Consider the following 57,671-nt stretch of genomic DNA (forward strand, 5'->3'; position numbering starts at 1 on the left):
GCCTTCGCCGGCGGGAGAGTCGGTCGCCGCCAACCCTTTCTGCACGCCGCGCCCCCCGCGGGCTCCCTCACCGGAGCCGCCGCGGGGGGTGCGCGTCGTTTAGAATATGACCGGTTCACTCCGGGTTGCCTATTTTCTATAATGTCAGGTGCTTGTTGGGGTGCTCCGCGATTACACACTATTTTAAAGACAGGATTTTTGCCGAGTATTTAGACTTAATTATGCTCTAAAGCTTGCGTTGCGGCTATCCTGCTTCGAAAAGCGACACAGAGCATGCTGGTTTTACGATTGAATTCTAGTATCCATGTAGGCTTCCCCATTCGGTGAGCCAATGATAAGTAGAGGAAAGGGGTATCTTTTCATCCTTTCCCTACCGCCCATGAATAAGAGCCGCTTCAGCGAAGCGCAGATTATCGGCATCCTGCGCCAGCAAGGCCAGGGCCAGACCGTGGCCCAGATTTGCCGGGAGCACAGCATCAGTGAGCCCCTGTTTTACCAGTGGAAGAGCAAGTACGGGGGCGTGGATGTCACCGAGTTGCAGCGCCTCAGGCACCTGGAAGACGAAAACCGCCGCCTTAAGCAACTGGTGGCCGACCTGAGCCTGGAAAACCAGGTCGTCAAGGAGGTGTTGCGAAAAAAGTAGTGGCCCCAGCCGAGCGGCGCGCCGTCGCGGAGCAGGCGGTGGCGCGGGGGCTGAGCCGGCGGCGGGCCTGCGCGCTGGTGGGCCTGGCCCGCCGGTGCTACGTGGCGCCAGCGGCAAGCGGCCGGGCCACGGCCGACACGCCACTAGTGGCGGCGCTGCTGGCGCTGGTTGCGCGCCATCCCGGCTGGGGCTTTTGGAAGTACTACTACCGCTTGCGCAAGGACGGGCTCGTGGTCAATCACAAGCGCGTGTGGCGCCTTTACCAGGCCCAGCACCTGCAGCGGGGCCGGCGCCGCCCCAGACGCCGGTAGCCCGACCGGGTCAAGCAGCCGCTGACCGTACCGCAGGGCCCGAATCAGTGCTGGTCGATGGACTTTATGAGCGACGCGTTGACCGACGGGCGGCGCTTCCGCACGCTGAACGTGGTGGAGGACTGGAACCGCGAAGTGCTCGGCATCGAGGTGGACTTTTCCTTGCCCGCCGCTCGGGTTGTGCGCCTGCTCACGCAGCTGGTCGAGCAGCACGGCCCACCGGCGCAACTGCGCGTGGACAACGGGCCGGAGTTCATTAGCCAGGCCCTGCAGGGCTGGGGCCAGGCGCAGGGCGTGGTACTGCACTGGATTCAGCTGGCCAGCCCCACCCAGAACGCCTTCGTGGAGCGATTCAACGGCTCGATGCGCCGCGAACTGCTCGACGGCTATTTGTTCGCTACGTTGCAGCAGGCGCGGGACCACTGCCGCTTGTGGCAGTACAACCACCTGCGGCCCCACCAAGCCCTGAACTTTATGACCCCAATCGAGTTCCGTCAAGCCGCCTGACCTCTATTTCTCACTGGCCCACCAAACGGGGGAGCTTACATCCACCACACAACAAAGGCGGAACCGTATTCACGGTTCCGCCTTTGTTGTGTGGTGGATACTAGATGCTTACTTGGTAGGTCCGGCGACTACTTCTAAAAAGTCGGATGGGGAGAGGTACTGTTGCGCCAGCGTCAGCAGATCATCTGAGGTTGCTGCATTTACAGTTTCCAGATACTGGCTATAGTGGTTAAGCGGAAGCCCTAACATGAGTAGGGTTTTATATTTGTCGCATTGTTCGAACACTGTGCCTAACTCGTTTAGGAATTTGCCGGTGATGTAATTCTTGACTGTGACAAGCTCATCGTGTGGAATGAGCTCCTGCTGAAGGCGGTTAAGCTCTACATTAATTTCGTTAATAGCCGTTTGAGCATTAGCGGCATTTACATCAGAGCCGATAATTATGTGACTGGCTTGTTCACGCTGAGCAATGCTGGCATAAATACCGTATGTCAGGCCCTTATCCTCACGAATGTTTTTCATGAGTCGGGAGCCGAAATAGCCACCTAATACTTTGGTTAACAGTTGTAAAGCGTGGGAGTCGGGGTGGGAAGGCTCGGGCCAAAGACGGCCTAGACGTAAGGTTGCCTGTAGGCTTTCCTTTACCGCAACGTAATCGGTTGGAGACGACTGAGGGGCTAGTGGGGTAGGTTGTGGCGGCTCTATGCTAGTTGGTGCGCCTAACGTTCCAAAAAAGTCAGTTATCTGTGCAACGTGGGTGTTATCTATATCTCCGCAGACGAAGATTTCGGCTTGCGTTAGGCTGTAGTGTTTTCGATGAAATACTTGGACAGATTCGGTGCTCAATGAAGAAAATGAGCTTTCGTTAAATGGGATACCATAAGGGTGATGCGAGCCGAACAGATTACGGGATAGGCGTTCGGAGGCAAGGTAGCTGGTCTTTTGGCGCTCCACTCGTATGTTTTGGATCGTGCGGGCCTTCATCTGCTCCAAATCTGCCGAAGGAAACGAGGCGTTAAGCACGACATCCTGAACCAGAGGTAGCAGCTTAGTCAGGTGTTTGGTAAGGCAGTAAAGCGTGAGAGTGCTGCGGTCGAAACCCTGTTCGCAGTCCAATGCTGCGCCGTAGAAAGCAACTTCATCGGCTATTTGTCGGGTGCTGCGCGAGACCGTACCATCGAGAAGGGTACGAGCAGTTAACAGCGAAATGCCGGGCGTTGGATCATACCAACGCCCGGCAGGGAATACCAATTGGAGGCGAACAACCGGCTGGGCAGTATTTTTGAGCACATGCAGCCGGGCTCCGTTTGAAAAGCGAGTTACCTCAGCAGCGGGAAGAATGATCTGTTGGATTGGCTGATAAGGCGGGGCTGTGAGGCGGTTGAGCATGCAGGATTAGTTCACAGGAACGCCAGCGTCGCCGCTGGAGGCGTTGTTCTGGCCGTTGTTGAAGTTGAAGTGTAAGGAAACCCGTACTGTATTAGCCAGCGGGTTGTTGCGTGAGTTGGGTACCAAGTAAGCTGCATCCACACCGAAAACCTGGTAACGAAGCCCCAGACCTAGGCTGAGGTACTGACGGTCGCCTTTCTTAGGGTTTTCGTAGAAGTAACCCACGCGAGCCGCCAGCAAGTCGTTGTACCAATACTCAGCGCCGGCCGACAGGTTAATTTCGCGTAATTCCTCTTTGAACCCACCGGGAGCATCGGAGAAGGAGCCCAACATACCGCTGATAGTTGACTTACGGGCAATTTCAGCGTTTTTATCCTTGATTTGCTGATCTATGTTAGCATCGGAGCCGGTTAAGTAGCCATCTACATAGTAAGGTGTGGGTACCAACAGCTTGTTAGCATCGACGGTTAGCGTGATTTTGTTGTAGGCATCCAGCTCACGCGTAATGGCCGTGCCCAAGCGCAGGTTGGTAGGCAAGAAGTCAGCCTGGTCCGCTTGAGTGTAGGCAATCTTGTTCCCGATGTTAGTAATGGCAGCTCCCAGGGCCAGATTGTATTCGCTGGCGCCTACTGTTAAGTCGGTATTGTAATACACGCCCAGATCAACTGCCGCGGCGTTACCGGGACGGGTATCCACGTTGGCACCATTGGCTACGCTCAGGTTTGAGCGGATGTAGCGGGCGGCTACACCAACGCCAAATTTGTCGCTCAGCTGCTGGCCGTAAGCCACGCTGAAGGCGTATTCTTTGGGATTGAAATTGCCGTTGTCTTCGTTACGGTCGCCGCGGAAGTTGATGGTTCCGAGGTCGAAATACATCAGCGACGCCGATAGTGCACCGCGCTGACCAAACTTCTTGTAACCCGAGAGTCCTGCAAGCCCCATGTCATCGGTAATGGCGCGCAGCCACGGGGAGTAGGAGGCCGATACGCCGTACGGATCTGTTAGGAAACCGAGTTTGCCAGGGTTGTAAAAGGCCGCGTTGGCATCGGGGGAGGTGGCTGCGCCTGCATCGCCGAGGGCGGCGCCACGTGAATCGGGGCTGATGGTGAGAATGGGAACAGCCGTGGTAATAGTATTGGGGTTCTGCTGAGCAGAAGCAGCCAAGGCGGTTCCCAATACTACTACCGGAACCAAGGCCCGGCGTACAATCGACGATGAAGGGTTCATAAAGAGCGAAGAAATCGAGAAGACAAGGAAGTACGATGGGCTGGCTAGTTGAGCAGCACCAGTTTTTCAAATTTAGAGGTCTGCGTACCATTCGGACCATCGGCGGGGGCTCGTACACTTACGCGGTATACGTATACGCCGCGGGCCAGCTGGTCGCTGTACTCGTCGCGGCCGTCCCACTCCACTTCCTTCACGTGCGATTGGCTGCTGGGTACCAGGGCCGAAAGCGTACGGATGAGCTTACCGGATATGGTGAAGATCTGCACCTGTACTTCGAGGTCGAAACCAGGACGGTTATGGTCGAAATGGAAGGTGGTACGTTTTGCAAAGGGGTTGGGGTAATTCAGAACGTGGTTGAGGGCCAATTTTTCATCTTTGGCCACAATGAATTCAATGGTCCGCTCGGCGGAGTTGTTGAACGTGTCCCACGCTTTAACCTTGAGGGAGTGAGGCCCGGGCGTGAGGTTTTTGAACAGGTACTGCACCTTGCCGCTGGTAAAGGTGTTCAGGTCGGCCGCGTAGTATTGGTTGAGAATGGTAACCTTGTTCGGGTCGCCATCGAGCGTGGCGGTTAGTTCGTGGCCAATGCCCGTGCCGGCAGTGTTGATGCCGTTGTCGTCGCTAAAGGCGGCCAGCAGCGTGGTGTTGGGGCGTGTAAGGCCACCGAATACGAAGTTCTCGGTGTCCATGGCCAAACTGATGACGGGCGGAATGGTGTCCGACAAGGCCGTGGTGGAAGCGCCTCCGATGTTCACGTTGCCGTGGTAGCCGTGGGCGTCGATGTTGCGCACCGAATCGGCCGCATACAGGCTGATTTTACCGAATCCAAACTGGTAGTTGATGTCTTTGGGTACTACAAACTCCACGCGGAAGGTGCCGTTCTGCACCGTAGCAGTACCGTCGTACACCACATCTTTCTGCACCGTCACCGGTAGCGACGGGTTGCTGGGCTCGGTGGCCAAGGTGCGCAGAATGGACGGCTTCTCGTACACAGTGACTTGCACCTTGCCGTTAAACGTGGAGGCCAGACTGTTCTGGTGGTTGGTTACATCGCCCTCAAGCAATACGCGCTGCAAAGCCCTAATGGTGTCGGGGCTGGTAGCCGTAAGGGCCCGCCCGTTCAGCTTACGCACTTGCGCGTTGAGCTGAGGCATGGCTAGGCGCATGGATGGGTCGCCGAGCAGGGTAAAATTGCGGTTGCCCACGTCCACGCCGTCGCCGTTTTTGCCCTGAACCATGGCGTCGCCCAAACGGCCCCACTTACCGCTGGCGTCGCGGCGGAAGAGGGCCTGGTAAAATGGTAAAGCGAGGCTCTGGTTGTTGTTGGCGTATACCAGTCGCGTAGTGGTCAGCAGGCCAATGGCGCCGCCGGGAGTATCGGTCAGTACCTGCTCACCCGCCGAGTCGAATCCCGGGTCATCGTACCACGCGAAGTCACAGGTGCCGGTAAACCAGAACGAGAGGCGGTTGCGGTTCTGCAGCTGCAGCACCGAGTTGTTGTTCAGAATCTGCTCATCGGTCCAGCCGCGCGGGCCGCCGTGGCCGGCATATCCCACAAATAAGGAGCCTTGCTCAATAGAGGCGTCGAGGGCGGCGTTAGTGGCTGGCGAATTTTGGCCGCTGCCCGTGCTTTGTTGCGGAAACAGGTCGAGGTAAACCTTATTGGAATTGAAGACGGGTTGGAACGAAGCAATGCCATTCACCGCCAGCTCTGAGTTGTTGATGTGCAGGCCATAGTCACCGTCGTCGGCTACGAACGTTAAGCGGTTGCGCCACTTTCCCTGGGAGGCCGGCTGGTCGTAGGCAATGAGCTTTGCTACGATGGCCGTGGCCATAGCCGTAGAACTAGGCTGGCCGCGAGGCGTGCGAATAGGCAAACGCCCAATGCCCGCGTCCATCATGTGGTTTGCCGCACTGGTATCTATCTCCGACCAGTCGCCTTCATCGTCGTCCAGAAAGCCGAAGTAGTCATCGGAGCAATAGGACCCGGGGGTTCCGTTAACCCGGTACTGAATGCGGGACAACGATTCCACCGACTCGTAGGTGGGTACGAAGTTTTGGTTTTCGCTGTCTTTCAACTGCCGCTGGCTCCACCAGCCGGGCAACTGATCGGCTTTGTTGGACGCATCGGCCTTGTAATCGTACGACGCGTCGCCGAACAGCAGCACGTACAGCTCCAGGTTCTCGCGGTCGTAGAGCATTTTCACGAAGTCGCGGATGGCCGTAATGTCCTGGCCGCCCGAGCTGAATTCGTTGTAAATCTGGTTGGTGGTAACTACCGCTACGTTCAGGCCATCGTGCCGGCGCCGGTGCGCTGCCAGGTCCTGCGCCTGCCGCAGAAACAACGGGGGCGTAACAATGACGAGGTTTACGGAGCCCGGTACCTGCCCAAGCGCGTGCAGGTTCTGGTTGGCTACGCGCCCAAACGAGCGTGGCGTGTTAAAGCTGCTACCGGCAAAGGCCACGTATTCGCGCACGGAATCGGTGCGGGCCACGAAGCGGTTATTGGTTAGGGCCACCTGCCGCGGGCGGCGGGGGTTGGTTACGTCCCATACCACGGTACCGGCAGGAGCAGTGGCCAATTCGAAGGCACTGACGGCGCCGGGGGCACGGTTTTCCAACGAGCGGAAGTTCAGCTGGCCAGTGCCGTTGAGCTGCAAGCGCCGCAGGCCCTGCACTTCCACGTAATCAAGGTAGCCGAGGGCCGTTTGGTCGCCGCGGCTGTCGTAGGTAATGCTGAGCCGCAAATCAGCACCGGCGTTGGCCGGCACCGTCCAGGATTGGGTTTTGATGTCGGTATTGGCCGCCTCGGGATAACATTCGCCGGGGCAGCCGCTGCCGCAGCTTAGGTTAAACACGCTCTGCTGTTGCAAGGCCGTGCCATTGATACCCAGGCGGAAGAAAGTAACCTCGTTGGGACTCTGGTAGCTGTTGCAGTTCCTGGGCAAAGCCGTGGCCGCCACCGAAGTAGTAAGCTGCAGGGACGAACCCGGCACCAGGTCGGGAATGGAAAAGGTGAAGTCTTTCTGCGCTCCGTTGTTGAACCCTTCGCCCAGCCACTGGCGGCCCGACTTCAGCAGGTTAACCAGTTCCAGCTCCCGAAACTGGCGCTCCGTGAACTGCCGAATGGTGGCAGTGGGAGTACCCGTAACGGCTGGGGCAGCGCCTACCCGCAGGCCCGGGCTGTTGCCCACGCGCAGGAAATAGTAAGCCGTATCGGTGTACAGATTCAAGATGTGGCGGAAGCGGTTGGTAGCCGTTTCGTGCGCCCAGGTATGCGGGCTGCGGCCGTACATCACGAAGTATTCGTTGTCGTTGAAGACGTTGTCGCCGTCGCCCACGAACATCAAAGCGTTCTGTACCAGGTCGTCGGGGCGGGGGGCGCTGTTGGCTTGCGGGAGCATGCCAATGGCCTGACCAAACAGCTGCAGGTTACGCGGGTCGAGCGACTGAACCGGTAGCCCCACGCTATTCAGGAAGGCTTTGTCAAGCTTGTAAATGCCGCTGCCGTCGCTGCCGCCTTCTACGTTGCCGGCAATACCTATTTTAAACCAGTCGCCTTGGTTGAGCAGCGAAGTGGTGGCATAGGTGTGGGAGCCACGGCGTGCAGTGGCGGCATTGTTATCAAGGGTGTAGGTGTAGTCGAACGAGGTCAGTTTTTCGGCCTGCCCGCTTTGTGGGCTGCGGCGTACACCCGTTATGGTAACGAGGGTAACGGGCCGGCGCTTCTCAGTGCCGTGGCGCAACACGAGCTGCGCATCTGCCGGAAGGGTGGGAAACAAGCGGGCTTCCTGCGGGCCGAAGGCTTCGTAGGTAGGGGACACCAACTGCACATTGGTGGCGTAGCCGTTTATGCGGAAGGTGAACTGCGGCAGGCGGCTGCCAGCGACAAACGACGCCCCGGCAAACGTGGGCACCTTAACCTCACGGCCCGGCTCAGATAGCTGTGCCTGGCCCTGCCAATTGAGCTTAATGCGCGCTTCGGGCGCCTGAGCCCGTACCTCTAAGGCAAGGGCAGGAACCAGCCACAGCAACAGCAAGAAGGTACAAACGCGCATAGTGGTGTAGGTCAAGCGGGTAGGGGTTGAGTGGGGCTGTGCGGCACCTCAACAGATGAAGCTGCCCGCCCGTTCACTTAATTGAGCATCTAACTACTCAATCAGCAAAATATTGTGCGGGAGCTATCCATAAGAAGGACGTAGCACCGACAGTGCCACGTACAGCAAGATAATCAACGGTACGGCCGCAGCTTGCAGCAACGCCAATAGCAGCACCGCCGCAATCAGAAACACGAAACGCAGCGAATTGTCTTGCCAACTGAAATTTTTGAATTTCAGCGCAAACAGCGGAATTTCAGCCACCAGCAGTCCTGCCAGCACGAAGGACAGGACCAGCAGCACCCACGGATTCAGCACAATAGGAGTAAGGCCGAACCGGTCGTACACCAAAATCAGCGGCAGGGAAGCCACCAGCAGGGTGCAGGCCGGCGTAGGCAGGCCAATGAACGAGTCCGACTGGCGGGTGTCGTTGTTGAACTTAGCCAGCCGCAGGGCCGAGAAAATGCTCACAGTAAAAGCTAAGTAAGCCAGGCTGATGGGTAGCCCAGCGGCCGGAAGCGCATGTTGCAGCAGCTTAAACAGAATAGCACCTGGTACCACGCCAAACGACACCATGTCGGCCAGGGAATCGAGGTCTTTGCCAATAGGCGATGAAACGCGCAGCGCCCGGGCCACCAAGCCATCGAAAAAGTCGGCAATGGCAGCAATGCCGATGAGGGCCATGGCGGGCAGTAGCGGTTCCCAGCCAGAAGTAGCGGTTTGGGGGGTGTAGGCCAGAATTAGACTTAGCGCCACGCAGCCGCACAGCAAATTCAGGCAGGTAAGCGCGTTGGGTAAATGGTTTTTAATAGCCATGAAAAGTGCCTAGCGGAGGAAAGGATTGGAAGCGCGCTCGGCACCCACCGTGGTGGCCGGACCGTGGCCGGGATACACGGTGGTTTCGTCGGGCAAAGTGAGCAGCTGCTCCTTAATGCTACGGATGAGGGTGGCGTAGTCGCCGCCGGGCAAATCGGTGCGGCCAATTCTGCCCTGGAACAGCACATCGCCGCCAATAACCTCGCGGGTGGCCGGGTGGTAAAATACCACGTGGCCGGGCGCGTGGCCGGGCGCCAAGCGAATTTCCAGCTCGGTTTCGCCAAATTTCACGGGTGTACCCGGCGTTAGGAAACCGGTAGGCTCGGCAGGATTATACAGTGGAAACCCGTAGGCCGGAGCGTAGGTTGGTACGGCACGCAGCGTAGCCAAATCGGCTTCGTGAATGAGGAAGGGCGTGCCAGGCCAAGTGTCGAGCACAAACTGGTTGCCGAAGACGTGGTCGATGTGGCAGTGGGTGTTAAGGAGCAGCTCCACGCGCAGGTTGTGGGCCTCGATAAACTGCTTCAGGGCCTGCTGTTCGGCTTTTTCGTAGCAGCCGGGGTCGACGATGGCGCAGGCGCCAGTGGCATCGTGCAGCAGGTAGGTATTCTCGGAAAAGGCGTTGAACGTAAAGCCCGAAACGGTCATGCAGTAGAGAAAAAGCCCGCACGGCGCGGGCATCTGGGGTAAGTACTAGGGGAGGGTAAGTTACGCAATCAGGCCCGGAAAGTGCGTATTTTGCCCGTAATGCAATCTGCTACCGCTCCTTTCGAAACCGACTACCTTATCATTGGCCACGGCCTGGCCGGCGCCACGCTGGCCTGGGAACTGCGCCGCCGCGGCCGTACCGTACTGGTGCTGGATACCGTGCAGCCCGATTCGGCCTCGCGCGTGGCAGCGGGCCTCATTAACCCCGTGGCGGGCAAACGCTTTGCCTTATCGTGGCGCATTGATGAGCTACTGCCCGCTGCCCGCGCATTTTACCAAACGCTGGAAGCCGAATTCGGCAGCACATTTTTTCACGAGCTGCCCATTCTGAAGCTGTTTTCGTCGGTGCGCGAGCAGAACGACGTGCTGGCCCGCTCGGCCGATAACCGCTGGGGAAATTACGTGGCCGACCCCGCCCAGCCGCTGCCTGCCGTACCGGGGCTAAAGCAGCCATTTGGCGGCCTGGAGCTGCGCCACGGCGGCTGGGTTGATACCGAAGCGCTGCTGAATGCCCTTACCGCCGACGGTCTGCAAAAAGGCTGGCTGCGCTCCGAAACTTTTGCCCCGGAACTGCTTGTTGCCGAGGCAGCCGGTGCCAGCTACGCCGGGTGGGTGCGGGCGCGCCGCGTGGTGTTCTGTGAGGGCGCCGCCGCCGTTCGCAACCCGTGGTTCAGCTGGCTGCCTATAACTCCTAACCAAGGCGAAGTGCTCGACGTGGAAGCCCCTGCGCTGCCGACCGATTACGTGCTCAACCGGGGTGCCTACGTGGTGCCAGTGGGCGCGGGCGGGCGGGTGCGCGTGGGTGCTACCTATCGGTGGCCGCCCTTCGCCCTGGAACCCACTCCCGAAGCCCGCCAGGAGCTAGCCGAGCGCCTGCGCGAGCTGACCGACGTGCCTTTTCAGGTAACGGGCCAGCGGGTAGGGGTGCGGCCGGCCGTGCGCGACCGGAAGCCGCTGTTGGGTGTGCATCCGCAGCTGCCAACCCTGGCCGTGTTTAACGGTTTAGGTTCCAAGGGGGTGCTGCTGGCGCCCCGTATGGCGCAGCTGCTGGCCGATGTGCTCGAAAATGGCCAGGAGCTATGGCCGGAAGTCAATATTCTGCGTTATCATGCGTTGTATTCAGCTGCACCCGCAGCAGCCCATCCGGCGCCCTGATTCTCACCTCGTTTCTGCCCTTTTGGCTTTATGAAGCACGTATCCTTATCGTTTCACCGCCTGCGCAGCTGCTTGCCTTCGGGTAAGCTACGGGGCGCTGCCTGGTCGGCGGCTTGCCTGCTGACGCTATTGGGGCTGGGCAGCCCGGCATATGCTCAGACGTCGCAGGAAAGCTTCGGCCGCGTTCGTATTCAGTACAAGGAGTTCAACTGGCAAATACTGAGCACCCAGAACTTCAACGTGTACTACTACGCGGGCGGCGAAGCGGCCGCGCGCCGTGCCGCCGAGTACGCCGAAAAGGAGCTGCAGCGAATTACCGCCCTTATCGGGTATTACCCGTACTCGAAAACCACCCTGATGCTTTACAACTCGGTGGGCGACCTGCGCCAGAGCAACGTGGGCCTCGATGCCGATAAGTACAGCACCGGCGGCGAAACCTCGCTGCTGCGCATGACCAAGGTGCAGCTGGCGTTTGGGGGCGAGCAAACCGTGTTTAAGCGCGACCTAAGCTACCAGATTACCCGCGTGCTGCTGAACGACATGATGTACGGCGGCTCGCTCAAGGAAGTAATCCAGAGCAGCTACCTGCTGCAATTGCCCGACTGGTTTGTGGCCGGTGCCGCGGGTTACGCCGCCGAGGGCTGGAGCGTAGAAATGGACGATTACATGCGCGACATGACGCAGAAAGTCGAAAAGGACAAAGCCTCCCAGTTCTTCCTGCGCCACCCCGAAATGGCCGGCCAGAGCGTATGGAACTACATTGCCGAGCGCTACGGCTATACCAGCATCCAGAATATTCTAAACCTGACGCGCATCACGCGCGACGTAGAAACCGGCATCAGCTCCTCGCTGAACGTGCCTTACAAGGTGTTCCTGAAAGACTGGATGGGCTACTACCGCCAGCTGAACGCGCAGCCGGAAACGCCCTACACCGTGCCCGACGAGCCGCACCAGCTCATGAGCCGTAACCGGCGCAACGTGCGCTACGGCGAATCGGTTATCAGCCCGAACGGCCGCTTGCTGGCTTACACCGAAAACGACCGCGGCCGCTACCGTGTGGTGGTAACCGATGCCGATGGCAGCGGTGGCAAGCACATTGTGTACCGCGGCGGCTACAAAACCCCCGATCAGCAGGTGGATCTGCAGCTGCCCGTGCTGGCCTGGCGCAACAATGCCCAGCTGGCCGTGGCCGCCGAAAGCCGCGGTAAGATTACGCTGAATCTGGTGGCCGGCAACGGCGGCGCTACCGGAGTGCTTACCCGCCTGCGAGACGCCCTGCCTTTCAGCAAAAACCAGGGCTCATCAGTGTTCAGCAGCTTCAGCCAGGTACTCGACATGAGCTACTCGCCCGATGGCAAAGCCCTGGCGTTTACCGGCGTGCGCAACGGTCAAGCCGATATTTACGTGTTGCGCGCCGGCAGCCGCCAGCCCGAGCAGCTCACCAAAGACGTGTTTGACGATGTGCAGCCGGTGTTCCTGCCCGACGGCCAGACGCTGGTGTTCAGCTCGAACCGCTGGCTGGACTCTACGGGTACGGCCAAGGGCGGCTTTAACGCCGTGGTGAACAACTACGACCTGTTTGCCTACCACCTCGACGGCCGCGCGGTGCCGGTAGAGCAGTTGGTGGCCACTATTTCCAACGAAACCCGGCCGCGAGCTTTGTCGCAGGACGAGGTGCTGTTCCTCAGCGAGGAAAGCGGGGTGCGTAGCGTGTTCCGCTACAACCTGCGCACCCGCGAGCGGACAGCCGTTAGCTCGTTCCTGAATAACCTCAAGAACTTCGACTACAACCCCGCGACCAACGCGCTGGCCTTTGTGGCCGCCGACCGCGCCCGGGAGTTTGTGTATGCGTACCCGAAGTACGAGTTGCCGCAGGGCCTGAAGTTGTACAAAACGGCCCGCCAGGAAATTCTGGAGGACCGTTCGGCGGCGCAAACCAAAGCGGCCCAACGCCCCGCACAGCAAGCCGCTGCGCAACCTGCTGCCCCGGCGCAGCAGCCGCAGCAAGCTGGTCCGCGCCGAAACCAAGGCGGTATCGACCTGAGCGATTACCAGTTTGAAGAAGACGTGCCCAGGCCTCGCCAGCGCCGCAATAGCATGGTGGCCCAGCAGCCGGTTATTACGCCCGACCTGAGTGTGGGCGGTCCGCAGCGCTACGACACCCGCTTTAGCCTCGATAACGTGGTATCGTCGCTGTACGCCGATCCGCTTCTGGGCATTGGCTTGATCGGGCAGGCCAATATGTCGGACCTGATGGAAAACCAGCGCATTCAGGCCGGCATTTTTGCCCTCACCGATTTGCGCACCAACCGCCTGTACGGGCAGTACACCAACTTAACCCGCCGCTACGACTGGAGCTTGCGCTTCGAGAAGGACAGCTACTATCTGAACTCCAATGTGGGCGAAGTACGCTTGGGTCGCTACGAAATTCGCCCTGGCATTGTATATCCGCTTACCCACAACATCAGCGCCCGCGCCGACCTGCGCTACGTAAGCACCCGCTTGGTTGCGGTGGAACAGCTGCAAAGCCCCGACGCCCGCGACCAATACTACGGCGGCAGCGCCGAGTTGGTGTTCGACAACGCCATTGGAACGGGCGTGAACATGCTGGAGGGCACGCGCTTTAAAATGGGCATGCTGAAGCTGAACTCTATTGGCAACAGCGCGCAGAATTTCGGCAAGCTGTACATGGATTTCCGCCATTACCAGAAGGTATACCGGCAAATTATATGGGCCAACCGGGCCAGTTACGGGCAGTTCTTTGGTAACGCGCCCAAGCAGTTCCGCCTGGGTGGCATGGATAACTGGCTGAATGCCCGCTTCGACGAGACCAACGGCAAAACCATTGAGTACAACGACCCGGTAGATATTTTCTACCAGCAGTTCGTGACCAACCTGCGCGGCTTCAACTTCAACCAGCGTAACGGACCGAAGTACGTGCTGTTCAACTCTGAGGTACGGGTGCCCATTATTCAGGTGTTGTCGCGTAAGCCCATTTACTCCGGGTTCTTCCGTAACCTGCAGCTCACAGCTTTTGGCGACGCCGGTACCGCGTACTCGGGCCCGAACCCATTTAACGAAAACAACTCCTTTAACACCCAGGTGGTGGGGGGCGTGGGCAATGCCTTCTCGGCTACGGTTATCAACTTCCGTAACCCCATGTTAATAGGCTACGGTTTTGGGGCCCGCACCACGCTGCTGGGCTTCTACGGCAAGCTCGACGTAGCCTGGGGGCAGGAGGATTATGTGCAGCGCGGCCCGAAATTCTACGTCACGCTGGGCTACGACTTCTAAGCCCTGCCACCGGTAGCGCCCTGGCTTGCTGGGTATAGTGCCGATAAAGAAAAGCCGCCTGGTATGCGCCGGGCGGCTTTTCTTTATCGGTAACCGGCTACCTTAGCGGTGTTGCACTTCCCTCTCTTACCAGCTGCGTTATGCGAAAGATTGTACTCCTGTTGATGCTGCTTGGGCTAAGTTTGAGCCACAGCTTTGCGCAATTTCAAACGGCCGGAACCAGCCGCCGCTACACCTTGGCGCAGCTGGCAGCGGCCTCGGGTGGAGCCGTGAGCCAAGCAGGTACCGCGTGGCAAATCAACGATACCATTCGGCTGGCGGCTACCGATACGCTGAGTATAACCACCAACGAAACCATTCAGGTGGCGCCGCTGGCACTGCTGTACATCGACGGTACGCTGCTGGTGAACCCGCCCGATTCGGTGAAATTCACGGCCCAAAACACAGCTGCGCCGTGGCATACCATGTCGTTTTCGGCTACGGCCGGGGCCTCGCGGCTGCGCAAAACGGTGGTGGAGTACAGTGCCGGCGTGCGCATTAACGGCGCCAATTTGCAGCTGACCGACTGCGTATTCCGCCGCAACGTAGCCACGCTCACTACCCCCGCTGGCGTGCGCTCCATTGGTAATGGGGCTATTAGTATGTCGGGCAACCGGGCAGTGGTGGAGCGCTGCCGCTTTGTGCGCAACAGCCGCTCGGCCATCATTTCGCCGGCCAACATTGCTACTTCGCCTATCATTCGGAACTGCGTGTTCCTGCTGAACAATACCGAAAACGGCAACTACCCGCAAATCAACCTCGGGCCGGGCATTGTCGGACAAACCATTCTCATCGAGCGTAACCTAGTGGTGGGTAGCCTTGCCACCAATATGGCCGGAGGCATTGGGCTTTCTAATTTGCTGGGTGGCGGCGGGGTTACCCGGGCCGAAGTACGCGGCAACATTATTCGCAACAACCGCTACGGCATTACCGTGACGGGCGCGAACTACAATACGCTCATTACCCGCAACCTCATTCAGGACAACAACAACAATCCGAACGCCAACACCGGCGGCAGCGGTATCAACTTCACCGGCAACAGCCAAACCGGCGTGGTGTCGCGCAACCTCATCAGCGGCAACCTGTGGGGTGTAACGGTGCTTAAGTCGGGCACCTCGCCGAACGGCCTGCTCATCAGCTTCGGCGACTTAAGCAGCACCGACTCCACCAACGTGGGCCTAAACCGCCTCGTGAACAACGGCAACGGCGGCACCGTTTACGATTTCTACAACAACGGCCCCGACGACCTCAAAGCCGAAAACAACGACTGGGGTACCGCCGTGGCCGCCGATGTGGAAGCGCACATTGTGCACCGGCCCGATATTGCCACCTTGGGTTTCGTGGACTACTTGCCATTCCGCACTGGTCCGCTGGCCAGCCGCAACGCCCCAGCTTTGCAGGCTGAGTTGTACCCCAACCCAGCTCGGGGCCAGGTAAGCCTGCAGCTGCCCGGCGCCGGCCCGGTAACCTTAACTCTACATGATGTTACCGGCCGGGAAGTGCTGCATACCTCGCAGCAAACCGTGGCTGCCGGACGCGTAATTCTGCCGCTGGGCGCCATAAAGCCCGGTTTGCACCTCTACCAAGTCACCCAAAACGGCCGCGTGGCTACGGGTCACCTGGTGGTGGAGTAAACCGGTATAAGGTGGAAGTCGACCGCAGTCGGGAGTAAAGGCTGAAACGTCCTTGGCCTATAAAGAGCCGGATCTATTTGGATCCGGCTTTTCTTTTTGCCTGCTGCGGTAACGGTGCTAACCGCGCCAACCTGATAATAGTCAGGTGACATATTCGGGTTAGTATGACCCGCTTCCGGCCATCGGGTTGTATCTTTGCCGTCCCGTTCACCCACCGACCGGCCGTGCAGCTGTTACGCGAGATTTGGTATCTGATGCAGAAGGACTTCCGCCTGGAATGGCGGCAGCGCGCGGCCCTAAACGGCATGTTGCTCTACGTGGGCAGTACCGTATTCGTCTGCTACCTGAGCTTCGTGCGCGGTGGGGTGCTGCCGGCTCCGGCCTGGAACGCTTTGCTGTGGATTATTCTGCTGTTCACGGCTGTAAACGCGGTGGCCAAAAGCTTTCTGCAGGAAAGCCGCGGCCGTTTGCTTTATTACTATGCTCTCGTGCGGCCCGAAGCCGTGATTCTGGCCAAAATAGCCTACAACGCCGTGTTGCTGTTGGGCTTAGGCTTGGTAGCATTCGGCGCTTACTCGCTGGTGCTGGGCAACCCCGTGCAGCAGCCCGGCCGGTTTACGCTGGTGGTGGCGCTGGGCGCTTTGGGGTTTGCCTCGTCACTCACGCTGATTTCGGGCATTGCCGCCAAAGCCCAGAACAGCAACACCCTCATGCCGGTGCTGGGCTTCCCGGTGGTTATTCCCATTCTGCTCCAACTCATCAAAGCCGCCAAGAACGCCCTCGACGGCCTCGATGCCAGCCCGCAGCCGCTGTACATGCTGCTGGGCCTGAACCTGCTGGTAGTGGCGGTTTCCTACCTGCTGTACCCGTTTCTGTGGCGAACGTGATTTGATAGGAGACAGGAGTTAGAAGCCAGGAGCTAGAATGATGATTGCTCTGCTGCCGCTTTTTGCTCCTAACTCCTGGCTTTTAACTCCTAACACCTCCGATGAAAAATGCTTGGTGGAAAGTGCTGGCCGTGGTGCTGCTGCTCTACACAGTCCTGATGGGGCTGTTGGGGCCGGTTCCGCGCTTGCCCATCCTCAACGAAACCATTCGCAACCTGTATTTCCACGTGCCCATGTGGTTTGGGATGACCATTATCCTGACTGCTTCGGCCATTAATTCGGCGCGTTACCTGTACAAGCCATCCGTGCGGCTCGATGTGCTGGCGTACCAGTCGGCCAATACGGGCGTGCTGATGGCGGTTTTGGGCCTTGCTACCGGTAGCCTGTGGGCGCGCTACACCTGGGGCACGTGGTGGACTTCCGACCCTCGCCTGAACGGGGCGGCCATTGCGGTGCTCATTTACGGCGCTTACCTAGTGCTGCGCTCCTCCATCACCGACGAGCAGCAAAGTGCCCGCATTGGCGCGGTGTACAACATTTTTGCGTACTGCGCGGCCATTCCTCTGCTGTTCGTGCTGCCGCGTCTCACCGATTCGCTGCACCCCGGCGCCGGCGGCAACCCCGGCTTCAATCAATACGACCTTGACAACAACATGCGCTGGGTGTTCTACCCGGCCATTATCGGCTGGACGCTGCTGGGCACCTGGATTACCCAAGTGGCCGTGCGTCTGACCTTCGTTCAACACAAGCTGTATGAAAAACAACTGGCCTAACCTGCTCTCTTCGGTGCTTCGCTCCTTGGGGCGGCGTGCCCTGCTGTTGCTGGCCGCCGTGCTTTTGCCCGTGCTGCCGCTGTTAGCGCAACAACCCGCTGGTCCCGAAATGGCCGATCAGATGCGGCAAGACGGCAAAATCTACGTGGTTGTTGGCGTCGTGCTGGTCATTCTGGTAGGCGTAGTTGCGTACCTCGTGGCCATCGACCGGAAAGTGGGCCGCCTGGAGCGGGAACTTCGCGACTAGGAGGCCAACAACGGGCGCCGCTGCGTGTTTTACCAGTTGAGCGCCCGGCCCGCCGTCCTCTGATTTTACAATTTTGCTGCTGCGGCCGGATTTATTGAGCTGCGGCGGTTGTTTACAAGTGCTAGCCGCCGGAGCGGTTGGTGCTCTTCATTCAAAGGCTTCTTTTCTTTTAAGCCACCATGAAAAAAACGCATTTACTGGTTCTGGTAATCATTGCCGCTGCTATCGGCATTGTAATGGCCACCGCCGGCGACGCTTCGGTGTACGTTTCCTTCAAAGAAGCCAAAGAGCTGGCCGCCGATGGCGACCTGCGCAAGGTGCACGTAGTGGGCCGCCTGCCCCAGGACGCGCAGAAGAACCCCGTGGGCCTGCAGTACAACCCCACCCTCGACCCGAACTACTTCTCCTTCACCTTGGTCGATACCAACCGCATTGCCCAGCAGGTCGTGTACTTCAGCCCCAAGCCCCAGGATTTCGAGAAGTCGGAGCAGGTGGTAATTACCGGCAACATGCGCAATGATGTGTTTGTGGCCGATAAGATTTTGCTGAAGTGCCCGTCGAAATACGTGGAAAACGAAGTGAAGGGCGCCACGGCGTCCATCAACTAATACTCATTCCTGGGCAACGGGTGGCTTGCAAGTACGCAGTGGCCACCCCGTTGCTCGAGGCTCATTGAATTGACTATGCAGATTGGCGACTGGGGACATTTAGGCGTCATTGTAGCCTTTGCGGCGGCCGTGGTGGCTGCGCTTGGGTATTACATGGCGGCTCGGCAGCGCCCCTTGGGCGACACCGACGAATCGTGGCTGCGCATTGGGCGCGGCGCGTTTGTGGTGCACAGCCTGGCGGTACTGGGGGTAATTGTGGCGTTGTTTGCCATTATTCACGGCCACCGCTACGAGTATTACTACGCCTGGAGCCACTCCAGCAACCACTTGGCGGTGTATTACATGATATCCTGCTTCTGGGAAGGGCAGGAGGGCTCGTTCTTGCTCTGGATTTTCTGGCACGTGCTGCTGGGCGCCTTCATCATGCGCGGAGCCAAGCAGTGGGAAGCGCCGGTTATGGCTGTGTTTGCTTTTGTGCAGCTATTCCTCGTGTCCATGATTCTGGGCGTAGTGGTAGGCAGCTTAAAAATCGGGTCTTCGCCGTTCATCCTCATGCGCGAGTTCATGCCCGATCTGCCGGTGTACCAAGCAAACCCGGATTGGATACCCGAAGACGGCAAGGGACTTAACGCCCTGCTGCAGAACTACTGGATGGTAATTCACCCACCCACGTTGTTCTTGGGCTTCGCTCTTACCCTAGTGCCCTTCTCCTACGCCATTGCTGGCCTCTGGAAAGGCGAACTGACGAAATGGGTGCAACCCGCTATTCGCTGGAGCCTGGTAGGCGGTGGCGTATTGGGCATAGGCGTGATGATGGGCGCCTACTGGGCCTACGAAACCCTGAACTTCGGTGGTTACTGGAACTGGGACCCGGTGGAAAACGCCGTGTACATTCCGTGGCTGGTGCTCGTAGCTGCGTTGCACGCTTTAGTGCTGTGGCAGCGCGGTAAAACCGGCTTGCGCACCGCGTACGCCTTGGTTATTGCCACCTTCCTGCTCATTCTCTACGCTACTTTCCTCACGCGTTCGGGCGTGTTGGGCAACGCGTCGGTTCACTCCTTCACTGACCTCGGCCTCTCCGGCCAGTTGCTGCTGTACCTCGGCGCCTTTGTGATTCTGAGCATCGCCTTGCTGGTGTGGCGCTGGAAGCAGATTCCGGTATCGGAAAAAGAGCTGACGATGTACCACCCCGAACTGTGGGTGTTCATCGGGGCTACTGTGCTTTGCCTGGGTGCATTCCAGGTTTTGGTTACCACAAGTATTCCGGTGTACAACGCCGTGGTAGGCTTCTTCGGCGTGAAGTCGAACGTGGCTTTGCCCGCCGACCAAATTGCCCACTACACCAAGATTCAGCTCTGGATGGGCGCGTTGGTGGCCTTGCTTTCGGGCATCGCGCAGCTGTTGTGGTGGCAGAAAACGGATAAAGAAAACATCAGCAGCCGCCTGGCGGTGCCGGCCATTCTCACGCTGCTATTGGCCAGCCTTGCTATCCTGTTGGTGCGCAACAACGGCATGGAAATTTCGCTGCCCTACATTGCCCTGCTCACCACGGGCTTGTTTGGGGTATTGGCTAACGCGGGCATGCTGTTCCAATTGGTGCGGCGCGGGGTACGGCTTTCGGGTGGTGCGGTGTCGCACATTGGTATTGCGCTGATGCTGTTGGGTATTCTGGCCTCGGCCGGTTACTCAAACATCATTTCCAAGAACACCTCCGGTCTGCTGTACTCGCGGGAATTCCCTGAGGACCTCAACCGCGACAACGTGCTGCTGTGGCGCAACCAGTCGTCGGAAATGGGGCCGTACAAGCTTACTTATACCGGCCAGTATTACGATGTGCCCGGCGTGCCCGGCTACGTAAACAAGGAGCTGCTTTTCCGTACCGTAGACGAGTACAAAGCTATTGCCCGCGCTGATGTGAAGCAGGAGGACGGCAAGACGTACTACAAAGCCGGCGACACACTCGAGATTCGCCCCGAGGACACGTACTACCGTGTGGAGTACAAGCACAAGGACTCCGGCAAGCAGTTCGTGCTCTACCCGCGGGCCCAGGTAAACCAGGAAATGGGAGGCCTGCTGGCTTCGCCCGACATCAAAATCTTCTGGGACCACGACATCTACTCGCACGTTTCCTCCGTGCCCGATCCTACCAAGGAGAAGGACTGGAGCGAAGTGAAAGAGTACACCGTTGGCATCGGCGACACGCTGTTCCTGAACGACTACGTAGCCGTGTTTAAGGGTGCTGAGCCCGCCACCAACCTTGCCGGTCTCGGCCTGAGCAAAGACGACATTGCCGTGCAGGCTGACGTTATCGTGTCGGGCGAAAACGGCAAGAAGTATCACGTTCACCCCATTTTCGTGGTAAAGGACCGCCTTGTGGGCCGCGTACCCGATGAAGTGGAAGCCTTGGGTCTGCGCATCAGCTTCAACAACCTCGACCCCACCGCCGGCAAGTTCACCTTTGGCGTAAGCACCACCCAGAAGGATTACATTATCCTGAAGGCGATGGAAAAACCCTTCATCAACCTGCTGTGGAGCGGCACGCTGCTCATGGGTCTGGGTTTTGGTATGGCCGTATGGCAGCGAGGTCGTAAGCCGCGTCCAGTATCGTCAGCCAGCAAACCTGTGGTCAGAGAGCCGCAAGTAGCGTAAGTAGGTACACTCGTGAAAAAACACTGCCCCTGCGCCCATTTGGCGCAGGGGCAGTGTTTTTTCACGGGTATATGGCGGGGTCAAAGGTTGGTTGCAGAGCTCCTCAAGTTAGAAGCCCAAGGAGCAGGAACCCGGGCTCAATTTGGCAAGTGCTGCTAATGCAAAAGGGCAGCCTGCAATTGCAGGCTGCCCTTTTGTAGCTGTGGCTGAGTTCAGCCGAAACGGCAGTATTACTTCTGAACCGACAGGTTACGGATAGAGTAATCATTGCCCGATTTTACCTTCAGCGTGTACATGCCGTTAGCAAGGTGACTCAGATCCAGCTGGCTTTCAAAGTTGTCGCGCACCGTGGCTGTGTGTACGCGCTGCCCCAGCATGTTCACCACTTCTACCTGCAGGCCGTTCTTGGCGTTAGCGCCGCGTACGTCAAGGGTAAAGCGGCCGGCGCTGGGGTTCGGGAATACACTTACGGCGCGGTCGAGTGCTGCCGAAGTGCCTGTAATAGCCGTGGCCGTGATTTGCAGGTCGTCGACGGCCAGGAAAAACTGGTCAGCAGTGCTGTACGCGTGGAAGCCAATGTAGTAAGGGCCATTGGAAGGCGGCGCAATAACGGATACTGCCGGAACACCCGCAGCGCCTGTGGTGGCGTAGGCCGCGTTATTAACGTTTGCGTTAGTCCACAGCGTGGTGGTTTGCGCCGCTACCGTTGGTGCATTGCCGTATTTAACTTCTAAGCGCTCTGGGTAATTACCGCTGGAACGGTATTTAAACGTAAGTTGGTAGCGGAAGCCGGTGCGCAGGATCAGTTCCGGGGTGAAAAACCAGTCATCAGCTGCGGTGGTGCCGTTGGTGTTCCAGAAGTACACCATTGCGTTTGGGTTCGAGGAGCTGATGGGGGATTGACCACCCTGCGTGGGCACCGTGCTGCGGTTAATCCACGGGTTGTTGTCAGCGTTTACATCAAGAACCGTAATGCCGCAGGGCAAGGTGCCGCTGGTAACCCCGTCGAAGTTCTGGGTGTAGGGGAAAACGGCAACGGCCGTCGAGCTAGCGCAGCTCGTGGTGATGGTGAACGGACCCGATAACGGGCTTTGGTCGGTAGCGCCGCAGTTGGCCCGAATGTATACGTCGTACGACGATCCTGCTGCCAAACCAGTAATGGTGTATGGCGAAGCCGTGGTATTTACACTGGTGCCGGCACCGGCCGTGGCCGGGTTAAAACCCGCCGCCCCATAAATAATAGTGTAGCCAGTGCTGTTGGCGGGTCCTGTAAAGCTAACAGTGGTAGCGGTGCCGGTGGTACCTGAAAAAGTTACTGCTGAAGGCGGTGCGCAGCTGGCAGGCGTAAATCGGAAAGTGCGGCCGGGGTCGGCCAAGGTGGTTTTGTTGTAGGCGAAACCTACAGTGGTGTAGTTGCTGTTCTGCCAGGCGGTGGTGGACCATGCTGCCGTTTCGGCCTTGGTGCCCAGTATCACTTGGCCGGTTGCTGGCCCGGAGCCTTTAATACCGATGGCGGCAAGTGCTTCTGCGGAAGCGCCCGTACCCGGCGTAGCGGGGCCGTACACAAACTCAATCTGGTTGGTGGTTTCGTAGAGCTTCACTTGGAAGCTACCGTTGGTGAGTTGCGCGGGAGAATCGAATTCCCGCATGCCCGACCACTCCACCGTACAAACCCGGTTGGGAGCAGCCCCGGTCGTAGCCACCCGGAAGCTTGTAGTTGCCGACGCCGCTACCAGATCTTGAAACAGCGGAAAGAGCATGTTCTGATCGGCCGGGTCGGTGCTTTCCGGGAAGTAGTCCAAATCGTCGCTGGGCGGGGTGCTGCCCAGTTTCAACGCGCCGTTGGTGTTTAGCACAAACTGCGTGAACGACTGTCCGTTGTAAACGAACGTGAAGCCAATCGGCTGCGCAGTCGAGTTGTCGTCATCAGGATCGGTTACCACAATGGCGGTGCCGGTTGTGCCCAATGCAGTGTACGTGCCAACGGTGTTTACCACAGCCGTCGACGAATAATTTAGCGCTTGCCCATGGGCTACCAAGCTGCCAAGGCCCAAAAAACCAGCCAATAGCAAGGTCGGGCGGGCGAATAGGCGTTCGAAAAAGTACGTTTTTGCCATAAAAAGGAGCAGAATGATGTAAAAAGGCCCACGGACACGCGGCCAGTGAAGTGATGTAACAGGTAGCAAGATGAAGAAAATCCCATGCTTCTAGCTTGCTGCTTGCGGAATGGCCTTAAAAAAACACCAGGCGACTCGCACCGCGAGCCGCCTGGTGTTAAAGTTAGCCTTTCGGCTTTCCGGAAATTACTTCTGGATGCTGATGGTACGGATCATGTACTCGGCGCCGTTCGACACGCGCAGGGTGTACATGCCGTTGGCCAGCATCGACACGTCCAGCTTGTTCGACAGGTTGTCGCGTACCGACGTGCTGAGCACTTTCTGGCCCACCATGTTGATGACCTCAACCTGAAGGCCGTTTTTGGCCTGAGCGTTGGTTACGTCCACCGTCAACTGACCAGCCGAAGGGTTCGGGAATACCGCCACCGCACGAGCCAGAGCATCCGAAGCCGACGTTACCACCTGGGTAATCGAGATGTCGTCGATGAACAGGTTGTACTGGTCGGCGAGGCTGTATACGTGGAAGCCGATGTTGTAGAAGCCGTTGGTGGCCGGCTGAATAACTGCAACCGTTGGGGCAGTGGCCGTTACGTGAGTGGTGTTGGTGATGTTAGTGTTGGTAAACAGCGTGGTGGTTTGCGCCGCCACGGTAGCCCCTTGGCCATACTTCACTTCCAGGCGTTCCGAGGTAGGGAACGAAGCAAGCTGCTGGGTCTTGTATTTGAAGGACAGCTGGTAGCGCGACGTGGTGCGCAACAGCAGCTGCGGAGTGAAGAACCAGTCATCGGCCGCCGCGTTCGGGTTGAACTGGTAAGCAATGGCGTTCGGGGCCGAAGCCGAGTGCAGCGCGGTGGCTACTACCTGCCAGGTGTTGGCGTCACCGTTGACGTTCAGAATTGAATAACCGCAAGGAGCCTGGGCAGCAGCATCGAAGTTCTCGTTGTACGGGAACGTGCTGATTTGCGGAGGCGTGCACGGCGTGCTGAAGCTGATGGGGCCCGCGAAGGTGCTTTGGTCGTTGGCGCCGCAGTTAGCGCGTACGTACACTTGGTAAGTGGTGGAACCCGACAGGCCGTTGAGGGTTACGGGCGAAGCCGTAGGAGCCGGGGTAACCGTGGTGCCGCCGGTAGCAGGGTTAAAGCCCGTAGGACCGTACACAACGGTGTAAGACGTGCCGTTAGCCGGACCGGTAAAGTTCACCGTAGCCGAGCCGGCGGTAATGCCCGTTACCGTAACGGCGGTAGGAGGAGCACAGGTAGCCGGAGCCACCGTAACGGCCTCAATCATGAAGCGGCCAAGGTTGCTGCCTGCTGCATCGGTAGGAGCACCACCGGTCAAAGCAGCCGTGAAGAAAGTGTTGGCGCGGGTCGGAGTTTCGGATTGCAAACCCAGCGGGAAGTACGGTGCCGTGCCAGCGGGGGCAGCAGCCTGGGCCATACCAGCAAAGAAGTCACCGGAAACAGCAACAGGCGTGGCAAACGTGAAGGTTTTATCCGTGCCAATGTCAGCCGTGGTGATAACGTAGTCGGGCGTGCGGGCCAGAATGGTACCGGCGTTGTCGAGTACGGCGCCGTATACGGTGCGGCCAACCGAAGCCGGCGCGCCTTCCAGGCGAACTTTAACCTCGCTCACGCGGCGGGGGGCGTTAGTGGTGTAACGCACCAAGAAGATACCTGTGCCAGCATCGGCACCGGAGTTGGCGGTAAAGCCTACGCTGCCCGTAGAACCAGCGGTGGGTTCAGCTACGGCGTACGTAGTGGCGTTAACCAGCTGCGTGTAGGTGGCGGTGTTGTTGCTTGCAACATCATCGGCGCCTACGCTCACGGCAATATTGTTCGTGCCGTTAACGGTGGGGGAGAAGGGGTCGAAGGAAACCAGGGCCGTAGCACCCACAGCCAGCGACGCAATGGTTTTGGTGTTGGTGAAGGTGTTAGCTCCCGTTACCGAAGCCGTGACCGTAATGTTGGTCAGGGCAGAGGTTCCCACGTTGCGCACCAAGCCTTGAATGACGTGCGGCGTGCCAAAAGGCGTGGGCAGCTTGCCCAAAGAGTACACCAGCAGCGTAGCGGCGTCGTTGGGGCGGGCGGGCGAGAAACGGTAGGTACGGCCGGCATCGGGCAGTACAGTGCTGCGCACGTTGTGGGCGTTGCCTGTGTAATTGCCTGCCAGGAAGGTCGTGGCACTCCAAGCCGAAACCGAAGGCTTGGTAGCCGTAATGAGCTGGGTAGCGGTGCTGCCCGAGCCCTTAATGCCTACTGCAAACGCTTTAAAGTTGTCGCCGGCAACCGGGCCGGGAGTGGCCGAGCCGTAAACAAACTCAATCTGGTTGGTGGTTTCGTAGAGCTTAACCTGGAAGGAAATGTTGGTGAGCTGCTTGCCAATGAGAGTTGGCGTAGCCGCACCGTTGTTCCGGGCTTTGTCGCTTACGTTTTTCCACTGAATGGTAGCCACGCGGTTCGGCGCCGTGCCCGTAACAGCAATCCGGTATTCGGCGGGCGACGTGCCAGCTTCCAGATCTTCGTTTAACGGCAGCAGCAGGTTAGTATCCGTGGAAGTCAGCGGACCGGCAGCGGTAGAGGCGGTGGCCTGCGCGGTGGGGAAGTAGCTGGGGCCCGTGGGCGCCGCCGTACCCAACTTCAGGAAACCGTTCGTGTTCAGCACGAAATCAGTGAAGTCCGTCCCGTTGTAGTTGAAGGTGAAACCGATGGGAGTGGCCGCGGAGTTAGCGTCGTCGGTGTTGGCCGTGGAAATTACAGTGCCGGCAGTGCCCAGGTCGGTGTAGGTGCCGGCCACGTTTTGGGCGCCGAACAGGCTGTAATTCAGCGTCTGTGCTTGCGCGCCGCCGGTGGCGCCGACTGCCAGCAGAGCAGCCAACGCCAACTGTCGCCAGCGAGCTGTGAATCGACCCTGCGTGTAAGATTTTGTCATGTGGAAAGGGTGAGTGTGAAAGTTGGTAAGGGTGAAGAAGTCAATGAACAGTTGATTTTCGCAACCAACCGATCAGAATTCTTATTTCGAGCAAACAAGGTCGAATATTTTTAGGAAAAAACAGCCGCTTGCTCCCGGGCAAAGCGGCTTAATTTTGCCGCCCGGCCTCCGGGCTATTCGGTTAGCAGTAAAATGGAACAGGCCTCACTTCAATTTCGCGTGGTGCTGCTGGGCGCCGGGCGCGTGGCGGCGCAGCTGGCGCCGGCCCTGGCCCGGGCCGGGCACAGCGTGGTAGCCGTATGGAGCCGCACACTGGCTTCGGCGCAGCAGGTGGCGCAGGGTATAGGCGCTACGGCTTTCGGTGGGTCCGCCCCCGATCTGCGCAGCATTCCCGCCGACGTATACCTGCTGTGCGTACCCGATGACGCTGCCCCAGCCGTGCTGGCCGCCGCAAAATGGCCTCGGCACGCATTGGTAGCGCATACCTCCGGAGCCCTGCCGCTGGCGCTGTTCGCGGCCTGCCCGGCCATTCGTGGCGGGGTGTTTTATCCTTTACAAACTTTCAGTGCCAATCGCGCCGTCGACTGGGCCACCGTGCCCCTGTGCCTGGAGGCGGCCGATGATGCCGATCTGGCTCTGCTCACCGCACTGGCCCGTTCACTTAGCCAGCAGGTTCTGGTTGTGGCCACGGCGCAGCGCCAGCAACTGCACGTAGCGGCCGTTTTCGCCTGCAACTTCACCAATCACCTGCTGGGTATTGCCGATGCCCTGCTGGCCGAGGCTAACCTGCCCACCGACTTGCTAACGCCCCTTGTGCGTGAAACCATAGATAAAGCCCTCAGCCAGCCGCCTTTTACCGTGCAAACCGGGCCCGCCATCCGCCACGATGTCGCCACTCTGCTGGCGCACCGGCGCTTGTTGCAGGCGCACCCAGCCTGGGAGGAACTCTACGGGCGGCTCTCGGCCAGCATTCAGGCCCAAGCCGCCGGCTAACAGAGGGCTTTGGTTGGCCCCTCGGCAAACATTAGCCCGGGTTCGGGCATTGTGCAACGGCGTACGTACCTTTGCGCCTTGTTAAGCACGTCTCTCTGTGAAAGCCATCAATATTACCTTCAAGTTCGCGGACGGTCAGCCCGAACAAACCCATGTGGCGGCCGAGGGCGAGTCGGTGCTGGATGTGGCCCTGAATAACAACATACAGCTGCAGCACAACTGCGGCGGCGTATGCGGTTGCAGCACTTGCCACGTATACGTGTTAGCAGGCGCCGACGACCTGCCCGAAATCAGCGACAAAGAGGAAGACTTCATCGACCGGGCCGTTGACCCGCGGCTGAACTCGCGCTTGGCCTGCCAGTGCGTAACGCAAGGAAACGAAAACCTGGTCGTTGAGATTCCGAAACAAGATTTTCTGGGCCACTAGTCTTGTAGTGTGCGGAAGGAGATAAAACGTGCGTGCTGTGTGAAATACCGGTGCATTTGGCCGGTATTGCGACACCCCCCGTCAGTTTCCGCATCTAACCACATTCATCCCATTTCCCTCATTCAGAAATGACGCATTTCGAGCCGCCCATTAACTGGCAAGACCACGAAGACATTGCCATGGCCCTCTACGAGAAATTCGGCGACGAATTTGGTGAGGCCCGCATCTACCGCATACGCTTTACCGATTTGCTGGACTGGGTACTAAGCCTGCCGAACTTTGCCGGCACCCGCGAACAAGCCAACGAAGGCCACCTGGAGCAGATTCAGGCCAAGTGGGTGTACGAGTGGCGCGACAACCAAAAGGGCTAATTCCAACGGTTGAGCAGGCCCGCGCGTAAGCAGAGGCACCATCCGCCATGGCAACCGCGTTGGGGGTGAAGCATGGGTGGTAGAAAACCACGTGTTTGCTTCGCCACGTATGCGTCAAGACCTGATACTTCCCTTATATGGTTGACTTATCGGCCGTGCAGGCCTTTGTTCTCGACGTCGACGGTGTTCTTACCGACGGCACCCTGCTGGCCCTTAACACCGGCGAGCAGGCCCGCGCTTTCCATATCCGCGACGGGTACGCCATTCGGCACGCATTGCGCAAGGGCTACCGCGTGGTTATTATTTCCGGCCGCGAGGAAGTAGGCGTGCGCAAGCGCCTGGAGTCGTTAGACGTGCGCGATATGTACCTGGGGGTCGACGATAAGATGAAAATCTTCAACACCTATGTCAATCTGCACCGCCTCGACCCGGCCCACATTGCCTACATGGGCGACGATATGCCCGATTTGGAAGTAATGCGCCGGTGCGCCGTAGCCGCGTGCCCCGCCGATGCCGCCACCGATGTGCGGGCCATCAGCAACTACGTAGCCACCCTACCCGGCGGGCACGGTGCCGTGCGCGAGCTGGTGGAAGCCGTAATGAAAGCCCAGGGTACGTGGTAGCTTCTGCGTAAACCTTTACAATTTGTTGATGCTGGCCGGCTTGGCGCCTGGGTTGCAGGTGTGAAATATTCCGATACATTTACCGGAACATCCATTCACCTTTTACCTCATTAGCTTGCCATGAAAACAGGAACCGTCAAGTTCTTTAATGATTCCAAGGGCTTTGGCTTCATTACAGAAGACGCTACAAAAGAGGATTTTTTCGTGCACATTACCGGGCTGAATGGCCTGCAAGTACAGCAGCACGACCGCGTGGAGTTTGACACGCAGGAAGGCCGCAAAGGCGTTAACGCCGTCAACATCAAGAAACTTTAGCCGGCTGACTTGTACTGTTAGCCAGCTGTTTCGTTTAAACTTTAAAAAAGCCCTTTCCGATATTGCGGGAAGGGCTTTTTTGCGCCTCGCAGGGGTAGAGGCCCGCACTGCTTGCCTACCTTTGCTGCTTTCCGCAGTCGTCTGTTTTTGCCATGCCGTTGTCTGGTTCTTCTGCGCTTGCTGCCCCGCCTTCCGCCGGCCTGAAGCTGGCCCGGCTGGTGCGTTTGCCCAACCTGCTCATCATGGCCCTATGCATGGCTCTCACGCAAACCTGTTTGCTGGAGCCCGTGCAGCCCTTGGCGGCCCTGCTGGAACCCCGCTTTGCGCTGTTGCTGCTGGCCACGCTGTGCGTGGCCGCCGCCGGCTACATTATTAACGACTACTACGACGTTAAAATCGACACCATTAACCGGCCGGCGCAGTTGGTGGTGGGCCAGTCGGTGGGCCGGCGCCCGGCCATGCTGGCGCACCTGCTGCTTACCTTCGAGGGCGTGGTGGTGGCCGTTGCGCTGGGCTACACCGTGGGAGCCGTAACGGTGGGGGCCGCGCTGCTGTTGTGGGGCTACTCGGCGCGGTTTAAGCGGTTACCGCTGGTGGGTAACCTCAGTATTGGGCTGCTCACGGCAGCGCTGGTGCTGCTGCCCGAGCTGTTGCACCGTACCGGTAGTACGGCCGTGTGGGGCTACGCGCTGGCCGCTTTCCTGCTCACGGTAGTGCGCGAGATTGTGAAGGACGTGGAAGACATGCGCGGCGACGCCCAGCACGAGTGCCGCACGCTGCCCATAGTGGTGGGCGTGGCCCGTAGCAAATGGGTGGCGGGCTTATTCCTGCTCAGCCTGCTGTGGGTGGTAGCAGTAGCCGTGGGCCAGGGCTTTGCCGATGGCCACTGGCGGCTGGCCCTGTGGCTGCTGGGCACGGTGCTGGGGCCGCTGCTGCTGCTGGCGCAACGCCTGGTTCGGGCCGACCGCCGTCGCGACTTTTCCCGCCTCAGCACCCTATGCAAACTGGTGATGCTGGGGGGGGTGCTGTCTATGCTGGTGATTGGACGGTAAGGCCACACAACCCCGGTGGTAAGCGGGCCGTTAGGGCGGTATGCGCGGGTGTGTTCCTGCCGCTTACGTTTTTCAACTGCCGCTATGTTTTCTCGTTACGCCCTTTTGTTATGGGGCTTGCTGTGTGTCGGGGCATCCGCAGCCCACGCCCAGGTTTCCGATAGTACCAACGCCATCCGCTCCGAACGCGACGTGCGCCTGGGCCAGTCGGCCAAAGACCCCGAAGACCGACCCGGTTTTATTCCGGCCCCGGTAATTTTCTACGAGCCCGAAACCGGCCTGGCCGCCGGGGTTACGTTTCTGCCTACCTGGCGGCATGGCCGCGACACCACCGTGCGCAAGTCTAACGGGCGCATTGGCGGCTGGTATTCGCAGAAAAAACAGCTGAACCTGCAGCTAAGCCACACCATTTTCACCCGCCGCGAAGCCTGGCTGGTCAGCGGTGACCTGCTGTTCTTCGACTACCCGATCTTTTTCTACGGCATTGGGAACGATACCGACCTCGACGACGAAAGCGAAATATCCTACAAGGTCTTGACCTTCAACCAGCGCGGGCTGAAGCAGATGTTCGTGCCCGGCCTGTTTGCCGGCCTCACATACCGTTACACCGACACGCGCGGCATTAAAGCTGACAAGCCCACCGTGAACGACGGCGACAAGGCCAATTTGCTGCTCACCGATGTGCCGGCCGAGCAGTTGCAAAACACCCGCATATCGGGCATTGGCCCCTCTGTGGTGTACGACACCCGCGACAATATTCTGAGCACCTATAACGGCAACTACCTTGACGTACAAGCCTTGTTTAACCGCAAAGGCCTGGGTAGCGACTACAACTTCACGCGCTACCAACTCGACGCCCGCCACTTTCGGCCGCTGATATCGGGCTCGAACCGCACCATTCTGGCCGGGCAGGTAATGGGACAGTTTAACCGCGGCGAAGTTCCCTTCCGCGAACTGGCAGGCCTTGGTGGTATCACCGTGCTGCGCGGTATTTACGAAGGTCGCTTCCGCGATAAGCAGCTGGTAATGGGGCAGGCCGAAATCCGTCACCACTTGTTTTGGCGCCTGAACGCGGCCGTGTTTGCCGGCGTTGGCCAAGTGGCCCCACGCATCCGGGATTTCGGCTTGGCCGATTTTAACTATGCGGCCGGTGGTGGCCTGCGCTTTCAGTTCAACCGCCGCGACCGTATCAACATTCGCTTTGATTACGGCGTAGGTTCGGGCGGCTCACAAGGGCTGTATTTCGGGGTAAACGAGGCGTTTTAAACGGCTAGAAACACTTACGCCGCAAGCCGGGGTGGATTTGCAACGCCAGTAATCAAACCGAGCTTTCCTTTCAGTACATTGGAGCAGCCATCCGTGGTGGATGGCTGCTTTCTTTGCTTACATGCGTAGCTGCCGTTTGTTGCTAGCGTTAAGTGTGCTGGCCGGTGCCGCATACGTTTCCCCGGTTCAGGCCCAAACCGCCCCATCTGATTCGGCGGCCACAGCTTCACCCAAAAAAGTGCGCCGCGTGAAGGTGGCCGCACTGCCCATCGTGTTTTCGCAGCCCGAAACCGGCTTGGCCTACGGTGCGGCCGTGCTACCCGTGTGGCGCTTCGGCCAGGATACGGCCACGCGCAGCTCGAACGCCCGCTTACTGGCCTATTACACCCAGAAAAAACAGTCCAGCGCCTCCATTACCTACAACATCTTCACGCCCGGCGAGCGGTACATTTTTAACGGCGAGGCGTTCTATTTCAATTTCCCCTATTACTACTACGGCACCGGCAACAACACCCGCAAAGCCGAGAAAAGCGACATTTCTTACAAGGTCGTCATCGTTACCCAGCGCGTGCTCAAGAAGGTACGTCCGAACACCTTCGTTGGACTCAGTTTCCGCCTGACCGATCTGCACCACATTCGCATCGACGACCCGCTGACCGACGACCTTACCAAGCCCAACCTGCTGCTGGAACGCCCGGAACGCGAGCGACAAACCACCGTTACCTCGGGCCTCGGCCCCACCTTTTTGTACGACAGCCGCGACAACGTGCTCAGCGCCTGGCGCGGCAGTTACCTCGAAGCTAGTTCCCTGCTGATGGGCCGGTACCTGGGCAGCGACTACAACTTCACGCGCTTCCAACTCGATGCCCGCCACTTCCGCTCCCTTCGTCGCAGCAACTCCAATAGTATCCTGGCCGGGCAAGTGCTGGGGCAGTTTCATACCGGGCAGGTTCCGTTTCGGGAGCTAGCCAACCTCGGTGGGGAAAGGATGATGCGCGGTATTTACGAAGGCCGTTTCCGCGACCGGCAGGCCCTATCGGCGCAGCTAGAACTGCGCCAAAAGCTGTTCTGGCGCCTGGGCGGCGTGGTATTTGGCGCCGCCGGGCAAGTACACGACCAGCTCGGTGACTTTCGTCCGAACGACTTCAACGTGGCGGCCGGCGCCGGTTTGCGCATCGCTGTAAACCGCCAGGACCGCCTGGCCATCCGCATCGATTACGCGGTGGGCTCGGGACAATCGAGTGGGCTGTATTTTGCTTTCAACGAAGCGTTTTAGCGCTTTGCCGGCCGACTAAATAACAGGGCGTAACAATTCGGTAACATGAAGCGGTGCGAGTGACCAAACGGCAAGGCCTACCTTCGCCCAGCATTTCACTTCAAGCTCTTTGCCCATGTCACTTGCACCCGCCACCACCCCCGAAACCGTTGAAACGGCCCCGCAGCAGCCCATTCGCGCGGCTCTCGTTTCCGTGTATTACAAAGACCGGCTGGAGCCGCTCGTGAAACTGCTGCACCAGCAAGGCGTGAAGCTGTACTCGACGGGCGGCACGCTGAAGTTCATTCAGGAGCTGGGCGCCGAGGTAACGGCCGTGGAGTCGCTCACGGGCTTCCCCGAGGTATTCGGTGGCCGCGTGAAAACCCTGCATCCGAAGGTGTTCGGTGGTATTTTGCACCGCCGCCACGAAGCCGGCGACTTGCAAGAGGCCGAGCAGCACCAGATTCCGCCCATCGACTTGGTGGTGGTAGACTTATACCCCTTCGAAGAAACCGTAGCTAGCGGCGCCGCCGAGGCCGACGTCATTGAGAAAATCGACATCGGCGGCATTTCGCTGCTGCGCGCTGCGGCCAAAAACTACCGCGACGTGCTGGTGGTAAGCAGCCGCGACCAATACGCCGCCGTGACCGAGTTGCTGGCCGCCCAAAACGGCGCTACCACCCTGGAGCAGCGCCGCCATTACGCCGCTGCCGCCTTCGAGCAAACCTCCCACTACGACACCCACATTTTCGGCTACCTCAGCCAAGGTACCGATGTAGCTGGCAACACGCTCAAGGTAAGCCAGCGCCAAGCTACGCCGCTGCGCTACGGCGAAAACCCCCACCAGCAAGGTACTTTCTACGGCGACTTAGCCGCCCTCTTCGACCAGCTCCACGGCAAGCAGCTCAGCTACAACAACCTCGTGGACGTGGACGCCGCCGTGCTCCTGATGCAGGAATTCCAGACCGGTCCCGCCGCCTGCGCCATTCTCAAGCACACCAACGCCTGCGGCGTGGCCCAGGCCGATACGCTGCACACGGCCTACCTGAACGCCCTGGCCTGTGACCCAATTTCGGCTTTCGGTGGGGTTATCATCGTGAACAAGGAGGTAGATGCCGCTACCGCCGAGGAGCTAAACAAGTTGTTCTTCGAGGTGCTCATTGCTCCCGGCTTCGCCGCCGAAGCCCTGCCGGTGCTGCAAAGCAAGAAAAACCGGATTCTGCTGCTGCAAAAGCCGGTGAAATTCCCCGCTAAGCAAATCAAAACCCTGCTGAACGGCGTGATTGAGCAGGACTTTGACCGCGCCATGGAAGGCGCCGCCGAGTTCCGCACCGTTACCGAAACCGCCCCTACCGCCGACGAAACCGCTGCCTTGGAGTTTGCCCTGAAAGTGTGCAAACACACCAAGAGCAACACCATCGTATTGGCGCGGGCCGGGCAGCTGCTGGCTTCGGGCGTGGGCCAAACCTCGCGCGTCGATGCCCTCAAGCAAGCCATTGAAAAAGCCCGCGCCTTCGGCTTCGACCTGAACGGCGCGGTTATGGCCTCCGACGCGTTTTTTCCCTTCCCCGACTGCGTGGAAATTGCCGCCGAAGCCGGCGTGCGCGCCGTGGTACAGCCCGGCGGCTCCATCAAAGATCAAGACAGCATCGACGCCTGCAACCGCCTCGGCATGGCCATGGTGCTAACCGGCGTGCGTCATTTTAAACACTAAGCTTTTAGCGGGTTAGCAAAAAAACGGACCGGCTGGGGAATACCAGCCGGTCCGTTTGCGTTTGAGGGCCCAATCGGCTGAGGCGACCCGAACGAAAGGGTTGGGCTTCGCCGAAGCTTGCTTACCTTTGCCGGACTTTTCCGGGCGCAAACCGCGCTGCTTTTTCATATTGCCGCAACTCAATGGGATTCTTCAACTTCCTTACCAGCGACATCGCCATTGACCTGGGCACGGCCAATACGCTCATCATCCACAACGATAAGATTGTAGTTGACGAGCCGAGCATCATCGCCAAGGACCGTACGACCAATAAAATAATTGCCGTGGGCCGGCAAGCGCAGCAAATGCACGAGAAGACCCACGATAACATTAAAACCATTCGTCCGCTGAAAGACGGCGTTATTGCTGACTTCCACGCCGCCGAGGAAATGATCAAGGGCCTGATTCGGATGATTGACACCCGTACGCGCCTGTTTCAGCCCTCGCACCGCATGGTTATCTGCATTCCGTCGGGCATTACCGAGGTGGAGAAACGCGCCGTGCGCGACTCCGCCGAGCACGCCGGCGCCAAGGAAGTGTGGATGATTCAGGAGCCCATGGCCGCCGCCATCGGCATCGGCATTGACGTGGAGCAGCCCGTGGGTTCGATGATTATCGACATCGGAGGTGGTACCACCGAAATTGCGGTAATCGCCCTGTCGGGTATTGTTTGCGACCAGTCCATTAAAACGGCCGGCGACGTGTTCAACCAGGATATTCTCGACTACATGCGCCGCCAGCACAACCTGCTGATCGGGGAGCGTTCGGCCGAGAAAATCAAGATTGAAGTAGGCGCCGCCCTCACCGAGCTGGACGTAACCCCGCCCGACTACGAAGTGCGTGGCCGCGACCTGATGACCGGCATTCCGAAAGTCATCAAGGTTACCTCTTCAGAAATTGCCATTGCGCTGGATAAGTCGGTGGCCAAAATTGAGGAAGCCGTACTGAAGGCGCTGGAAATTGCCCCGCCCGAACTCTCGGCTGACATTTACGACAACGGCATCCACCTGACCGGCGGCGGTGCTCTGTTGCGCGGCCTGGACAAGCGTCTGGCTGCTAAAACCAAGCTGCCTGTGCACGTGCCCGAAGACCCCTTGCGCGCCGTAGTGCGCGGCACCGGTGCGGCCATCAAAAACATTACTGGCTTCCGCAGCGTGCTGCTGAGCTAGTTAGCTCCGTTGCTAAATGGTTAAATGGTTGGTCGTTCTACTAGCATGGAACCGGCCAACCATTTAACCATTCAGCCCTTTACCAATTCGTTGACCACCCGTGCGTAATCTGTTCACTTTCCTCTTCCGCTACCGGGGCATCCTGGTGTTCGTGTTGCTGGAAATCGTGAGCTTGGTACTGCTGATTCGCAACAGCGCCTACCAGCGGGCCGCTTTCTTCAACTCCTCGAATGCCTACGCGGGCCGTGTGCTGGAAGTGCGCACCCAGATTTACGACTACTTCCGCCTGGTAGATGTAAACCAGGCCCTGGTAGCCGAAAACGCGCAGCTGCGCCAGCAACTGTACCGCTCGGAGCTTAGTGGCCGCGTGGTCGACAGCCTGACCGTGCCCGGCGACACCACCGGCGCCCAGTTGCGGCCCGATACGCTGATGCTGGCGCTGCAAGCCATTCCCAGCCGCCCCACCGAGTACCCGCTTATTCCGGCGAGGGTTATCAACCAAACGCTGCGCCGCGTGGATAACTACCTCACCCTGAACGTGGGCATTAAGCAGGGCGTGCAGCCGGGCATGGGCGTGCTCACGGCGGCGGGCGTGGTGGGCCGGGTGCGGCAGGTAAGCGAGCATTATGCCACCGTCACGTCGCTGCTGCACTCGAAGACCACGGTATCGGCTAAAATTCAGCGCGACGGCACTTTCGGCACTATCCGCTGGCTGGGCGACGACCCCACGCGGGCCTCGCTCGACTATATTCCGCGCCAGAACACGCTGGTGCGCGGCGACACGGTGGTAACGTCGGGCTACAACACGATTTTCCCGGCCGGCGTGATGATTGGCACGGTCGAGCGGTTTTCGAAGGAGCCCGACAAAAACTTCTGGACGGTGCAGGTGAAGCTGGCGGCCGATTTCTCGAAGCTGACTTACGTGTACGTCATTGGTCCGCAGCCGCGTACGGCCGAGCGCGACACGCTGGAAACCCGCTCTAAAATGCGCCCCGTGGCCGGAGAGGAGGAGCCGCAGCCATGATGCAGGGGTTAGGAACCGTTACGGCGCAGGTGCTCCGTTTCCTGGTGTACGTGCTGGTGCACATGCTCATTGTGAGCCGGCTGCCGGCTTTGTTTGGCCTGGGCTGGAGCTTCTTTTACATCGGCTTTGTGCTGTTTCTGCCCATTGCTACGCCCGTGGTGCTGCTGCTTGTGCTGAGTTTCGTCACGGGTTTCGCCCTGGACGTGTTTTACGATACCGGCGGCGTGCACGCGGCGGCGGCTGTGCTGCTGGGCTACCTGCGCCCCTGGGTGCTGCGCCTGCTCACCCCTCGCGATGGTTACGATGCCCAGGACTCGGTAAACATTCACCAGATGGGCTGGCAGTGGTACCTCGTATACACGGTGCTGCTGTTGGGCATACACCACGCCGCATTCTTTTTTCTGGAACTGGGCAGCCTGCGTACCGTGGGAGTCACCCTGCTGAAGGTACTTGTCAGCACCATTTTCACGGGTCTTACCCTGCTCATCATTCAGCTGGTGTTCTTCCCGGCCCGGCGCCGACGCTAAAAGCCGGAATTGCGGCGGCTGGCACCAGTTGGGGCCGTTAGGTGTTTAGTTGATAACCTGCCGCAGGCACCGCCGCAACTGATTCCGGCTTGGCTGACAACTGACCGGGCTCGTCGTATCTTTGCGGGCTGTCTGCCGGTGGGCAGCAGGCTCACATTCAGTTCTTCACGCGTCTTGCAGTATTTAGAAGGTCGCAAATACGTGGTGCAGGGGATTTTCCTCGCGGTGGCGTTGGTGTTTGCGGTTCGGCTTTACCACATTCAGGTACTCGACGGCAGCTACAAACTGGCCGCCGACAAGAACACTTTGCAGCGCATTGTGCAGGTACCTTACCGCGGCCTTATTTACGACCGCAAAGACCAGCTGCTGGTACAAAACTCGCCGGTGTACGACCTGATGGTGGTGCCCCGCGAAGTCAAGAACCTGGACTCGGCCCGGTTTTGCCAACTGCTGCAAATGCCCCTTGAGGAGTTGCGCGAAGGCTTGCGCACCGCCAAAGTATACTCGCGGGCCAAGGCCTCGCCGCTGGTACAAAACCTGAGTACGCGCGAGCTGGGCGCCATACAGGACAACCTGGTTGATTTTCCGGGCTTCAGCATCAAAGCGCGCATGGCCCGGTCGTACCAAACCGAGAGCATGGCCCACGCCCTGGGCTACGTGGGCTCCATTACGCCCGTAATGCTGGAGAAGGAAAAGTACGCCAAGTACATAGCCGGCGACTTCCTGGGCATTACGGGGCTCGAATCGTTTTACGAAAAGGAAATGATGGGCCGCCGCGGCGTGCAGTACCGCATGGTAAACGTGCGCGGCGTGGAGAAAGGCGCCTTCCGCGACGGCGAGTTCGATACGCTGTCGGTAGCGGGCAAAGACCTGCACCTGAGCATCGACACCGAGCTGCAGCAGTACGGCGAGTTTCTGATGCAGGGCAAGCGCGGGTCCATTGTAGCCATTGACCCCAAGACTGGTGAAATACTGGCCTTCGTGTCGTCGCCCACGTTCAACCCGGCCACGCTAACAGGGAAGGGGTCTGGAAACCGCTACATGGACCTGCTGCGCGACAAGGAAAAGCCCCTTTTCGACCGGCCGCTGGCCGCTACCTACCCGCCGGGCTCGGTATTTAAACTCGTGAACGAGGCCATTGCTCTGCAGGAGGGCGTGGTAACGCCCAACACCGGATTCCCCTGTAACTGGAAGCTGGTGCGCTGCACCCACCGCCACGAGTACCCCGCAAACTCCACACTGGCCATTAAGAACAGCTGCAATCCGTACTTCTACCAGGTCATGTTTGCCACAGTGCGCCGGGGCCGCTCCACCAGTAAGTTTCGCGACGTGGCTTTGGGCTTGGCCGATTGGCGCAAACATGTGGTGTCGTTTGGCCTGGCCCAGCACCTGGGAGTCGATTTGCCCGGCGAGCGAATGGGTATGATTCCCTCGCCTAATTTCTACGACAAGCTCTACGGCAAAAACCGCTGGAGCTACAAAACCATCTACTCGCTGAGCATCGGGCAGGGCGAAATTGGTATTACCGGTCTGCAAATGGCCAATATTCTGGCCATTTTTGCCAACCGCGGCTGGTATTACACGCCTCATTTCGTGCGCAGCGTGGGCAAGGACGGGCCGCTTCCGCAGTTCCGCGAGAAACACTACACTACCATCGATCCGGCCCATTTCGACGCCATCATCCCCGGCATGCAGGCAGTAGTGGACGGCCGCGGCGGAACGGGTAACCTGGCCAGCCTGCTGGATGTGGGTATTTCCGTGGCCGGCAAAACCGGCACCGTGCAAAATGCCCACGGCGACGACCACGCCACGTTTGCCGCTTTTGCCCCGGCCAATGACCCCAAAATTGCCATTGCCGTGTTCATCGAAAATGCTGGCTTTGGGGGCACTTCGGCGGCACCGCTGGCGGGGCTGATGATGGAAAAATACCTGCGCGGCCGCATTGCCCCCTGGCGCAAACGCTGGGAGCAGTGGCTACCGGGCCCCGCCGACCGCTTTATTGTTCGCCGCAAGCATTGAAAGAATTAAAAATTGAAAATGAAAAATTAAAAGCTCAGCATCAACCTCTTCTACACCCGCCGCATATGAAAACCGACAACGTAGTGCTAAACAAAAGCTATGCGTACGCGGTGCGCATCGTGCGGCTGTATTTGCATATGAAGCAGCAACGACAGCCGCTGGCCTTAGCTGAGCAAGTGCTGCGGAGCGGAACGTCCATTGGGGCGAATGTGGAAGAAGCCGTCGGCGGCATTTCCCGGCGGGATTTTGCGGCCAAATGCAGCATTGCCTACAAAGAGGCCCGCGAAACCCATTACTGGCTGCGCCTGCTGCGCGACACTAACCTAGTGGACCCGCGCTTGGCCGATTCTCTGCTCGAGGAGGCCGAAGAACTGAAAAGACTGTTGGCTTCCATCGTCCTGACCACCCGCCGCCCGGATGACGCGGATGAGAGTTTGTAATTTTTAATTTGTCATTTTTAATTGAAACAGCCCGCCCGTTATAGCCGCAGCATCGACTGGATTACCGTTGGGCTCTACGCCTGCATGGTGGGCCTCGGGCTGCTGAACGTGTACGCCGCGTCGTATTCGGCCGAGGTGCCGTTTTCGCGCGTTTTTGCCGCCGACTGGAGCGGGCTCATGGACTACAACTGGTTCAAGCAGCTCATCTGGATTGGGGCGTCGGTGCTGCTCATCGGGGTGCTGCTCGTCGTGGACTACAAAGCCTACGATACGTTTGCCTACGTGCTGTACGGCGGCATGATTGTGTTGCTGCTGGTTACGCTGGTTATTGCGCGGCCCATTGCCGGGTCCCGCTCGTGGCTGGAACTCGGCCCCATCCGTCTCCAGCCCGCCGAGTTTGCCAAGTTCACTACGGCCCTGGCCGCCTCGCGCTTTATGGCTGGTATTAACCTGCGCCAGCAGGCGTTCCAGCAGCAGTTGGTGTTGGCCGGCCTTACGCTCTTGCCGCCGGTGCTCATCATTGCCTCCAACGAAACCGGCCAAGCGTTGGTATTCGGCGCCTTTTTGCTGGCTTATTTCCGCGAAGGCATGTCGCCGCTCATTTTGCTTGTTCTGGCGGCTGCCGGCGCGGTACTCATCCTGTCGCTGCTGGTGCCCAAGCTATGGCTGGTGGGCATTTTTACGTTGATTTTGGTGCTGGTCTTCGTGTTCAATACCAAAGTTTTGCGCCACCATCTGCCGCTGGCCATATCGGTGTGGGCCATTGTGCTGGGCATGGTTTTCGGCGTCGATTTCTTTTACAACAACGTGCTGCAGAACCACCAGCGCAAGCGCATTGAAGTGCTGTTGAACCCTTCTGCCGATCCGCTGGGTGTGGGCTGGAACGTAACTCAATCAAAAATTGCCATCGGATCGGGCGGGCTTACCGGCAAGGGCTTCCTGGAAGGCACTCAAACCCGCTTCGATTTCGTGCCCGAGCAAAGCACCGACTTTATTTTCTGCACGGTAGGCGAGGAGTGGGGCTGGCTGGGCACCATGACCCTGACCATCCTGTTCATGGCGTTGCTGCTGCGCATCATCTATGTAGCCGAGCGTCAGAAATCCGTATTTGGGCGTACCTACGGCTATTGCGTGGCGAGCATCATCTTCTTCCACTTTGTGGTGAACGTGGGCATGACCATTGGTTTGGCGCCGGTAGTGGGCATTCCGCTGCCGTTCTTCAGCTACGGCGGCTCGTCGCTGTGGTCGTTCACCATTCTGCTCTTTATCCTGCTGGCTATTGATGCCTACCGCAAGCAGGATTTGGTGCGCTAAAGCGCTGCTACCACTAACCGGCCATGCCTGTTATTTCAGCTCCTGAAAGCAGATATGGCGCAATGCATTGCATTACGCCACAGGAGCATCTGCGTAAGCGCGGTTGCCGAGGCCTAGCCATGTAAACCAGGGATGGTAGGTTATCAAGCGGCTGAACGCTACTGCAAACGCCGGCGCCGCCAGGTAGCCCATTCGGCCCAGGTCGCCGGAGAGTAGCATGTGGGCCAGCACCACCAGCACCAGGCCTGCACAAGCCCAGGTAAGGTGCCGCGGCCAACGTTGCCAGGCAGCGCGGCCGCCCTGCAGCCCCGCCAGCAAAACCAAACTAAAAAAGCCGAATATGCTGAATAACTCGCCTACACCTTTGGGCGAAAACATGCGCCGCAGCGAGTAGCTAAGGTTTTCCAAGTGCGCCAGCGCGTTGTTCACGCTTTCCGAAGGCGGTGCCCCCAGCCGGGCATCAATGTAGTACCGCACGCCGTAGGCCACCGCTAATGACCCCGCCAGTAAGCTCAGTTGCAAAGGCAAGCGGCCGGCGTTGCGCCCAAATACCAGCAGCCACGGAATCAAAAACAGGAACGACTCTTTGGCATGCGGGCCCAGCACAATACACGCTACCAAAGCCGCGGTAGAGCCACTGACGCTGGCGTAAAATGCCAGCGCAAATACCAGCATGTACAGGCTATCGACGAGGGGCAGACCGGCAACGTACACGGCCCAGCGGCTGCTGAGTACCGCTGCTACGGCCAGCGCAGCTGCGCCCGGTGAGGCCCCGCAACGCAAACAGGTGAGAAACAAGAACACCCCCGCCCCGCCCAGTACCAACGTATTCACCACGTAAAATCCCAGACGCAGCGGCCAATCGGAGGCGGCGCGGTGGGGCCATACCCGGGCATAAATCAACTCAATGGGAGCTGCCACGGTGGCCGCAACGGCCGGCACCAACACGCGGTAGCGGTGGGTTATGCGCACGCCTCGAAACTCGCCCTTCGCCATACGCAGGTAGCTGCGCGTGTCAGAAGAATGCGAGAAATCGAAGTGCACGTACATGGTATACGCGCTGCCGGCCAACATTCCAACGGCCAGGGCATACACCAGCAGCAGCCGGCGCCATCCCAGGCTAATCGGGCCGGCTTGGCGAGCATCCGGGAAAAATTCCAAGGGCTTCAAGCTACGGCCCGGCTAGGCGAATTTGCGGTCGATGAGCCGGAGCAGCTTGGCTACGTGCTCGTCTTTGCGCACCCACTGGTAGCGTTGGGCCAAGTCGTCCTGCACGTACTGGCGGGCGGCGTCGGCCGAGGGCAGCGAGTCTAGGTGCTCAATAGCCGCGTGGTATTCCATATTCTCGCCGTTAAACAGCTCGTTAATGAAGCTGAAACGTTGGTTGATGGAAATGGCATTGCGCAAGGATTCCACCTTGGGCTGCACGTCGGCCAGCGTGGAAACCGGCGCGTTCGTCTGGGCCAGCTTCTCCTTCAGGGTTTCGGTTTTGGCGTTCGACGAGGCCAGCTTTTCATGCAGCCGGTTGCCCGGCACTACTGCCTCGGCAATGGATACGCGCTCCGCCGGAGCTGCCGGGGCCGGAATTACAGCCGCGGCCTGAGGTTCGGGCTCCGGTGTTGGGGTGGCTACCGCCGCAACAGGTTCGGGAGCGGAAACGGGCTCCGGGGCAGGTGGCGGTGGCGTGGGTGCCGGCGTCGGCTCTACTACTCGCGCCGGGGCTGGTTCGGGCGCTGCAGCTGCTGGAATGGGTTTGGATTCCGGAGTGCTTACCTCAGCCGGTGCGGGCTTCGGAGCCGGTTCGCGTAAATCGGCAGCGTACACGGGAAGCAGGGCGCTCAACTCGTGCATGATTTGCTCGGCGGGCTGCAATTCCTTGTAGTGCGCTTCGGTGTGCAGCCGAAAGCGGTTCAGCAGGTAGTCACGCTCCTGCGGCACATCGGCCGGCAGGCTGTCGATAAACGACTGAAATAGCGGCTTGTTGACCTCCGTGTAGCGCAGGGCATCGCGCAGCTGGGCGGGCGTGGCCGAGGCTTGATCGACCGGAAACAGCTTGTCGCCGAAGATGGCTACGGGCTCCAAAGCAGCCCGCAGCGTATCGGTGGCAGCCTGGGCCAGCAAGGGCTCATACGTAGCCCGCGTCAGCCGAATGCGGCGCGAGAGCAAGTTCATGAGTTGCGTAAGGGTTTGCCGCACAGCCGCGTCTTCGTAATCGAAATACGGGCTGCGAAGGCGCGCCATTTCCTGGGTCCACTGGGCTAGAAGCTGCTGTACCACAAACAGATTGAGCTGCCGAACCGGCGTTAAGCGCAACACGGCAGGGCCGTCGAGGGTAGCGCCCACGGGTTGGGTCGAAAAGTGGGCGTCACAGACGCGGGTGGCCAATCGGCGGCCGTAATCCTGCAGCTGCGCGCTGCTATACGTATCTTGCATCACCACTGAAAACCTGCTTTAGCAGGCAATTTACGCCAAAAATGGCTTTACTGACGGTTTTGAATCTGCCCGGAGCGCCCGTGTCGGTTTTGCCCGGCCAAACGCTTCTGCAAGCCTTACACGCAGCCGGCCACGATTGGATGCATGCCTGCGGTGCGCGCGGCCGCTGCACTACCTGCCGCCTCGACGTAATTTCCGGATCCGAGCACCTCGCGCCGCCCACCGCTGCCGAAGAGCGTTACCACGCCCGCGGCCGTTTGGCATTAACCTCGCGCCTCACCTGCCAGGCCCAGTTGCCCGAAGGCAACCTAATTGGCCGAGTGCCGGAAGCCACCCAGCTGCCACACGTGCAGTACGTGGTTGATTCCGGAAGCGAGTAGCTAATTGAGAAAGAAAAAGGGGCTGCCTTCATCCCCTGAGCCCACTTTATTCGGCCAGCAATTCCGACAGCACATCCAACGAACGGATGTCGCCCAGGCCCTCCACGTGCAACTGGTAATAGCGCAGCAGAATGTTCAGCAGCTCGCGGCGCACGCGGCCATTGGGAATGGTGGGACTGGGCGTGTTGCTCAGCAGCTCGTCGAAATGGTGCTCGAACTCCTGAAAGCGCATGACGGTAGCGCGGGCTGTGGTCGTTTGGTTGATGTCGATGGCAAACGCCACCTGTTCGGTAATCTGGTGGCCCGACTCGGGCCCGAAGCCCAGGTAATTGGCTAGCCGCAGCAAAAAAAGCAGCGCAAAGTTCTCGTAGTGCTCCTGCTGGGCGTCGTAGGCCAGCAACGAATCGTGCAGGAAAGCGAACATATCGGGGTTTTCTTCTTCCTCGCGCACCGAGCGGCTTACCACTTCGGAGAGAAAGAGCAGCACGCTGCTTTTGCTGAAGTCGTACGGAATGGTGCGGTAGGGGTGCGCGCAACGAAACTCCGAAAGGCGGGTGAGGCCGCCCCGCGGCGACACGTAAGCCACCAGATCGAGCAGGGTGAAGGGCTGAAACAGCGCAATGCGGCCCGGCGGCTTGGCCCGGCGCACCCCGTTCACGATGTACGACTGCACGCCCCGCTGTTCGGTATAAATACGGGCAATGATGGACGTTTCGCGGTATTTGAGGTAGTTGAGAACGATGCCGCGGGTTTTGATGAGCATGAGAGCAGGCGAAAAGCAGACGAAGCGAAGAACAAAGAACACCGCTTTACGCAAAAAAGCGCCGGCAAAATCTCCTGCCGACGCTTTTTATGTTGGGGTTAATACGCGTTAGCGGCCGTTCACCACGGCTACTTTGGCAATGCACCCGTTTTCGCCCTGGGCGTCGGAGGTAAGCACCAGGTACACGCCCGATTGCACCTTGCGGCCGTTGTAATCGGCCAGGTTCCAGACCACGGTACCGCCCGTGGCGCGGGTTTGGTACACCAGGGTGCCCGTTACGTCGGTAATTTTGACCTCCGCATTGTTGGCTATGCCCGAAATACCCACCTGCCCGGCAAAATCGCGGCGAACGGGGTTCGGAAATACCTTGGCGCATTCGGGCTTGCCTTCGGTTACCGTGGCCGAGCCACGGTAGGCCACCACGCCGACATCGGTGCCCACCCACACTTCGCCGGTTCGGTCGTTCACGGACACGTCCAGGATTCTATTGGAGGGCAAGGGGCTGTTGGCCGTGGTAAAGTGCTGCAGGCTTTCGTCGCCGTTCGCGTTAAACAGCCACAGGCCGTTGTTCGTCCCGAACCATTTGCGGTTGGCGCCGTCGATGGCAATGGCCGTTACCACGTCGGTCGAGAGCAAATCGAAGCCGGTGCCGGCGCCGCGCACTACCAGGGGTTTGCGGAAGCTTTCGGGGGCGGTAAATACGGTGGCGGGGTCATCGTACACGGCCACGCCGGCCTCGGTGGCTACCCAAATACGGCCTTCCCGGTCTTTGGCTATGGCGTAAAACGTGTTGCTGGGCAGGCCCTCGCCATTGCTAAACGAGCGGGTTTGGCCGTTTCCGTCGGCCACCGTTACGCGCGAAACACCGCTGCGCCGGTCCGATACCACCCAGGCATGGTTGGAATCGTCGATAACAATTCGTCCCAGGCTTTCGGAGCCGGTAAAGTAAGGAACGCTGCGCCACTGGGTAGTGGCGGGGTTGAACACGAACAGCCCAGAGCGGCCCGCAAATTGGTGTCGGTTGGTTACCCACACGTTGCCTTCGGCGTCGCTGGCTACATCGGTAATGCGGGTAAAGCGGGGGAGAGATGCTGAGTTGAGCAGCGGCGTGCCCGGCGTGCCCTCCGCGAACGTGCGGAACTCGCCGGGGCCTTTCCACTCCACCAGTCCGTCGCCGTAACTGGCCACGTACAGGGTGCCGTCGGGGGTGCGGGCGCCCCGCACCAGGTCGTCCACGTTGGGAAACTGCGTGGGTAGCGTAATCGGGTCGTAGTTGGTCCAGCGCCCGTTTTCATCGTATTCAAAGAAGCCCCTGCGGTTGTCGCTCTGCTCGTAAGCGCCGTTGTAGCCACCCGGAAACACGTTTACTTTTCCGCCGCTGGCCAGCAAGCCGAACACCTGAGCGGTGGCCGGCGCGTTGGCCGCATAGCTTTCGGCGCTCTGGTCGCGCAGGTTAATTTCCACCACGCCCTTGGCGGCATCGGCCACGTACACCGGCCCGCTGCGGGCCCGTACGGCATCGAAAGCATTGGTTACCAGCGCCGACTGCAACTGGTTTCGCACAACCCCGGAGCCGCCTGCCAGCACGGTTACCCGGCTGGGCTCGGTTACGAGCAAACCGGCCGCCGACGTGCGCAACGACCGGATGTTGGAGCCATTGTAATTCACGCGGGTCCAGCGGCCGTTGCCGGTGTTGGTGAATAAGGAACCGCCCACGCCCGCAAACAGCTGCCGGGTGTGCAGCTCCAGCGGAACCGCCCGCAAGCCCGCCCGCAGGCGCCATTGGCGAAAATCGAGCAGGTTGGTGCCGATGCGGCCGCTGAGAATCCCGATGTCGGAGGTGGCATACAGCGAGTCGCCGAGTACGGCCGTAGCGTACACGCGCGGCACCGTGCCCTGGGGGCCAATGTTCACGTACGTGTCGCGGATTTCCAGGCGCTGCATGTCCAGCACCACAATACCAATGGGCGTGGTGACGTAGCCGTTGCGGCCGCTGAAATGCACCGCCGAAATGGCCTTGCTGCCTTGCAAGGGCTTGCGCTGAATATCGAAAATGCTGGTAACCAGCCGCCCGTTAGCCCGCAGAATATCAATGGTGCCGCTGCGGTACCCCACCACTACCTGCCTGCTCACCGAATCGTAGGCCACGGTGCTCACACCCACGTCGCTCAGCCCATCGCGGCGGGAGAGGGGCTGCACCGTCTTCAGGTCCTTGTCGAAAACGTAAAAAACGTCGGCGGAAACCACGTACAGCCGGTCGCCGGCGTCGGCAATGGCAAGGCTGAAATTGGTGGGCAAATGCAGCTGCCAGTCGCCAAAACCCGCCGTGCGCTGGGCATACACCGGCACGTTCGTAAGGACCACGGCCGCAAGCAAAACCAGTAAAAACGCACGTAGCGAAGAACTCATAAGCAACGGGAAAAGACGGGGCTGTGCGGTAGCGCGGACATAACGAAGCCGAGCCGCAATTAGTGCTTCACCGCCTCGGCTGCCGCGTGGGTATCGGCGGCTTTTTCCTGCTGCCCTTCCAGGAAACAATGGCGGCAGCGGGCTTCGTAGGAATCGGTTTCGCCGAGCAGAATCTGTTCGGCCGAGGCGGCTTTGCGGAAAGAGTAAGTGGCAATGTCTCCGCAGCACACGCACACGGCATGCACCTTGGTTACGTACTCGGCTACGGCCATGAGGGCTGGCATCGGCCCAAAGGGCTTGCCCAGGTAGTCCATGTCGAGGCCGGCCACAATAACGCGCACGCCGTGGTCGGCCAGCTGGTTGCACACTTCCACCAAGGACTCGTCGAAGAACTGGGCTTCGTCGATGCCCACTACATCGCAGCTGCTGGCGGGCAACAACATTTCGTTAGGAAACGTGACGGGTGTGGAGCGGATGCTGGTAGCGTTATGCGAAACCACATCGAGCTCATGGTAGCGCTTATCCAGGCCGGGCTTGAATATCTCGACGCGCTGACGGGCAATTTTGGCGCGGTTCAGGCGGCGAATCAACTCTTCGGTCTTGCCCGAAAACATCGAGCCGACCACCACTTCAATCCAGCCGCGGCGTGCGGCGTGGCGGCCGTTGCCTACGCGGGGTTCTATAAACATGGATGGCGGAAATTCAGAGCGGGTTCAACGACCCAAGTTACGCCCGGCCGACGTGGTTTGGCAAACGGGGGCGCAACTATTGGCCGGTCTGCAGGCGCGGGCTGGGCCTAAAAAGAGCCGGCCGGAACGCTGGGAAGCATTCCGGCCGGGGTTAGTTTACGCGTACGATGGACAGCTCAAAAAGCAGGTCGGTGTTCGGGGGCACGCGGTAGAGGCGTTCGTCGTCGGGGTCGCGTTGGCCGGCAGCGCCGTAGGCCAGCGCGGCCGGAATGCGGGCCCATACGCGAGCACCGGCGTGCAGCAGGGGCAGTAGCTCTTCCCAGCCCTGAATTACCTCCCCGCGCCCGAGCCGCAGGCGCACCGGCCGGCCGTGGGTAGCCGAAGAGTCGAACAGGCGGCCGTTGGGCAGGAAAGCGGAGTAGTGCACCACCACGCGGCCGTTGGCACTAGGCAGCTCGCCGGTGCCAGCTTCGTGCAGCACGTAACGCACGCCACGAACTGTTTGCAGGGTATCGGGCCGGGGCACCTGGGCCTGGCCTGCCACCGCTGCCAGCAGCAGCCATCCTACGAGGAGCGTACGCACCATAAACCTTAGCGAACGTCCGTAACGACGATGTCGAATTGAATGGGTGTATTGGGGCCGATGGAGCCGCCGCCGCGCGTGCCGTACGCCATGTACGAGGGTACCAGCAGCTTTACTTCGTCGCCTTTGTTCATGAGGCGGAAGCCTTCGTCCCAGCCCTGAATTACTTGCAGGGGCGACTGACCCACGCGGAAGCTAAAGCACTGGCAGAGCAGGTTGTTGTCGTACGACGAGTCGAAAACCCTGCCGTCGAGGAAACGACCGATGTACTTAGCCTGCACGCTGTTGCCCGCTCTAATCAGCACCCCGGGCTCATCTTTCGTGAATACCAGGTACAGCCCCGATTCGGTTTTCTCGAAGGTCGTGATGTTGTTTTTGGTCAGGTATTCCCGGATGGCTTCGTCGTCGAGCTTTTTCTGGGCTTCGATCTGTGCAGAAAAGGCGTCGTCCTTTTTGCAGGCGGCCGTAAGCAGCAGCAAAGGCAGCAGCAGGGCAAGCAGCCCGCGGAGGCGACCAAAGGAAGGGAGGGAAAGTAAAGAAAGCGTACGCATGGCGGTAAGGAAAAAAACGGGCGGCTGGCCATAAGAGCCGGCCGCCCGCGGGAATGGTTGCATTCGGCAACAGGTATACGCGCCTAACGACCCTGCGGCATGCCCTGGGGCATACCACCCGGCGCGGGGGCCGGAGCAGCCTTCACGTCTACCAGCTCCACATCGAAGCGCAGCACGGCATCGGCCGGAATGTCGGCGCCGGCTCCGCGCTGGCCGTAAGCCAGGCTGGAGGGAATCAGCAGCACGGCCTTCGAGCCTTTGTTGAGCAGGGCAATGCCTTCGTCCCAGCCGGGAATTACGGCGCCCACGCCCAGCGGGAATTCAATGGGCTGGCCGCCCGGGCTCTTGGCCGACGAGTCGAACTCTTTGCCGTTGAGCAGGGTGCCGCGGTATTTCACGGCCACGGTTTGGCCCTGAGTAGGCTTGGCGCCGGTGCCGGGCTGGGTAACCACGTAGTGCAAGCCCGAAGGCGTGGCTTGCGTGGTCAGGTTGTTTTTCTTGACGTACTCCTGAATGGTAGCGGCATCCTTCGGCTTCTGCTGCTCGGCGTGCTGCATCTGCTTGGTCTGCATTTCCTGCATGGCTTTCTGCTGCGCGGCCATGGCATCGGCCTGGCTCTGAATGGCATCCACCTTCACGAACAAGGTCATGGTGTTGCCGTGCTTTTTGATGGGCGGCGGCGCGGGCTGGCCGGTGGTTTTCACCGACAGCGAGTCGGCGTTAAAGCGGAACACGGCCGAGTCGCCGGCTTCGAGTAACGAAATGGCTTCTTCCAAACCGCCTTTGCGCACTACGGCCTGCAGCGGTACGCGTACGGGGTACCCCATTTGCTGCTTGCGCGACTCGAACAACACCGAGTCTTTGGCCGTGCGGTACTCCACGTGCAGGGCAATGATCTGGCCCAGGCGCTTGCGGTAAGCGGCGGTGTCGCCGTTGGCCGGAATGGTACGGCTGCTGTACTTGCCGCCCTCGTTCTTGAAGATTTTGTACTCGATGCCCGATTGGGTCTTGGCGAAGTTGCCGCCGCCGGCCTTATCACAGGACTGCAGGCTAAGCGCGCCGGCCACCAAGGCGGGCCACAACAGGAGGGATTTGCGAAGCATGAAAAAGAGAAGGGATGAAAAGATGCGAGGCGAAGGTAACAAGACGCTAGTATTGAGTTGGAAGTGCCGGGTAATATGCAAGCGGAACCGAACGGTTAGCCCCGCGCATTGCGGCCAGTACTCCCGGCTTCTTTACTGCGACGGCCCCACCGCCAGCGGTGCAGTTACCAGGTCGGCCTGGTAATCGGGTAGCAAGCTCAGGAATTTTTGCACGGTGGTTTCCAGGGGCTCGTGGCTGATGCCGCCGGCCGCGTTATGGTGCCCACCGCCGTTAAAGTGGCGGCGCGAAAACTCGCTCACCGAGAACGAGCCCACCGAGCGGAAGGAGATTTTAACGGCCTGCACGCGGTCGATGAGAATGGCCGCAAACACAATGCCCTCGATGCTGAGCGCAAAGTTCACCAAGCCCTCGGTGTCGCCGGTTTTGGAGTGGTATTGCTTTAGCTCGTCGGCCGTAATGGCAATGTAGGCTGTGTTGTACTCGCGCAGCACGCGCAGCTTGTCTTTCAGCACGAAGCCCAGGAAGCGCAGCCTTTCCTCGGAGTGCGAGTCGTAGATGCGGCGGTGTACCGACGAGAGGTCGATGCCGGCATCGAGCAACTCGGCAATAATGAGGTGCACGTTGCGCGAGGTGCTGGGGTGGCGGAACGAGCCCGTATCCGTCATGATGCCCGCGTACAAACACTCGCCAATAGCCGGGTCGATGAGGGCTTGGTCGCCCAGGTCACGAATCAGTTCGAACACCAGCTCCGCCGTGGCCGCCGCCGACGGAAAAGAAAAGGCAATGTCGGCGAAGGGTTCGGGCTGCTCGTGGTGGTCCACGAGTACCTTTTTGCCGGGAGCCTGCCGCACGTATTCGCCCAGCTCATGAATGCGGCCCAGCGACGAGAAATCGAGGCAGAACAGGACTTCGGCCGTGCCGATAATTTCACGTACCTGCCGGTCGTTGCGGCGCGGTTCGTACACGATAACGTCCTCGTTACCCGGCATCCAGCTCAGAAAGTCGGGGTAGTCGGAAGGGGTGACCACCGTCACGTGGTGGCCTTTTTTGCGCAGGTAGCCTGCTAAGCCCAGCGACGAGCCCAAGGCGTCGGCATCGGGCTTGTGGTGGGTGGTTATGAAGATGTGCCGAGGCTCCTGGAGGAGTTCTTTCAGCGCCGTGACGTCGTGCATTGCCGGCTGATAGTTAACTGACTATGCGCGCCTTAAACGGTGCGCAAGGGGGCAAATTTCGGGAATGATTCGCAAACTTGTGCTGCTGCAACACCGATGCCGCAAGCCTTGGTTCAGCTTATTAGCGCCACGGGCCGCTATATTGGGGTGCTGTGCGGCGCTTTGGGGTGTAGCTGCTATTTTTGCGGCCGCAAAAGTTTTTTCTGAAACCGACTCGCCACCTCCGGTTAGTCTTCATATAACCCCTCCCTTCGCCATGGCCACGAACCGCACGTTCACCATGATTAAGCCCGATGCTGTACAAGATGGCAACACGGGTAACATCCTCGCCGACATCGAAAAGGCCGGTTTCCGCATCATTGCCCTCAAGAAAACCCGCCTGACGCCCGAGCGTGCCGGCAAGTTTTACGAGGTGCACAAGGAGCGCCCCTTCTACAACGACCTGGTGACCTACATGTCGTCGGGCTCCATCGTGGCTGCCATTCTGGAGAAAGACAACGCCGTAGCCGCTTTCCGTGAGCTGATTGGCGCCACTAACCCGGCCCAAGCCGCCGAAGGCACCATCCGTAAGAAGTACGCCAAGAGCATCGAAGCCAACGCCGTGCACGGCTCCGACTCCGACGAAAACGCCCAGATCGAAGGCGACTTCTACTTCCCCGCCGACGAGCAGTTCTAGTCAGCCCGGTAGCCCAGCAGCACTTGCCGGCTTTGCTGAAAAGTGCGACTTTGTGGTATCTTGCCGCTGAAATCAAACAAAAACCCGCTTTGCAATGCGCAGGGCGGGTTTTTGCGTTTGCTATTTTTGTGCCGATTTAATACCGTTTTTGTACTAACGGCCTCCAAAGCCAATGCGCGCCGGGGTGCCAGAAACGTTGAAGACCGGCTCGTCGCGGTTGTACAGGTCGGCAAGGGCCATAGGCGCGTTTATGGGCGTTTCCTGCCCCATACGGGTAGCCAATGCTTGGGCTTTTCCCTGACTGAGCGGTTGGAAATGGTAGGCGGCAATTAGGCGGCCTTTGCGCAGCAGGGCGCTATCGATGCGCGATAAATCGGTGTTAAAGGTGCACACGATTTGAATGTGGAAACAGTCGGCCAGCAAGCCGTCGGAGAGGTTCAGCAGGTTGCTCACGGCGTTTGAGCCGTGCCCATCGCGCTTCATGAGCAGTTCCTCGGCGTCTTCGATGATGAGGATGGAGTTGGTGTTATCGTGCAGCAGGTTAATGAATTCGGGGTCGGCAATGCGGGCCGCTAGGTTGGGCGGAATGAACAGCTTGGGCTTATCGGTGAGGCCGCACAGGTGGCGGATGTAGCTCGTTTTGCCGGTGCCGGGCGGGCCGTGCAAAATGACGATGCCTTTGTCCTGGGGTTTTTGCAGACGCTGTACAATGGTATCGTGCACGGGCAGCAGGTCGTCGTTGTAGTGCGTGGCAAGGTCCAGGGCCGGGATTTTGATGTCGAGCGGCATAAACTCCAGGTCTTTGGAGTCGAGGCGCAACACGTGCAGGCGCTGCCGCTCCTGCAAACCGGTTTCCAGGTGAGACACCAGTAGCTCCTGTACGCGGCGGAGGGTTTCGGGCTCGGTGTGGAGCGAGTAAAACAGGTGGGCACCCCGGTCACTGTAGGCGGCGTTGTCCTGAAACACCAGCAGCAGGTGCGGCGCCAGATTCAGGGCATGCAGGTGCAGTTCGGGCTCGTCGCCGGCCTTTTCCATGTAAACCGAATGGGCCACCGTGGCGGTTTCCAGGTCGCAGAAATCAGCCAGGCCTTTAAGCACGAGCAGGCGTGCTTCGGGGCTCGACAGCTGGTACATGATTCTGCGAGGCAGCTCACCGAAATACTGGTAAAACCAAGCTACGGGTATAAAGAAAAAAGACTTGTCGAAGGTCGTGGACAAATCGACTTTAGCTGGAGCGGGAGAGGACGTAAGCGGTATAGACATTTGCGTACAGGAAAAGCGGAAAACAACCGGCCGCGCCACCGGCAACCGAAGTTAACCAGGGCGCGGCCGTTATAAGGCGAGTCGGTTGTTGAGTAACCCGCGGTCAGCAGTTTAGGCTTGCTCCACCGACAGCAGGGGCTCGGTGTGCTCGGCGTTTTGCACCTCCTGGGGCGTGTGCTTGTGCTTGAAGAGAATTACAAACAGCACAGCAATAACCAGGGCGTAACCGGCAAAAGCCAGCCAGATGCCTTGCCAGTCCTTGCTTACGCCATCGGGGCCGGTGAAAAACCGCTCGATAACCACACCGCTTACCAGGCTGCCGAGTACCGCGCCGAAACCGTTGGTCATCATCATAAACAAGCCCTGGGCGCTGGCCCGAATCGACGATGCCGTTTGGGTTTCCACGAACAACGAACCGGAGATGTTGAAGAAGTCGAAGGCCATGCCGTACACAATGCACGAGAGGACAATCATCCACAGGCCGCTGCCCGGGTCGCCGTAGGCAAACAGGCCAAAGCGTAGCACCCAGGCAATCATGCTGAAGAACATTACCTGCTTAATGCCGAAGCGACGCAGGAAGAACGGAATAGCCAGGATGAACAGCGTCTCGGAAATTTGCGAGATGGACATGATAATGGCCGGGTACCTCACCGCCAAGGTGTCCTTGTAAGCCGGATTCTGGTCGAAGTCGTGCAGGAAGGTGTCGCCGTAGGCGTTGGTGAGCTGCAGGGCTGCGCCCAGCAGCATGGCGAACAGGAAGAAGGTGAGCATCTTCGTATCGCGCAGCAGGGCAAACGATTTCAGGCCCAGCACATCGACCAAAGAGCGGCTCGGCGTATCACGCGCGGTGGGCGGGCACTTGGGCAGCGTGAAGGAGTAAAAGCCCAGCAGAATGGCCGCGCCGGCCGCTATGTAGAACTGGTTGGCCGATTTCTCGAAGCCCAGCAGGCTCACCGTCCACATGGCCGCAATAAAGCCGATGGTGCCCCACACGCGAATGGGCGGGTAGTCCTTCACCACGTCGAAGCCCTCACGCTTGAGCACCGAGTACGATACGGCAATACTCAGGGCCAGCGTGGGCATGTAGAAAATCATGTTCAGCAGTATCACCCAAAAGAACATGCCGGGGTCAGTAACCATGGGAATGGTGAAAAGCACAAGGCCGCCCAGAATGTGCAGGATGCCGTACAGCTTCTCGGCATTCACCCATTTATCGGCCACAATGCCCATGAGCGAGGGCATGAAAATGGACGCAATGCCCATGGTGGAGAAAATGGCGCCGAACTGCGCCCCCGACCACTCCTTGGTCTGAAACCAGTACGCCCCGATGGTTATCAGCCACGAGCCCCAGATAAAAAACTGTAGAAAGCTCAGGATAATAAGACGCAGCTTAGTACTCATGCTGGTGCGGGGGAAAGAGGAATGGTGAGAATTTAGCCCATAAATATACACGATTTCTCCCTGCATGAATTGCACTTGAAGAGCCGACCTACGTTGCAAAACCCCGATTAATGGCAAAATCAGGCAGACATAATCAGGTGCATCAGTAGCTACGGGCTATCGGTGCGGTAGGGCTGAGGCATGAGAGCCGGAAGGCTGCCGCCAAAATCGGAAGCCCAATGTGAGGTGTATACTGCGGCTAAGGTTGTGGGCCGGCTGGAGATTTACGCACAAAAAAGCCGCCCCTGCAAGGGAGGCGGCTTTTTTGTGAATACAATAGTGTGCAGTGCTAGCGCGCGGCCTCTGTTTCGCTGAGTACCGGGTAATCGGTGAATCCCTGGTGGAAGCCTTCCGGGCCGGGGGCGTAGAAGGTCGCCTGGTCGGGTTGGGCGAGCGGGGCGTTGGTGCGCAGGCGCTCCACCAGGTCGGGGTTGGCAATGAACGGGCGACCGAAGGCGACTAAATCGGCGCGGCCGCTCTGCAGGGCTTCCTCAGCGAGTTGCGCGTCATAGCCACCGCTTAAAATGAGGCTGTTGGTGAAACGCTCGCGGAACGTAGCCACGGTTTCGGCGGGTACGGCGGGGGCACCCATGGCGCTGTGGTCCACGAGGTGCACGTACACCAGGTTCAGGCGCTGCAGCTCGGTGGCCAGGTAGGCGTAGGTGGCGTCGATTTCGGGGTAGTGCGGCATGTCGGAAGCTACGCCCCAAGGCGAGAGGCGGATGCCGGTACGCTCGGGTCCAATAGCCTCGGCAACGGCGGCGGCCACTTCCAGCACGAAACGGGCGCGATTTTCTACCGAGCCACCGTACGCGTCGGTGCGCTGGTTGGCCACGGGGTGCAGGAACTGCTCCAGCAGGTAGCCGTTGGCGCCGTGCAGTTCCACGCCATCAAAACCGGCTTCAATGGCCAGCTTGGCGCTGTTCACGAATTCCTGCGCCAGGGCGGGCAGCTCATCGGTGCGCAGGGCCCGAGGCTCGGGGTGCGCCTGCATCTGCTGCGCGTCGGTCCACATTTCGCCGGCCGCGGTTACGCCCGACGGCGCAATGATTTCGGCGCCCTCGGGGAGGTTAAGTCCGTGGGCAATACGGCCCGTGTGCATCAGCTGCACGAAAATATGGCCGCCTTTGGCGTGCACGGCATCAGTGGTGAGGCGCCAGCCGGCCACTTGCTCCTGGTTAAACAAGCCCGGAATGCGGGCGTAGCCGAGGCCGTTGGGCGAAGGCGAGGTGCCTTCGGTGATGATGAGGCCCGCCGAGGCGCGCTGAGCGTAGTACTCGGCTATGAGGGCGTTGGGCACGTTGCCGAGGGCGCGGCTGCGCGTCATGGGAGCCATAACCACGTGGTTCTGCAGGGTAAGAGCACCGAGCTTGGCGGGCGAAAAGAGTTTCTGAGACATGATAAGCAAAGATTAGGTTGACGGATGGTCGCCGCTTAAAAGCAACAACGCATTCAAATGTTTGGATTGTTTTAGGGAAATTTTTTTAACCCAATTCCCCCAAGAAAGCCGACAGCCCGCGGAGTGCCTCGCGGTTCAGGCGCACCTGCACGCAACGGCCCGTTTTCTGGGTTAAAACCAAGCCGCTTTCGTTAAGCACTTTCAGGTGGTGAGAGGTGCAAGGTTGGGAAAGGCCGGTGAGTTCCTGCACGTCGGCGAAGGCCATGGACTCGCGTTTGCCCAGCTCCAGCACAATGGCCAAGCGGTACTTGTCGGCGAGGGCGCCGGTGGTTTTCTCAACGAGTTGGGCAGTCATCATGGGGGTAGAAAAGCTAAGCGAATCGGCCGGTCCCTAAAGGAACCGGCCGACGCTCAAAAAAGTGTCGCAGCCTATCGGGGGCTTTTTAACAGGCGTCCCGAATGCGGCCGGGTTGCACTAGGCCTGCTGGAAGCGGCGGTTTACTTCGTCCCAGTTAATGACGTTGTAAAACGCCTGGATGTAGTCGGGGCGGCGGTTTTGGTAGTTGAGGTAGTAGGCGTGTTCCCACACATCGAGGCCGAGGATGGGGGTGCCGCCGCAGCCTACGCCGGGCATCAGGGGGTTATCCTGGTTGGGGGAGGAGCACACTTCTACTTTGCCGTCGGCGGTTTTGCACAGCCATGCCCAGCCCGAGCCGAAGCGCGTGGTGGCGGCTTTGGTGAATTCCTCCTTGAACTTGTCGTAGCTGCCGTAGGCGGCGTTGATGGCGTCGGCGATGGGGCCGGTGGGCTGGCCGCCGCCGTTGGGGGCGAGGATGGTCCAGAACAGCGAGTGGTTCCAGTGCCCGCCGCCGTTGTTGCGCACGGCTGCTGGCGCCTTGTCAATTTGCTTCATGAGCTCCTCGAGCGAGAGGTTTTCCAGCTCGGTGCCGGCAATGGCGTTGTTGAGGTTCGTCACGTAAGCCTGGTGGTGCTTGGTGTGGTGAATCTCCATCGTCTTGGCGTCGATGTGGGGCTCAAGCGCGTTGTAGGCGTAAGGCAACTGGGGCAGTTCGAAAGCCATAGTGGGGTAGGGTTTGGGGGTGAACAAAAAGGAACGTCAGGGTATAACCACCGAACCGGGCCGGGGGTTACGCCGGGCGGCGGGTACGGCCAAAAGTAGCTATTTCCGCTTGCCAGCAAAGAAGCGCTGCATGAGGGCGGCGCACTCGTCGGCCAGCACGCCGGTGGTTAGCTCGCAGCGCGGGTGCAGCAGCTGGCCGTGGCGGCGGTAGCCGAACTTTTCTTCGGGGGCGCCAAACACCACGCGTGGCAGCTGGGCCCAGGCGCTGGCGCCGGCGCACATTACGCAGGGCTCCACGGTTACGTACAGGGTGCAGTCGTGCAGGTATTTGTTGCCGAGGAAGTTGGCAGCGGCCGTGAGGGCCAGCATTTCGGCGTGGGCGGTTACGTCGCGCAGCTGCTCGGTTTGGTTGTGCCCGCGCCCGATGATTTGGCCAGTGGCGGTGAAGGCCACCACGGCCCCGATGGGAATTTCACCGAGGGCGTAGGCCAACTCGGCTTCGCGCAGGGCGTGGCGCATCAGGCGTTCGTGTAGGGCAGCAGCTGACATAGGGCACTAAGGTAGCACTGCCGGAAAAATGCCCAACCCCGCTACCTTGGCGCCATGACGACGGCTGCGCTGCGAAACATGCTATGGGGAGCGGCAGCGGCCGCTCTGGCGGTGGGTGGGCTGCTGCCGATGGTCAGCAGCTTTGCCCAGGGCGCGGCGCTGGTGCTGGCGGCGGTGTGTTTGCTGCTGTGGCTAAGCGAGGCGGTGCCCATGTTTGTACCCGCCCTGCTGCTCGCCGTACTCGTACCCGCCCTGTTGGGTCGCCACGATGCTGACTACCGCCTCGATCAGGTATTGAGCTGGGGCGCCGACCCGGTGGTGGCCTTGTTTTTTGGCGGCTTCGTGCTCAGTGCCGCCATCAGCGCCCACGGGCTGGATCAGCTGCTGGTGCAGCGCGTGGTGCAGCTGGCGGGCAGTTCGGCCCTGCGCCTTTTTATCCTGGTTACCCTGCTCACGGCGTTTCTCTCCATGTGGGTTTCCAATACCGCCGCAGCGGCCCTGGTGCTGGCTAGTCTGCAGCCGCTGCTGAATCAGCTGCCCGGCGAGGCGGGCACCCGGCGGGCCCTGCTGCTGGGCGTGGCATTCGGCGCCGACTTCGGCGG

Annotated in this window: 51 protein-coding genes (1 of these 51 running past the window's edge); 29 read left to right on the forward strand and 22 right to left on the reverse strand. The window is 59.5% G+C overall.

From position 1 onward, the window contains the following. Window positions 1-379: 379 nt before the first annotated feature. The 3 genes from ABD903_RS18465 to ABD903_RS18470 all read left to right on the forward strand — a co-directional run bounded on the left by ABD903_RS18465 (window position 380) and on the right by ABD903_RS18470 (window position 1,461). Window positions 380-643: a transposase gene (locus ABD903_RS18465; RefSeq protein WP_345226786.1), complete on the forward strand. Its 264-nt coding sequence runs from the start codon at window positions 380-382 to the stop codon at window positions 641-643. A gap of 146 nt (window positions 644-789) precedes the next feature. Beyond that, complete coding sequence (locus tag ABD903_RS23285; protein WP_425555522.1) at window positions 790-954, forward strand: IS3 family transposase; 165 nt, start codon at window positions 790-792, stop codon at window positions 952-954. Window positions 955-975: 21 nt separating this feature from the next. Continuing rightward, window positions 976-1,461 (forward strand): integrase core domain-containing protein, encoded by a 486-nt coding sequence (locus ABD903_RS18470; RefSeq protein ID WP_345226834.1) that lies wholly within the window; start codon window positions 976-978, stop codon window positions 1,459-1,461. Window positions 1,462-1,569: 108 nt separating this feature from the next. Here ABD903_RS18470 and ABD903_RS18475 read toward each other — a convergent pair whose 3' ends face one another. From ABD903_RS18475 to ABD903_RS18495, 5 genes are all read right to left on the reverse strand, one after another. Next, entirely contained in the window at window positions 1,570-2,850 is a 1,281-nt protein-coding gene (locus ABD903_RS18475; RefSeq protein WP_345226787.1) for a M16 family metallopeptidase, read from the reverse strand. Between the two features lie 6 nt (window positions 2,851-2,856). After that, window positions 2,857-4,077: a type IX secretion system outer membrane channel protein PorV gene (porV, locus tag ABD903_RS18480; RefSeq protein WP_345226788.1), complete on the reverse strand. Its 1,221-nt coding sequence runs from the start codon at window positions 4,075-4,077 to the stop codon at window positions 2,857-2,859. A gap of 44 nt (window positions 4,078-4,121) precedes the next feature. Further along, window positions 4,122-8,150 carry a type IX secretion system sortase PorU gene (gene porU / locus ABD903_RS18485; RefSeq protein WP_345226789.1) on the reverse strand — a complete coding sequence of 1,343 codons (4,029 nt, stop codon included), beginning with the start codon at window positions 8,148-8,150 and terminating at the stop codon, window positions 4,122-4,124. A 108-nt stretch (window positions 8,151-8,258) separates the two neighbouring features. Continuing rightward, window positions 8,259-8,990 carry a CDP-alcohol phosphatidyltransferase family protein gene (locus tag ABD903_RS18490; RefSeq protein WP_345226790.1) on the reverse strand — a complete coding sequence of 244 codons (732 nt, stop codon included), beginning with the start codon at window positions 8,988-8,990 and terminating at the stop codon, window positions 8,259-8,261. Window positions 8,991-8,999: 9 nt separating this feature from the next. Further along, window positions 9,000-9,638, reverse strand: a complete 639-nt coding sequence (locus tag ABD903_RS18495; RefSeq protein WP_345226791.1) for an MBL fold metallo-hydrolase — start codon at window positions 9,636-9,638, stop codon at window positions 9,000-9,002. A 99-nt stretch (window positions 9,639-9,737) separates the two neighbouring features. Here ABD903_RS18495 and ABD903_RS18500 point away from each other — a divergent pair, with 99 nt between their 5' ends. From ABD903_RS18500 to ccsA, 8 genes are all read left to right on the forward strand, one after another. Next, entirely contained in the window at window positions 9,738-10,853 is a 1,116-nt protein-coding gene (locus tag ABD903_RS18500; RefSeq protein ID WP_345226792.1) for an NAD(P)/FAD-dependent oxidoreductase, read from the forward strand. 30 nt (window positions 10,854-10,883) lie between these two features. Next, window positions 10,884-14,147, forward strand: a complete 3,264-nt coding sequence (locus ABD903_RS18505; RefSeq protein WP_345226793.1) for a hypothetical protein — start codon at window positions 10,884-10,886, stop codon at window positions 14,145-14,147. Between the two features lie 140 nt (window positions 14,148-14,287). Continuing rightward, entirely contained in the window at window positions 14,288-15,820 is a 1,533-nt protein-coding gene (locus ABD903_RS18510) for a T9SS type A sorting domain-containing protein (RefSeq protein ID WP_345226794.1), read from the forward strand. Window positions 15,821-16,074: 254 nt separating this feature from the next. Beyond that, window positions 16,075-16,707: a heme exporter protein CcmB gene (locus tag ABD903_RS18515; RefSeq protein WP_345226835.1), complete on the forward strand. Its 633-nt coding sequence runs from the start codon at window positions 16,075-16,077 to the stop codon at window positions 16,705-16,707. A gap of 101 nt (window positions 16,708-16,808) precedes the next feature. Next, window positions 16,809-17,480, forward strand: coding sequence for a cytochrome c biogenesis protein (locus tag ABD903_RS18520; RefSeq protein WP_345226795.1), 672 nt, complete (start codon window positions 16,809-16,811; stop codon window positions 17,478-17,480). Next, the gene (locus ABD903_RS18525; RefSeq protein ID WP_345226796.1) at window positions 17,461-17,727 is read left to right on the forward strand and encodes a CcmD family protein; all 267 of its coding nucleotides are present in this window, start codon (window positions 17,461-17,463) and stop codon (window positions 17,725-17,727) included. Before ABD903_RS18520 ends, ABD903_RS18525 begins: the two co-directional genes overlap by 20 nt. 179 nt (window positions 17,728-17,906) lie before the next feature. Beyond that, complete coding sequence (locus tag ABD903_RS18530; protein ID WP_345226797.1) at window positions 17,907-18,335, forward strand: cytochrome c maturation protein CcmE domain-containing protein; 429 nt, start codon at window positions 17,907-17,909, stop codon at window positions 18,333-18,335. A gap of 75 nt (window positions 18,336-18,410) precedes the next feature. Then, window positions 18,411-20,984 (forward strand): cytochrome c biogenesis protein CcsA, encoded by a 2,574-nt coding sequence (gene ccsA, locus ABD903_RS18535; RefSeq protein ID WP_345226798.1) that lies wholly within the window; start codon window positions 18,411-18,413, stop codon window positions 20,982-20,984. Between the two features lie 230 nt (window positions 20,985-21,214). Here ccsA and ABD903_RS18540 read toward each other — a convergent pair whose 3' ends face one another. Both ABD903_RS18540 and ABD903_RS18545 read right to left on the reverse strand, forming a co-directional pair. Continuing rightward, window positions 21,215-23,101, reverse strand: coding sequence for a T9SS-dependent choice-of-anchor J family protein (locus ABD903_RS18540; RefSeq protein ID WP_345226799.1), 1,887 nt, complete (start codon window positions 23,099-23,101; stop codon window positions 21,215-21,217). Window positions 23,102-23,287: 186 nt separating this feature from the next. Then, window positions 23,288-26,029: a T9SS-dependent choice-of-anchor J family protein gene (locus ABD903_RS18545; protein ID WP_345226800.1), complete on the reverse strand. Its 2,742-nt coding sequence runs from the start codon at window positions 26,027-26,029 to the stop codon at window positions 23,288-23,290. 192 nt (window positions 26,030-26,221) lie between these two features. On the opposite strand from ABD903_RS18545, the gene ABD903_RS18550 reads away from it, so the two are divergent. From ABD903_RS18550 to rodA, 15 genes are all read left to right on the forward strand, one after another. Then, window positions 26,222-27,022, forward strand: a complete 801-nt coding sequence (locus tag ABD903_RS18550; protein ID WP_345226801.1) for a Rossmann-like and DUF2520 domain-containing protein — start codon at window positions 26,222-26,224, stop codon at window positions 27,020-27,022. A 97-nt stretch (window positions 27,023-27,119) separates the two neighbouring features. Beyond that, on the forward strand, window positions 27,120-27,449 hold the full coding sequence (locus tag ABD903_RS18555; RefSeq protein WP_345226802.1) for a 2Fe-2S iron-sulfur cluster-binding protein: 330 nt from the start codon (window positions 27,120-27,122) through the stop codon (window positions 27,447-27,449). A gap of 128 nt (window positions 27,450-27,577) precedes the next feature. Continuing rightward, window positions 27,578-27,820 carry a Fe-S cluster assembly protein IscX gene (iscX, locus tag ABD903_RS18560; protein ID WP_345226803.1) on the forward strand — a complete coding sequence of 81 codons (243 nt, stop codon included), beginning with the start codon at window positions 27,578-27,580 and terminating at the stop codon, window positions 27,818-27,820. Window positions 27,821-27,957: 137 nt separating this feature from the next. After that, the gene (locus tag ABD903_RS18565; protein WP_345226804.1) at window positions 27,958-28,443 is read left to right on the forward strand and encodes a KdsC family phosphatase; all 486 of its coding nucleotides are present in this window, start codon (window positions 27,958-27,960) and stop codon (window positions 28,441-28,443) included. A gap of 120 nt (window positions 28,444-28,563) precedes the next feature. Beyond that, window positions 28,564-28,758, forward strand: a complete 195-nt coding sequence (locus tag ABD903_RS18570; RefSeq protein ID WP_345226805.1) for a cold-shock protein — start codon at window positions 28,564-28,566, stop codon at window positions 28,756-28,758. Between the two features lie 152 nt (window positions 28,759-28,910). Then, window positions 28,911-29,810: a geranylgeranylglycerol-phosphate geranylgeranyltransferase gene (locus ABD903_RS18575; RefSeq protein ID WP_345226806.1), complete on the forward strand. Its 900-nt coding sequence runs from the start codon at window positions 28,911-28,913 to the stop codon at window positions 29,808-29,810. A gap of 84 nt (window positions 29,811-29,894) precedes the next feature. After that, window positions 29,895-31,076 (forward strand): BamA/TamA family outer membrane protein, encoded by a 1,182-nt coding sequence (locus ABD903_RS18580; RefSeq protein WP_345226807.1) that lies wholly within the window; start codon window positions 29,895-29,897, stop codon window positions 31,074-31,076. A gap of 121 nt (window positions 31,077-31,197) precedes the next feature. Then, complete coding sequence (locus ABD903_RS18585; RefSeq protein WP_345226808.1) at window positions 31,198-32,352, forward strand: BamA/TamA family outer membrane protein; 1,155 nt, start codon at window positions 31,198-31,200, stop codon at window positions 32,350-32,352. Between the two features lie 115 nt (window positions 32,353-32,467). Then, window positions 32,468-34,045 (forward strand): bifunctional phosphoribosylaminoimidazolecarboxamide formyltransferase/IMP cyclohydrolase, encoded by a 1,578-nt coding sequence (gene purH, locus ABD903_RS18590; RefSeq protein ID WP_345226809.1) that lies wholly within the window; start codon window positions 32,468-32,470, stop codon window positions 34,043-34,045. Window positions 34,046-34,227: 182 nt separating this feature from the next. Continuing rightward, complete coding sequence (locus ABD903_RS18595; RefSeq protein WP_345226810.1) at window positions 34,228-35,253, forward strand: rod shape-determining protein; 1,026 nt, start codon at window positions 34,228-34,230, stop codon at window positions 35,251-35,253. 100 nt (window positions 35,254-35,353) lie between these two features. Further along, window positions 35,354-36,277 carry a rod shape-determining protein MreC gene (gene mreC / locus ABD903_RS18600; protein ID WP_345226811.1) on the forward strand — a complete coding sequence of 308 codons (924 nt, stop codon included), beginning with the start codon at window positions 35,354-35,356 and terminating at the stop codon, window positions 36,275-36,277. Beyond that, complete coding sequence (locus ABD903_RS18605; RefSeq protein WP_345226812.1) at window positions 36,274-36,804, forward strand: hypothetical protein; 531 nt, start codon at window positions 36,274-36,276, stop codon at window positions 36,802-36,804. The genes mreC and ABD903_RS18605 overlap by 4 nt, the downstream gene beginning before the upstream one ends. A 174-nt stretch (window positions 36,805-36,978) precedes the next feature. Next, the gene (gene mrdA / locus ABD903_RS18610) at window positions 36,979-38,823 is read left to right on the forward strand and encodes a penicillin-binding protein 2 (RefSeq protein ID WP_345226813.1); all 1,845 of its coding nucleotides are present in this window, start codon (window positions 36,979-36,981) and stop codon (window positions 38,821-38,823) included. A 65-nt stretch (window positions 38,824-38,888) separates the two neighbouring features. Further along, window positions 38,889-39,263, forward strand: a complete 375-nt coding sequence (locus ABD903_RS18615; protein ID WP_345226814.1) for a four helix bundle protein — start codon at window positions 38,889-38,891, stop codon at window positions 39,261-39,263. A 21-nt stretch (window positions 39,264-39,284) separates the two neighbouring features. After that, window positions 39,285-40,577 (forward strand): rod shape-determining protein RodA, encoded by a 1,293-nt coding sequence (gene rodA / locus ABD903_RS18620; RefSeq protein WP_345226815.1) that lies wholly within the window; start codon window positions 39,285-39,287, stop codon window positions 40,575-40,577. A 72-nt stretch (window positions 40,578-40,649) separates the two neighbouring features. On the opposite strand, the gene ABD903_RS18625 is transcribed toward rodA, so the two are convergent. Next, the gene (locus ABD903_RS18625; RefSeq protein ID WP_345226816.1) at window positions 40,650-41,738 is read right to left on the reverse strand and encodes a hypothetical protein; all 1,089 of its coding nucleotides are present in this window, start codon (window positions 41,736-41,738) and stop codon (window positions 40,650-40,652) included. 21 nt (window positions 41,739-41,759) lie between these two features. Beyond that, window positions 41,760-43,010 (reverse strand): hypothetical protein, encoded by a 1,251-nt coding sequence (locus tag ABD903_RS18630; RefSeq protein WP_345226817.1) that lies wholly within the window; start codon window positions 43,008-43,010, stop codon window positions 41,760-41,762. Window positions 43,011-43,069: 59 nt separating this feature from the next. Between ABD903_RS18630 and ABD903_RS18635 the strand changes: the two genes are divergently transcribed. Continuing rightward, window positions 43,070-43,390: a 2Fe-2S iron-sulfur cluster-binding protein gene (locus ABD903_RS18635; protein ID WP_345226818.1), complete on the forward strand. Its 321-nt coding sequence runs from the start codon at window positions 43,070-43,072 to the stop codon at window positions 43,388-43,390. A gap of 46 nt (window positions 43,391-43,436) precedes the next feature. Here the strand turns inward: ABD903_RS18635 and recO are convergent, their stop codons facing one another. The 7 genes from recO to ABD903_RS18670 form a co-directional block, all read right to left on the reverse strand. Continuing rightward, a complete protein-coding gene (recO, locus tag ABD903_RS18640) occupies window positions 43,437-44,153 on the reverse strand; it encodes a DNA repair protein RecO (RefSeq protein ID WP_345226819.1) in 717 nt (238 codons plus the stop codon). Window positions 44,154-44,261: 108 nt separating this feature from the next. After that, complete coding sequence (porZ, locus tag ABD903_RS18645; RefSeq protein WP_345226820.1) at window positions 44,262-46,562, reverse strand: type IX secretion system anionic LPS delivery protein PorZ; 2,301 nt, start codon at window positions 46,560-46,562, stop codon at window positions 44,262-44,264. A 59-nt stretch (window positions 46,563-46,621) separates the two neighbouring features. Next, on the reverse strand, window positions 46,622-47,251 hold the full coding sequence (locus ABD903_RS18650) for a thymidine kinase (RefSeq protein WP_345226821.1): 630 nt from the start codon (window positions 47,249-47,251) through the stop codon (window positions 46,622-46,624). Between the two features lie 151 nt (window positions 47,252-47,402). Next, window positions 47,403-47,837, reverse strand: a complete 435-nt coding sequence (locus ABD903_RS18655; protein WP_345226822.1) for an FKBP-type peptidyl-prolyl cis-trans isomerase — start codon at window positions 47,835-47,837, stop codon at window positions 47,403-47,405. Between the two features lie 5 nt (window positions 47,838-47,842). Continuing rightward, window positions 47,843-48,385 carry an FKBP-type peptidyl-prolyl cis-trans isomerase gene (locus ABD903_RS18660; RefSeq protein ID WP_345226823.1) on the reverse strand — a complete coding sequence of 181 codons (543 nt, stop codon included), beginning with the start codon at window positions 48,383-48,385 and terminating at the stop codon, window positions 47,843-47,845. 83 nt (window positions 48,386-48,468) lie between these two features. Next, window positions 48,469-49,488, reverse strand: a complete 1,020-nt coding sequence (locus ABD903_RS18665) for an FKBP-type peptidyl-prolyl cis-trans isomerase (RefSeq protein WP_345226824.1) — start codon at window positions 49,486-49,488, stop codon at window positions 48,469-48,471. A gap of 132 nt (window positions 49,489-49,620) precedes the next feature. Then, window positions 49,621-50,661, reverse strand: coding sequence for a DHH family phosphoesterase (locus ABD903_RS18670; protein ID WP_345226825.1), 1,041 nt, complete (start codon window positions 50,659-50,661; stop codon window positions 49,621-49,623). Between the two features lie 256 nt (window positions 50,662-50,917). On the opposite strand from ABD903_RS18670, the gene ABD903_RS18675 reads away from it, so the two are divergent. Further along, window positions 50,918-51,337: a nucleoside-diphosphate kinase gene (locus tag ABD903_RS18675; protein ID WP_345226826.1), complete on the forward strand. Its 420-nt coding sequence runs from the start codon at window positions 50,918-50,920 to the stop codon at window positions 51,335-51,337. 153 nt (window positions 51,338-51,490) lie between these two features. Here the strand turns inward: ABD903_RS18675 and ABD903_RS18680 are convergent, their stop codons facing one another. From ABD903_RS18680 to ABD903_RS18705, 6 genes are all read right to left on the reverse strand, one after another. Next, window positions 51,491-52,600 (reverse strand): AAA family ATPase, encoded by a 1,110-nt coding sequence (locus ABD903_RS18680; RefSeq protein ID WP_345226827.1) that lies wholly within the window; start codon window positions 52,598-52,600, stop codon window positions 51,491-51,493. A 111-nt stretch (window positions 52,601-52,711) separates the two neighbouring features. Next, entirely contained in the window at window positions 52,712-54,001 is a 1,290-nt protein-coding gene (locus tag ABD903_RS18685) for a nucleoside permease (RefSeq protein WP_345226828.1), read from the reverse strand. Window positions 54,002-54,329: 328 nt separating this feature from the next. After that, entirely contained in the window at window positions 54,330-55,439 is a 1,110-nt protein-coding gene (locus ABD903_RS18690) for an alkene reductase (protein WP_345226829.1), read from the reverse strand. Window positions 55,440-55,524: 85 nt separating this feature from the next. Next, complete coding sequence (locus ABD903_RS18695; protein WP_345226830.1) at window positions 55,525-55,797, reverse strand: ArsR/SmtB family transcription factor; 273 nt, start codon at window positions 55,795-55,797, stop codon at window positions 55,525-55,527. A gap of 117 nt (window positions 55,798-55,914) precedes the next feature. Next, the gene (locus tag ABD903_RS18700; RefSeq protein ID WP_345226831.1) at window positions 55,915-56,520 is read right to left on the reverse strand and encodes a superoxide dismutase; all 606 of its coding nucleotides are present in this window, start codon (window positions 56,518-56,520) and stop codon (window positions 55,915-55,917) included. Between the two features lie 99 nt (window positions 56,521-56,619). Further along, window positions 56,620-57,069 carry a nucleoside deaminase gene (locus ABD903_RS18705; protein WP_345226832.1) on the reverse strand — a complete coding sequence of 150 codons (450 nt, stop codon included), beginning with the start codon at window positions 57,067-57,069 and terminating at the stop codon, window positions 56,620-56,622. A 54-nt stretch (window positions 57,070-57,123) separates the two neighbouring features. Here ABD903_RS18705 and ABD903_RS18710 point away from each other — a divergent pair, with 54 nt between their 5' ends. Continuing rightward, window positions 57,124-57,671: the 5' end (the start) of an SLC13 family permease gene (locus ABD903_RS18710; RefSeq protein WP_345226833.1), read on the forward strand. Its footprint extends 802 nt past the window's final position; the window shows 548 of its 1,350 coding nt (coding positions 1-548); the start codon lies at window positions 57,124-57,126; the stop codon falls past the right edge of the window.

The sequence above is a fragment of the Hymenobacter koreensis genome (genome assembly GCF_039541855.1).
Taxonomy (GTDB): domain Bacteria; phylum Bacteroidota; class Bacteroidia; order Cytophagales; family Hymenobacteraceae; genus Solirubrum; species Solirubrum koreensis.

Excerpts from the sequence above, each read along its gene's own strand:
- ABD903_RS18465 (WP_345226786.1), top strand. The coding sequence starts at position 380 with ATGAATAAGAGCCGCTTCAGCGAAGCGCAGATTATCGGCATCCTGCGC.
- ABD903_RS18475 (WP_345226787.1), bottom strand. The coding sequence starts at position 2,850 with ATGCTCAACCGCCTCACAGCCCCGCCTTATCAGCCAATCCAACAGATC.
- porV (WP_345226788.1), bottom strand. The coding sequence starts at position 4,077 with ATGAACCCTTCATCGTCGATTGTACGCCGGGCCTTGGTTCCGGTAGTA.
- ABD903_RS18490 (WP_345226790.1), bottom strand. The coding sequence starts at position 8,990 with ATGGCTATTAAAAACCATTTACCCAACGCGCTTACCTGCCTGAATTTG.
- ABD903_RS18495 (WP_345226791.1), bottom strand. The coding sequence starts at position 9,638 with ATGACCGTTTCGGGCTTTACGTTCAACGCCTTTTCCGAGAATACCTAC.
- ABD903_RS18500 (WP_345226792.1), top strand. The coding sequence starts at position 9,738 with ATGCAATCTGCTACCGCTCCTTTCGAAACCGACTACCTTATCATTGGC.
- ABD903_RS18505 (WP_345226793.1), top strand. The coding sequence starts at position 10,884 with ATGAAGCACGTATCCTTATCGTTTCACCGCCTGCGCAGCTGCTTGCCT.
- ABD903_RS18510 (WP_345226794.1), top strand. The coding sequence starts at position 14,288 with ATGCGAAAGATTGTACTCCTGTTGATGCTGCTTGGGCTAAGTTTGAGC.
- ABD903_RS18515 (WP_345226835.1), top strand. The coding sequence starts at position 16,075 with ATGCAGAAGGACTTCCGCCTGGAATGGCGGCAGCGCGCGGCCCTAAAC.
- ABD903_RS18520 (WP_345226795.1), top strand. The coding sequence starts at position 16,809 with ATGAAAAATGCTTGGTGGAAAGTGCTGGCCGTGGTGCTGCTGCTCTAC.
- ABD903_RS18525 (WP_345226796.1), top strand. The coding sequence starts at position 17,461 with ATGAAAAACAACTGGCCTAACCTGCTCTCTTCGGTGCTTCGCTCCTTG.
- ABD903_RS18530 (WP_345226797.1), top strand. The coding sequence starts at position 17,907 with ATGAAAAAAACGCATTTACTGGTTCTGGTAATCATTGCCGCTGCTATC.
- ccsA (WP_345226798.1), top strand. The coding sequence starts at position 18,411 with ATGCAGATTGGCGACTGGGGACATTTAGGCGTCATTGTAGCCTTTGCG.
- ABD903_RS18540 (WP_345226799.1), bottom strand. The coding sequence starts at position 23,101 with ATGGCAAAAACGTACTTTTTCGAACGCCTATTCGCCCGCCCGACCTTG.
- ABD903_RS18545 (WP_345226800.1), bottom strand. The coding sequence starts at position 26,029 with ATGACAAAATCTTACACGCAGGGTCGATTCACAGCTCGCTGGCGACAG.
- ABD903_RS18550 (WP_345226801.1), top strand. The coding sequence starts at position 26,222 with ATGGAACAGGCCTCACTTCAATTTCGCGTGGTGCTGCTGGGCGCCGGG.
- iscX (WP_345226803.1), top strand. The coding sequence starts at position 27,578 with ATGACGCATTTCGAGCCGCCCATTAACTGGCAAGACCACGAAGACATT.
- ABD903_RS18565 (WP_345226804.1), top strand. The coding sequence starts at position 27,958 with ATGGTTGACTTATCGGCCGTGCAGGCCTTTGTTCTCGACGTCGACGGT.
- ABD903_RS18570 (WP_345226805.1), top strand. The coding sequence starts at position 28,564 with ATGAAAACAGGAACCGTCAAGTTCTTTAATGATTCCAAGGGCTTTGGC.
- ABD903_RS18575 (WP_345226806.1), top strand. The coding sequence starts at position 28,911 with ATGCCGTTGTCTGGTTCTTCTGCGCTTGCTGCCCCGCCTTCCGCCGGC.
- ABD903_RS18580 (WP_345226807.1), top strand. The coding sequence starts at position 29,895 with ATGTTTTCTCGTTACGCCCTTTTGTTATGGGGCTTGCTGTGTGTCGGG.
- ABD903_RS18585 (WP_345226808.1), top strand. The coding sequence starts at position 31,198 with ATGCGTAGCTGCCGTTTGTTGCTAGCGTTAAGTGTGCTGGCCGGTGCC.
- purH (WP_345226809.1), top strand. The coding sequence starts at position 32,468 with ATGTCACTTGCACCCGCCACCACCCCCGAAACCGTTGAAACGGCCCCG.
- ABD903_RS18595 (WP_345226810.1), top strand. The coding sequence starts at position 34,228 with ATGGGATTCTTCAACTTCCTTACCAGCGACATCGCCATTGACCTGGGC.
- ABD903_RS18605 (WP_345226812.1), top strand. The coding sequence starts at position 36,274 with ATGATGCAGGGGTTAGGAACCGTTACGGCGCAGGTGCTCCGTTTCCTG.
- ABD903_RS18615 (WP_345226814.1), top strand. The coding sequence starts at position 38,889 with ATGAAAACCGACAACGTAGTGCTAAACAAAAGCTATGCGTACGCGGTG.
- ABD903_RS18630 (WP_345226817.1), bottom strand. The coding sequence starts at position 43,010 with ATGCAAGATACGTATAGCAGCGCGCAGCTGCAGGATTACGGCCGCCGA.
- recO (WP_345226819.1), bottom strand. The coding sequence starts at position 44,153 with ATGCTCATCAAAACCCGCGGCATCGTTCTCAACTACCTCAAATACCGC.
- porZ (WP_345226820.1), bottom strand. The coding sequence starts at position 46,562 with ATGAGTTCTTCGCTACGTGCGTTTTTACTGGTTTTGCTTGCGGCCGTG.
- ABD903_RS18650 (WP_345226821.1), bottom strand. The coding sequence starts at position 47,251 with ATGTTTATAGAACCCCGCGTAGGCAACGGCCGCCACGCCGCACGCCGC.
- ABD903_RS18655 (WP_345226822.1), bottom strand. The coding sequence starts at position 47,837 with ATGGTGCGTACGCTCCTCGTAGGATGGCTGCTGCTGGCAGCGGTGGCA.
- ABD903_RS18660 (WP_345226823.1), bottom strand. The coding sequence starts at position 48,385 with ATGCGTACGCTTTCTTTACTTTCCCTCCCTTCCTTTGGTCGCCTCCGC.
- ABD903_RS18665 (WP_345226824.1), bottom strand. The coding sequence starts at position 49,488 with ATGCTTCGCAAATCCCTCCTGTTGTGGCCCGCCTTGGTGGCCGGCGCG.
- ABD903_RS18670 (WP_345226825.1), bottom strand. The coding sequence starts at position 50,661 with ATGCACGACGTCACGGCGCTGAAAGAACTCCTCCAGGAGCCTCGGCAC.
- ABD903_RS18675 (WP_345226826.1), top strand. The coding sequence starts at position 50,918 with ATGGCCACGAACCGCACGTTCACCATGATTAAGCCCGATGCTGTACAA.
- ABD903_RS18680 (WP_345226827.1), bottom strand. The coding sequence starts at position 52,600 with ATGTCTATACCGCTTACGTCCTCTCCCGCTCCAGCTAAAGTCGATTTG.
- ABD903_RS18685 (WP_345226828.1), bottom strand. The coding sequence starts at position 54,001 with ATGAGTACTAAGCTGCGTCTTATTATCCTGAGCTTTCTACAGTTTTTT.
- ABD903_RS18690 (WP_345226829.1), bottom strand. The coding sequence starts at position 55,439 with ATGTCTCAGAAACTCTTTTCGCCCGCCAAGCTCGGTGCTCTTACCCTG.
- ABD903_RS18695 (WP_345226830.1), bottom strand. The coding sequence starts at position 55,797 with ATGATGACTGCCCAACTCGTTGAGAAAACCACCGGCGCCCTCGCCGAC.
- ABD903_RS18700 (WP_345226831.1), bottom strand. The coding sequence starts at position 56,520 with ATGGCTTTCGAACTGCCCCAGTTGCCTTACGCCTACAACGCGCTTGAG.
- ABD903_RS18705 (WP_345226832.1), bottom strand. The coding sequence starts at position 57,069 with ATGTCAGCTGCTGCCCTACACGAACGCCTGATGCGCCACGCCCTGCGC.